A 57,671-nucleotide genomic window follows, 5' to 3' on the forward strand; every position below is an offset into this window, starting at 1 on the left:
GCACGGGTAATTCTCCTTTTAAATTTGTTTGTTGCAGAAGAATTTTATCAGATTGAAATATCCGTGCTTATCTTGATCTTTTTAGTCTTGATTCATCGTGTTCCACTGTCTAACGAGAAGAGCCGTTGTTGCCATTGTAAGAGGAAATTAAACAATTGAGTCTAGAGCAAATGCAACACTGAAAAGCGAAAATATTAAAAATTTTTCTAATAATAGACAGGCCTTACTTTTTCTTCAACGAGATCGAGCAGATTACTTTGTAACAGAACTTAACATAGGAAAAGAAGAAGCAAAGAATTATTCAGATATATACAATGTTGGTACTGTAGAAAAAATTGATATTTATACTTATCTACACAAGAAACATATAGGCCTCATTCACAGAATTGAACAAGGAATCAAATCACTCAAAAAAAGCGGTAGATTAAAGGAAATTGAGCAAAAGCATAAAAAATCAGTGAAGTAGGTTTCAAATATTAGTGCGAAAAAATTAATTCCATCCTAAGGATGTCTGAGCTTCAAGAAATTCAAACATTTTCTTATATTCATCTACTCGCTCAGCAATAGAACCACCCGTATGCCCTTGTCCATCCATCATATAAATAAAGTGTGGCATATCTGAGGACTTGAGTTTCTCTATAAAACTATGCATGGTTGATGGAGGAACTCGACTATCCTTGGTTCCGTGTGTAATAAAAATGGGAGCTTTTAGTTCTTTAAAGTAATTGATAGGAGATCTCTCTATATAGAGATCTTCATTTTCTTCATAAGGCCCCAGCATATATACAAGCCAATCGGGAATATTGGATGTTTTATAAAAATCAATTAAATCAGAAAACCCTGCCCAACAAATACCAAAGCCGAAGGGATAATGTGATTCTTGTCCTTTAAAGTTTTCGGGAAGAGTTAGTGCCCGTAGAGTTGCATACCCACCATGACTTCCCCCTTCAAGGCCTATCTGAGAAGGCTTAAGATTAAACCTTTTCTCCAAAAACTTTGCTCCCCATAAGAGGTCGAGAATTTCGCTTCCACCAAGATCTCCCCTAATCTTCTCTTTCCATTCTTTACCATGTCCCCAACTTCCTCGAACTGCTGGACTTAATCGGACAAAACCTAATTCAGCAAAAATTTGATAATTCCCATTATAGTAATTCCCCCCTCCATAGAATGAAGTAATTACTGCCCCCTTAATCTCTCCTTTGGGAATAATCACATAGGCTGGAATTTCCAATCCATCATAAGAAGGATAAGTAATATATTCATAAGAAGATTGAATTAATAGTTCAGCCCCTTTCTTAGAGAAAGAAAGATCAAACTCACAAACCCATTTAGAATTTGTTAACTTATATAGACTTCTCTTTGGAGTTTGCCGTGATGCGACTCTCCAATCCAAATAAAATCTTTATTATAAGTACTGAAAGAAATTTCTCCATCAAGAGTTAAGTCACAGTCTAATTGTCTTATTTGCCCAGGGAACTCTTCTTTGTAAGTAAGAATAGAAGTCTTGCCTTCATTAGGTCTTTTTATTGTAGAAATAAAATAGCGAATCCCTTCAGAAACATTATAATCAAAGCCATCTGTTAGGTAATTCACATTGGTAAGTTTTAAAACTTTCTTCTCTATAAAATCATAGTAGTATAAATTTTCATAACCGCTTTTATCGGAAACAAAGTAAAAACCTACTTCGGTATCAACCTCGTTTTCTAATAGGTAAAACAAACCACTTTCAAATTCCTTTGGAATAATTACTTCTTTTGTTCCTTCTTTAATATTAACTAATGAGAAATTATTATTTGTTCTTTCATTATTTCTATCAACATTAAGAATTAAATATTCTTTATTCTTCGAAGGAATCACTCTCCCCCATCCAACTCGGTACTCATCATCCTCATCGTTAATAATAAACTTACTTTCTCCATTACTAAGATCTAGAGAGTAAATATCATTTCTAAAAAGCCCTACTTCATTCTTCTGTCTTGAAGAAAAAAACGCAATCCCTTCATCAGTAATATGGATGCAAGCTGTATATTCATTACTTGTAATTTGATTTATTTCTTTGGTTTTAACATCAATAGAGAAAATATTAAAATTTTCTTGATTATCTCGGTCTGAAATTAGGTACAATTTGTCATTGAGAACTCGAAGAGGTCTACAACTGCGCATATTGAAATCAATATTCGAAAAAAGTTCTCCTTCCTCCAAAGAGGAATGCTTCTCTCTATCAAAGAGATATAACTTCTTCTCACCCTCTCTTTCATACATATAGAGAAATTTCGAAGAATCTTCTAAAGAAGTAAATTCTGAAAATGGGAATGCCTCTAGATACTTTTGTGTAAAATGTTTTTCCATACGCTATTCTATAAAGGCTTTACCACTATTTCAACTTTAAGATTTATTTTACAAGTTTAAGATATTCTTCAAGTCTTTCTTTATTCATAGAAATTTTCTTCTTATGGACCTCGGCAAATTTCTTTGCTTCTAAAAGATTTTTGGCCTTTCCGACTTGAATAACTCCTACCATGCCCATAGCATAGTGATTCTTGCATTCAAAGATATAGACACCTTCTTTTTCAAATTTCACAACGACTTCTTTATCTCCTTTCATCTCCCAAGTTTCAGCTCCTTTAGGAGTAAAAACAGATCGTGGGATATGTCCTTTTGTAGACGGAAGAAACGTAATTGAATCTCCAACTTCAATCTTTAAAAATGCTGGAGAAAATATCATTAAGCTTCTTTCCTGTCTGTTAAGCATTTCAACTTTATGAGACTTTGAATAAGAAGAAAATGAAACGAAAAGTAATAGAAAGATAATAAAGTTTTTTTTAATCATAGCTATCCATAAAAAATGGCCCAGTATATTTACTGGGCCTACTAAATATTTACTTTAAATCAAAACGATCTAATTGCATTACTTTTGCCCAAGCTTTTACAAAATCTCTTGCAAACTTTCCTCTTCCATCATCGGAAGCATAAACTTCTGCAATTGCTCTTAATTCAGCATGGGAACCAAATACGAGATCAACCGGAGTTCCTGTCCACATAACTTCATTAGTCTTACGATTAACTCCGTTGTAAAGACCAGGAATTTCTGACTTCACCCATTTTGTAGACATATCTAAAAGGTTTACAAAGAAGTCGTTGCTCAATGTTCCAGGTCTCTTAGTGAAAACTCCATACTTAACACCATTAGCATTAGCATCAAGAGACCTTAATCCACCGATGAGTACAGTCATTTCAGGGACAGTGAGAGATAACATATTTGCTTTATCGACAAGCATATAAGTTGGAGTTCTCATTGTTTCTTCTTTAAAATAGTTTCTAAATCCATCTGCTTTTGGTTCAAGTACTGCAAATGATTTTACATCCGTTTGCTTTTGTGAAGCATCCATTCTTCCGGCTTTAAAAGGAACTTTAATCCCTCTGTAGCCTGCTTTTCTTGCAGCTTCTTCAACTGCAGCTGCTCCACCTAGAACAATAGTATCAGCAAGCGAAACTCTTGAACCATCGACAAGAGTACTATTGAAATCTTTTTGAATTTTTTCCAATATTCTAAGAACCTTTGACACTTCCTGTGGATTGTTTATATTCCAATCTCTTTGAGGAGCTAAACCAAGACGAGCACCATTTGCACCACCTCTCATATCAGTCCCTCTAAAGCTAGATGCTGACGCCCAAGCCGTTCTAACGAGTTCAGGAATTGTTAATCCTGATTTTAAAATTCTTCTCTTCAATGCAGAAATACCAGACGCTCCAATTAGTTTATGATTTCTTCTTGGAATTGGATCTTGCCAAAAAAGGATTTCCTTTGGCTTATCTTTCCCCAAATATCTTGCAACTGGTCCCATATCTCTATGAGTAAGCTTAAACCAAGCTCTTGCAAAGGCATTTTCAAACTCTTTAGGATTCTTTCGAAATCTTGTCGTAATTTCTTTGTAGATAGGATCTCTCTTAAGAGCTATGTCAGTTGTAAACATTATCGGAGCATGTCTCTTTCCTTCAACGTGCGCATCAGGAACTAAATTTGCTGCATTTTCATCTTCAGGTATCCACTGAATTGCTCCTGCTGGACTCTTTGTTTGCTTCCAAGTAAATGCATATAAATTATCTAAGTATTGAGTTGTCCAAAGAGTTGGTGTTGCCGTCCAAGCTCCCTCTAGTCCAGATGTAATAGTATCTTCACTATGGCCCTTTCCACACTTATTCTTCCATCCTGTTCCCTGTGCCTCAAGTCCCTCTGCTCCTGGGTCTTTACCGACACACTCTTCAACTTTATGAGCTCCATGGGCCTTCCCGAAAGTATGTCCACCAGCAATAAGAGCTACAGTTTCCTCATCATTCATTGCCATTCTCCCAAAAGTCTCTCGTATATCTTTTGCAGCAAGAAGAGGATCAGGAACACCATTTGGTCCTTCTGGATTTACATAAATTAATCCCATCTGAACAGCAGCAAGAGGTCTTTCTAATTTTCTCTCACCTTCATATCTCTTATCATCTAACCATTTTGTTTCTGGCCCCCAATAAACTAAATCAGCTTCCCAATCATCTACTCTACCTCCTGCGTAACCAAATGTTTTAAATCCCATATCTTCAAGTGATACGTTACCTGTTAAAACAATTAAATCTGCCCAAGAAATTTTCTTTCCATACTTCTTTTTAATTGGCCAAAGCAATCTTCTCGCCTTATCCAAATTTGCATTATCAGGCCAACTATTTAGAGGTTCGAACCTTTGCTGTCCTCCCCCCGCTCCACCGCGACCATCGAGTACTCTATAAGTACCTGCACTATGCCAGGCCATACGAATAAAGAATGGTCCGTAGTGACCGTAGTCTGCTGGCCACCAATCTTGTGACGTTGTTAAAGTTTTTCTAATATCTTTTTTTACTGCATCTAGGTCTAAACTTTTAAATTCCCTTACGTAATTAAAGTTCTTCTCCATTGGACTAGACTCTTTAGCGTGTTGTCTCAGAGGACTAAGATTAATCTGCTCTGGCCACCAAAAACTATTTGGTTTAGCTTCTCCTGGAGAAAAATTTGACAACTTCTTCTCAGGTGTTGAACAGCCGACCAATGACAGTAAGGCCGCCATCAAGATGACTTTTGAATTCATACAAACTCCTTTTTATAATTTAAAAATTAAATGGTCCCTAATTATCGTTTAATACCAAGGCTAAATACAATCTATTTCCTCTATCAAAAGATAGAGAGCCTCTATCAGAGGGAGGAAGTATTAAGATTTCTTGAACATTCATTAGTTGATAATTTCATTAGGATTTATTCTAAAGCGTGGAAAGCCTTATTTTTCTTGTTTAGATCATTTGGTAATATATAATAAGTTATGAGTAAAAATGAATTAATTCTTTGGTTGGGAGACTCCCACGTAGAAACGATATCTATAAGGTGTTTCTTTATATGTAGATTACTTAGTTACTGCGAAGTAGACTTTGAAGTAAAGTGGGTTAAGCTTCCAGAAGAAGCAAAGAAACTCGATATCGAAGCAAAGCTTATACCTATTTTAAACATGGGTGGTAAGAAGTTAACTTGTCCTGAGATTATTGAGTTTTGCAGAGTACGAATAAATAAACTTGATAAAGAATTACTTTTTCCAGATTATAGTTTAGTTCAAACGATTACTTTTCAATGGGCCACTACGACACTTCTAGGTCTCTATGTTAATTACGTCTATACATGTGACCAGACTCGCCAAAGATTCTTTAAAGACTTTAAAAATTCACATTCAGAGATTAATGATAAGAACTTACATCAAATTTCTCAACTCATGTCTCAATGGGTTGATCATTGCGCAAGTATCAACATACCAAAAGAAGAGTATGACAATCATGTCTTTCAATTATTAGAGCACTTTGATAATCAATTGAAAGATCATGATTTCTTTTTTGGAAATGTTATTTCAGCAACAGATATCGCTATTTTCAGTTTCGTTTTTCTTATATGTAATCCTCACATTCACAAGTTCAAAGAAAAGGTCAGACAATCGAAAAATCTTTTTCAATGGAGCAAGAGAATGGACCACCTTACTCAGCACGAATATAGAAAATATAGAATTTAGATTTTATATTTAGTACTAATTTTTAGAAGCTTTCCATTTGAAATGAGAGATTTAAATTCCTTATCAATAATTTTCTTTAATTTTTTTGAAAAGCTAAAGTTCTTATTTATTAGCCAAAAAAACTCTTCCTTCTCTGCTCCCTTAATTACTGAATATGAAATATCTGAGTACTCTTTGAGAGTTGGTAGTACTCTCTTTAAAACTTCAAGTCGGGTCAAGCCAATTTTACATCTCTTAGCACTTACAAGATCAATTATTCGCCCTAGTGCTTTTGATAATCTCTTTACTTCTTTACTTGGAATTCCAAAGTTTTTATATGTATATCCAGATTGACCACATATTGGAGAATTCTTTAAAATTAAATCAGCTGTTTTCATCATTAATTTTTTATCATCACTTTTATGAAAGAAGTAAGCTGGAGTCATTCTATATATTGGAGTCGTTAAAAGATAGTTTCTTTCTCTTTCTTCGTTTGAAGCCGCGTCTAAAACTAAGTGAATATTTCCATCAATGGCATCCTTAAGGCAACGTTGCCAAGGTTTTATGACAAATTTAAATTTTATATTATTTTTCTTAAAGATCTCTTCAATAATATCTCTATTGTAGCCAGAGAATTCATAACCATTATTTCCCTCTGATTTAATGGGATTAGAGTAAGGCACCCATCCAGTATCCTCTGCACAGATATTAATAACCTGATCTTTTGGAATTACTGAGTCCGCGCCAAAAGCGCTAGAAGTGATAGAAAGTAAAAATAGAATAAAGCCTAATCTAATCAAAAACTAATCCTCAAATTATTAAGTGAAACTCTAAATAAATATATATTACTCTACTTTTCTCTATCAGGTTTAAAAAAAGATAGAAATTAGTATAAAGATTACCTAAAGAAACAGATTTCTTTACCAATTACTGTAGAAAGTTTACCTTCAGGAAAACTTGATAAAATAGGGGTAGAGCTTGAAAACGATCTTCATTATATTAATAACTTACTCAAGTATCATAACTGCAAGTGAGGTATCTCCTCAGGCCAGTGATATGAAATTTATCACAGATTTTACAACTTTCTCATGCAAGAGTTTTAGCGATAAAGTCAGTGCACCAGATGATATAGTCGACCTCCAAGTTGAATACACAAAACTTGGAATTTCAAGCTCAACTCGTCGAGTTTTAATTGATATAAAATCTCTAGATGGAGACTGTTTTTATTCTGCAGATTATTCAAGAATAAAGGGAACAACTCAACTAAACTTTGAAAAATCCTACATGACGAAGACTACAAAGTGCTCTACCTTAAAAGATAAACTAGATGAAATTATGAAACCAGGATTTAAATATAGAATAAAGTTCAACGCTTATATCTCAATGTTATTTCTAAAAAAAATGAAAGGTCAGTGTGAAGATGTAAGTGGAAATAACTTAATCGAATTTCAGTGGATATTATAAAAGAAAAGGCCCGATGGGCCTTTTCTTATTTTACAAATTTCTCTTTTCCACTAATTCTACTTATAAAATCCTTTGCCTTATAAACAAGTAAGTGGACTACTGGAACGAGAAAGTAAGTAAAGATAATTGAACCAATCATCCCTCCAATAATTACTGCTCCCATCGCAGACTTAATTTTATCTAGTGCAAATAACTGAGGAAGAGTTCCTGCAATAATCGCAATTGAAGTCATTAAAATAGCTTTTAATTTTTCCTTTGCTCCAAGCCAAATGGCTTCTCGAACTTCTACTCCTTCTACTATTTTCTGCTGAGCATACTCAATCATCAAGATCGCATTGTTTACAGCAAGACCAACAACCATAACCATTGCCATCATCGATCCAATATTAACCGTTTGATCCGTAAAGAACATCAATGTAATAGACCCTAGAAAAGATGTTAAAATCGCAGACCCAATAGATAAAGGAAAAACAAAGGAATCAAGAACTGCAACAAGTAACATATACGTTAAAACCACAGCAAGCATAAATGCCTTTCCAAGCTCTCTAGAAGATTCGGACTGATTCTCAGCATTTCCAGTATAGGCATACTTAATACTTGCTGGAAGTTTTGCTTCTTCAAATTTAACAGAGAGCTCCTTCATAACTGTACCAGTATTAGATTTCGCAAGATAACCATTCAACTGAATAATACTCTCCTTATCTCTTCTCTTTAATGGGGAAGTTGCCTCTGTAAACTTCACCTCACCAAGTGTTGCAATAGGAATAAGTCCATCTTTTCCGTGAATCAAGAAAGAATCAAAATCTTCAACATTCTTTTTAAAGTCATCACCCAGAGTTACGTTAATGTCGTATTCCTCTCCATCCTCTTTATAAACAGAATCATCATTTCCATTAACAAGACCTCTAATAACTTGCCCAATCTGAACATTTGTCAAACCTTGTCTGATAATCTTTGAAGAATCCGGATTAAATTGAATTTCCATTTTTGGGACGCGGTAAGAACTCTGAACGGAACCAAAATATCCACTATTTGCCATAATTTCTTTCATCTTCTCTGAAGTCTTAACCATCTCAGAAAAGCTACTTCCAGTAACATCAATCGTAACATCGCCAACATTCCCAGAGCTTGAGCTACCACCAGAGAGAGTAATCTCAGCTTCAGGAATTTTAGTTAAATCAATTAAAAGATCACTCATAAGAACATCATAACTCTTAGCTCTCTCACTGGCAGGAACTAAGCTCACGCTAACTCTTGCCTTCTCTTCACCATCATAACCAATGTCAGCCAATGTACTTTTTACTTCTGGGTAATCTTTTAGAAGCTCATCAACTTTAGCCACAACAGTTCCTGTTTTCTCAACTGGAGTACCATCAGGCATTACAATTGAAACAGTATATTCATCGCGGTCAGACTTAGGAACAAACTCCGAACCTAATCTACTCCCAGGAAAAACAATTGAATAGAAAACCGCAAGAGCAATAAGTGTTGTGAGAATAGGCCAATCCATCATTTTATCAAAAAACCACTTATATTGTTCTGTAAGCCAAGCAATGAATTTATCCGAAAGGCGGGCAATTTTTGGAAAAGGTCCCTTTAAAGTAGTAGGGTCTTTCAGGAGAATCGAGCAAAGCATTGGAGTCAAAGTAACTGATGCCATTATTGAAAATATTGTTGCGTACACAACAGTCATTCCAAACTGAACCATGAATTGCCCCACAATTCCTCCCATGAATGCAAGAGGAGTGAAAACAACAAGATTTGTACCAGAAGAAGCAAAAATTGCTAAGAGAACTTCCTTTGTTCCATCAATAGCTGCATCTTGAGAATTCTTCCCTTGTTGAAGATGTTTATAAATACTTTCGATAATAATCAAAGCATTCGCAATAAGAGTCCCAAGACAAGTACCAAAAGCAAGCAATGTCATCATATTTATTGAGAAGTCAGACATGTCCATTATAAAAAATGTTGAAATAATAGAGGTTGGAATAACTACTGCAGCGATAACCGCACCTCTCCAGTCCCCTAAGAAAACAAGTAAGATAACAATGGTAAGCACAATACCGAGTAGAATACTTTGAATCGTACCGATTGTATTATCTAAAGTAATCCTAGTTGTATCAACTGCAACTTCAAGTTTCATTCCTTCTGGCAGCTCCTTCTTAATTACTTCTAATTCAGTTTTTAAAGTTTTAACAATTTTAACAGCGTCACCATCAGATAATTTTTTAACAGCTATACCAACAGTGTCTTTACCATTAAATCTCGCGATAGAATCAACGTCTTTATAACTATCAGTAACTCTTCCCACTGATGAAAGTTTAATTGTTCGCCCTTCTTTAGATACTATAGGAAGATTTTCAATATCTTTGACGCTTGAAAATTCACCTACAAATCGTACACTAACTTTTGAATCTTTCTTATTAATTGAGCCACCAGGAACATTGAGGTTCTTTCTGGCCATTGAATTGATGACATCTTCAATAGAGAGATAATTTTGAATTAGTAAATTATTATCTAAATCAACATTAATCTCCCTCTCTCTACCTCCAAAAATATCAACAGTGGCGACGCCATCAATTGCCGATAGTCTTGTCTTCAACTTCTTATCTGCAAACTCATATAGCTCTGTTAAGTTATGCTTATCACTCATAAGAGATAGGTTTGCTATCGGTTGAATGAGAGGGTCAAATTTTGCAATAATTGGTCGGTCTGCACCATCAGGAAAGTCATTAATAATTGCTTCAACTTTATCTTTAACCTCAATCGATTTAATATTAACATCAGCTTCAATTAAAAATTGAATAGTAACAACTCCATAACTATCACGCGCCTCTGATTGAATATTTTTAATTTGAGAGATTTCAGAAACAGCATCCTCAACTCTCTTTAGCACTTGAGTTTCAATTTCCTCAGGAGAAGCTCCGCCATATACAGTTTGCACGGTTATAATAGGAAACTCAACCTTAGGAGTTGGCTCAATAATTAAATTACCAACAGAGACAAGACCCATCACCATAAAAATGGCAATAAAGATGATTGTTGTTGCTGGACGTTTTACAAATATTTCAATCATAATTTACTCCACCTTCTTAATGACTAAAACTTTTTGTTCGTCTTTTAAGTATCTCTGATCACTAACCACTATTTCGTCTCCAGCTTCAAGGCCAGATTTAATTGCGTAGTAGTCATCATTGTTTCCAGAAAGAACGATGTCTCTTAGTGTGACTTTATTTTTATTCTCTACAATGAAGACATGTGCTTTCCCACCTCTTGTTGAAACTGCTGCTCTTTTAACTACAACTGATTTTTCAAGGTGTCCTATCTCCACTTGAATAACAAGAGATTTCTTAGCGATTATATTTTTAGAAAATGTAATCTCAACAGTATACAACCCCGATAATTGGTCAACTTCTTCTGAAATGAATGAGACCTTTCCATTATAAATAACATCATCTCTTGTAATTCTTGCTATTGCTCCAATTTCAAGTTTTGATGAGACCTGAGGAGCGACAAGAGATCTAACAACACGATTTCTTGCTCTCACTCCAGTTAAAGTGACTGTATTTGACAATGATCTTCGACTTGCCACTTCAGTAAAAACAGGAACTCCATTTTCTTCCCAATACTTATAGAGAGTAGGAACATCTTTATTATTTGCCTTCTTTACTTCCGCAGCTTTCCAAAAAAGCCCCCCGGTGTAAATGGCAACGGTAATTAGTAAGAATAATACTTTTTTCATTACTTACCCCTCTCAGGACTTGTCGTCGTAAGTCGTTCTATGTCAATAATTGTATTTAAAATTTCGAACTTAGTTCCTGCATAGCTAATTCTATTATTTGTTAAGAGTAGCTCACTATCGTTTAGTTGAAGCTGTGAAACTCCACCAGTAGCGAATGCCCCAAGAGATACCTTATATGATGAAAGAGCTAATTTAATGGCCTCTAATTCAGATTCAAGTTTTCTCTCTAAACTTTCTTTTTGCTTATAGAGCTTTTCTAATTGAACTTTTTGATTTCTCTTTTCTTGAGTAAGCTGTAACTTTGCAATTCTTACTTCTGTTCTTCTGACTTGAATAGCATCATTCTTACTACCACCGAATGGCCAATCGAATGTGAACATTAAACCAAATGTTAAATCTTCTTGTTCTTTGATTTTGTCTCCAAGAAATCCGTCTTTATAATTTGTCGGTGAAAATGTCGCGAAAGCATTAAGCGTAGGCATTCTATTGGATTTTTCACTTTCAATAGAAAGCTCTCTTAACTTTAAGTTCTCATTTAAGATTTTCACGTCAAGATTATTTTCAACATTACTCGCATTTGAATCATCACGGAGAGAAATCTCTCTTAAAGATTCTTTTTCAAATCTAACTTCACTTCCTTCTTCAATGGCCAAAAAATTTAGCAAATCAAGTTTCGCGAGATCAAGGTTTTTTTCCGAGTCAATCAGAAAAGGTCTTCGGCTTGCAATATCAGCCTGCATTTTTAGATTATCATTACGACTAATTCGTCCGTACGAAACTCTTTTCTCAAGAGTTTTCTTATTTTGGTTTGCATTCTTAAATGAGTCTTTTGAAGCTTTAAGTAAGTCATTGCTATACAAAACTCTATAGTAGAGCTTTCTGGCAGTATTTTTTACGTCAGCTTGAGTTACAAGAGACTTCACTCTACTTAGTGACTCACTACTCTTTGCAATATCAATTGCACTACTTAGTTTGCCGAAAGTGTAGACAGGTTGAGTGACTCCAATAGAGCCTTTCTCATTCCAGTCGTAAGCATTTGGAGCAGCACTTCCCTTACCTCTAGTTTTTTGAATTTGAGCCTGTAGTGAAAGAGTTGGATATAGAGATGAAGTCGAAGCTTCGACTTTTGATTTTGCGATTTCAATTTCAGCGCTTGAAATTCCAATGGCCTCATTTCTCTTTAAGGCCATTTCAATAACTTTTTCTTCATTTAGACTAATTACATCGGCGCTAACAGAACTAGATACTAATAAAGAAAGAGTCACGGTCAAATTAAACTTATTCATTTTAAACATCATGTACTCCCCCTTTACTCATACACGATTCGATGTACTCTAATTGTTCTAATAATTTCGTTTTCTCTTCAGAGCTAAATTTTGACATTATTTCAGCAGTCATCTCAAAGTATTTTGGAATGACTTTATCAAGAACGTTCTTTGCCTTATCTGTGAGAACTAAAGTTCTTGCTCTCGAATCTGTCGGATCAATTCCTCTTACGATCAGTTCTTCCTTTTCAAGTCTTGAAATAAGTCCGGACATATTGGCCTTAGAAACGAAGAGTTCTTCAGCAATCTCTGTTGCTTTAAGTTCGTTATTATTTGAAAACTTCAAAACAAAGAGCACATCCATTTGAGGCTTCGTTAAAGAAAATTCACCAATAGACTTCGTAATCATCTTATCTAGATGGCTAACTGTTCTGGCCATCCTTGCAATGATATTTATGTCTTGTCCTTCCAAACTTATTCTACTCATACTTACACCTTAGTTAACATCTTAACTATAAAGTTAACATGTTAACGATTTGGGCTCAATTTAATTTTTTAGAAAGAGTTAGTTAAGATAGATAACTAGCCTTTAAAATCAGATACTTAATAAATTTATGAACGATTAACAAGGTTGAACATTATTGAAGTAAATCTTCGAGGCTCTTATAGTTCCCTGATTCAATAACAGAAGTATTAGCCTTTTTGATTTTTTCTTTATTGGTATTACTCATTTTCTTACTTACGTGAATCCAATTTTTTTGATTATTTAAAGTGAAGATATTAAAGCTATTTTCACTCTTAATATTGTTCATTCTTAAAAAATATTCAAAAGCAGCTGATGAAACAACGACTAAGTCCACCCTATTAAGTAGAAGCATATGCAAAGACTTATTGTAATCTTGAACAAAGACTTGTCCTGGTTTTTCAAGGGCATCAAATTCTTTGGAATACTTTGCTCCTCTAATTAAAGCTATTTTCAAACTACCTATCTCTTTAAGACTTTTAATCTTAATTGCCTTCTTAGTTATTAAATAGTTTATATTCCCAAGAGTCGGAGTTAGCGCAGAAAACTCCCCACGATACTTTTCTGATGGGTAGAATACGCCTAAGTCAACTTCCCCATCCTTAAGTAGCTTTATAGCCCTCGCATAAGGAACCAACGTATAAGTAAATTTTAATCCTGATCTCTCTTCTATTTTCTTACATAACTTATAGACTACTCCGTCTAAGTCTCCTTTTTCATTTATGTAGCTATAAGGGGGAACATCAAAAAGAGCGACACGTACTTTAGCAAAAGAAGTAAAGACTATAAAAAATAAGAAAAGAGAAAGTAATACTTTCAAGTATTAGTCCTAAGAAAGTTGATGACCACTATGTTTTACCATAAATATACAATATTTACTACTCGCGAATAAATTTCTAACCTTCAGACTTAATACCAAAGAAATAAAGAAGAAAAGTTAAACTATTAAAGACTAGTAAAGTCGTAACAAGTGGCCAAGCAGTTCCATTTGCAAACACAGTAACAAGAACTGACCCAAGAGATGAAACACAGAACTGAATACTTCCCATCATTGCTGATGCAACAGCGGCCCTCTCATGCTGAAACTCTAGCGCCTTCGCAGTAATATTTGGAATAATAAACCCTATAGAGCCGATGGAACAAAATAAAGGAACAAGAAAGAATGGCAGACTTAGATGAAAAGTTACGGACAAGAAAGTACATAAGGCTGCAAATAATGCGAAGATAGAAGCTTTCTCTAGGATAGCATCAATTGAGTACGTATTTAATAGTCTTGCATTTACCTGAGAGCAAACAATGAAGCCAAATGCATTTGCTCCAAAAATAATTGGATATGTCCCCGTAGAAACTTTAAAAATATTTAAGAAAACAAAGGCGGAACCGGCGATATAAGAGAACATGCCTGCTGTAATTGTTCCACTTACAAGTGCAGCAATTATAAACTGCCTATCTTTCAATAAATGAAAGTAATTTACAAATCCTTTTTTGAGAGGAACACTATTTTTCAATGTTTCGGGAACTTTGAAGATAGAACCTACAAGAGTTAAGCAGCCAAAAAGAGCTAGGAAAATAAAAATCATTCTCCAATTAAATAACAAAAGAATCTGAGTGCCTAAAACAGGAGCAATAACAGGAGCGACCCCCATAATGAGAATGACAAGAGAGAATACTTTTGCAGCCTCTCTTGGCTCGAACATGTCTCTTATTATAGCTCTAGTGATAACCATTCCAACACATGAACCAAGAGCTTGAATAAATCTTAGTCCAATTAATGTTTCCAAGTTTTGAGCAAATGAAATAAGCACTGAAGTTATAATAAATATTATAATTCCAAATAATAATGGTTTCTTTCTTCCAAATCTGTCAGAAATGGGTCCATAAATTAGCTGACCGATTGAAAGGCCTGCAAGAAACGATGTTAGAGAGTATTGTATATCTTCGGTTGCGACTAAGAGATCCTTCCCAATCTCAACAAAAGCCGGAAGATATAGATCAATTGTCATTGGCCCAAAAGCCGCCAAGGCACCTAGAGTAATGAGAAGTGATTTTTCAATATTTTTAGACATGAAAAAACACTACTCCTCATCGCTGAGCAATACTAGATAAATTAAGGTGAATTTTTTCTTAAAAGTTTACTTTTTGCTGAACAATTTTTTTGCGTCTTTTCTTCGAATATATAAAGTTTTATTTACTCGAGCTACTACTTTATTTTCTTCATCAAGTATTTCAACTGCATACTTAGGTTCAAAACTAAATGATCGTAAACATTCTTTCTTAATAGTTTCAATTTCATCTAGAGAAGTTTTAAAAACCACACGAACCTCCCCCTTTGCTGGTATCACATAGTCTATACTAGCCCCCTTATCCCAAACGATGTGCTCATCCTTTAAATGATGGAGAAGTATAAACATAAGAAAAGGATCACACATAGAGTAGAGAGAGCCTCCAAAATGTGTTCCAACATAATTTGTGTTGAAAAACCTCTGCTTCATCCTGACTTCTACTTCAGTAAAAATCTTATTAATAGACTTAACATAAATTCCAGCTCCAAGATATGGGGGCCAAAATCTTATTAATTTCAAAATTGTGCGAGGCTCTATAAAGTTAATTAACATAATTAAGTCCACTACTAGTTATTTATTTTAATTCCAAACTTTAGTTACTATAATCCAACCATGAAATTATTTCTACTCCTCCTTATGTTTGGCAATACGTATTCTTCTGAATACTTGCACTTAGTTCCTCACCTTCAAAAAGATGAAGCGACTTTAACAGTGTCTTCAAGTCTCTATGCTGAAGAAAAGACATATGAGAAAGATCTTCAAGTGATTGATCTCACAAATCAAGAAGGATATGTTCAGACTCTTAACTATAAGAGAGCAACTAGCGAGCGGCTAACTTATGAAATCGAAATACAAGCATTAATAAGTGGTAAGTATAACGAAACTTATTCTGGCCCATTGAGTTTTATATCAGACAAGAGAGATCAGAGTCACGGAATTAAAGAGCCTGTAGGAAAACTCTATTATTGGTTTCCAAGTAGCATTAAGAACTTTGATCAGGCTCTATTCGCTTCATATAGACCGAAGCTCTATGAGCCTAAGGCTCACCAGTTCTTCAATGGTAGACATGAAATAACGTTAAGCTACTTATATAAGTACCAAGAGAGTATTTTTGAAATTAGTGGTGAAGTTTTTTCTACAATTTTCGGAAAAAAGGAAGTAAGGCTAGATTCTGGAGCAGAAGATACTATTGATAGTTTTACTGAAGTTGGTCTAAAGTTCACTCCAGGGCTTATATTTGAGGCCTTCTCTATTCACTTACTTACTTCCTACTCTTCTATGACTGACTACAATACTAGAAATCAATTCTTTGAAAGATATAGCGACAAAGGCTACGCTGTTGAAATTGGAGGTAAAATCAATTGGAGAATCCTAAAGAACCAAGGATTGTCTTTTAGTTATTTAGAAAGAGAGTCTTACTTTAATTCAATTGAAGAAGACCTTTCAAGAAATATAGAATTTGAAATTGATAGTGAAGAATATAAATTAAGCTGGTGGATTCTCTTATGAAAATATTTTCAACAATACTTCTACTACTTAGCTCTTTAAATTCATTTTCAAAAGACCATGCATGGTACAGTGACTTTATAAGTCCTGTGACGACTGACGCTAAGTACATTACCATGGGAGGCCTCGCTGCAACTCTTATGGTCTATTCAAATAAATCTCACAGAACTTACAGAAAGAGAGATTCACTAGATCAAGCGAAACCATTTAAAGACTACGGTATAGTTGGAGATATAATGGGTAGGGGCCTTCTAAATGCCACCTACGCCATAGGTTTTCTTGCTCACGGGTACTTTGCCGAAAATGATAATAGTTTGCGCAGTGGAGAGCATATGGCCAAAGCCTCTTTATATGCAACATCTCTAGTTATGGTCACAAAATTCTTAGTAAGTGAAAGACGACCAGGCTATCCAGATGATGATGACTCTTTTCCTTCTGGTCACGCTGCGGGATCGTTTGCTTTTGCCTCTGTCGTAGCGGCAAGACACGGTTGGTACTGGGGTGGAGCTGCATACTCCGTTGCAAGTTTTATTTCAATAAGTAGAATAAATGATGACTTTCATTATCTCCACGATGTTGTGGCAGGAGCAACAATAGGAGCCGCATTTGGCTGGGGAACCTATTACAACTACAAGTCAGGTAAACCTTACTTTCTAGCTCCAATACTTGTCGATGATGGTGGAGGATTAAATATAAGCTGGAGTTATTAGAACTTTAAAATCGCTTCAACTTTCTCCATAAGTCTCTGCCTGTTAAATGGCTTTACTAAAATATCCTTCACACCTATTTTCATGGCCAAGAGAGTTTCTTCTTTTGTTAAGCAACCTGAAATCAAAAGTACTCTTATTTTACTAAGTTTAAAAGATTTTTTAAGATTCTCTACAAATTCAAGTCCTGTTCTATTTGGCATTGATTTATCTACAATAATCAAATCAAACTCTTGGTTATTTAACTTCATCATTCCTTCGAGAGCATCTCTTGCAAGAACAACATTGCTAAATCTTGAAGACATATCCAAGAATATTTTTATTATCTTACAAATTTTCTCTTCATCATCAATCACAAGAACATTAAACTTCTTCTTCATGAATATCTCCAATTACAATATCAAGCTTATTTAAAACATCATCTCTCGTCAGAGGAGTATTAATAGTATCTTTAATTTTTATTTTCTCATTCTTAGATTTATCTCCACACTTATATAACTCTAAATTCTTATTTTTCTTCAGTAGAATATCTATATTCTCCTTCAAGAAAAGAGATTCCCCAACAATAACTTTAGAAATATTGATATTTGAAATTAGTGCTTCAGACTTTGCAATACTTCTTGATAAGAGGAAGAATCCGCCACTCTCATCGTTAAGTTTTGCATAGAAGTTTAAGTTACTATAGTCCTCATCAATTACAAGTACTTTCACATCATCAACTTCATCTAAATTTGAAACTCGAGTCTCTAATTCAAGATAATTACTCAATTCTGCAGAAGGAAGCTCAATTGAAAAGATACAACCATCAGATGAATTGGCTTCAAGTCTTAATTCTCCCTGATGTTCCTCTACAATTTGAGTCGATAAAGAAAGACCCATACCTGTCCCTTCCCCCATTTCCTTCGTTGTAAAGAATGGATTAAATATAAAGTTAACATCTTCCTCAGCAATACCACTTCCAGAATCTTTCACTGAAATAATTAAAGTATCGTTGTCGTCAGACGTAGTAGCATAAATTGAAACTTTCTTAATCTTACTTTTAGATTGTACAACAGAATCAAGGGCGTTTTTTAAAAGATTAACCAGAACTTGCTCAATGGCCAATTCGTCAACATATGCGGAAATATCCATATCAGAAAGAACTTCTAGATCAACTTCTTGTCTTTCAAAAGAAGATGATACAAGTGTTACAGATGACTCTATCAAACTCTTCACAGAGATAAATTGCTTACACTGAACACCTTCATGAACAAACTTCTTCATATTTAAAGTAATTTTATTAATTCTAAGAAGAGAGTTTTGAATGTTGGAAATCGCTTCGACTATATCTTCCCTTGAGCTTAGAGATTCTTGATTTTCAAGAAGAATTTCTAAAATTTCAGTACTACCAGAAGCAATTGTTAGTGGATTACTTATTTCATGGGAAATACCTGCTGATAACTCTCCTATACTTTTAAGCTTATCCGCTAGAACAAGTTGTTTATAAGAAACCTTCAACTCTTCCACTTGTTTTCTATACTTATCATAAATTGATTTCTCAATTGATAAGTCATTTATACAAATAAGTATTTCATCTTCAGAAATAATATTTACCTTCATTACACAATTAAAAACCTCTTCAGATTCAAAGAACTTTACTTGCCCTTCTTTACTCACGACAGAGCGCTTCTTCTCTGTGACCTCTAAAATTTGATCTGTAATATTTATTTTATTATCAACGGATACAAATAGATTACCCACATCAGAAATTTTCTTCATTTTCCTAGGAGAAAGCCCCGAAAAGGTTGAAAAGTAATGATTATAGTAAACAATCTCTAGCTTCTCGTTAACGATTAACACAGGTTCAAAAAGTTGGTCTAAATATTTCATTTCTTCATCCATATGTTCTATTTAATAAATTGAAAGTACTGCTCTTCAATAGCATCAAACTCAAGCTCCTCACCTGCGCAATCAGGGCAATTGGCAGAAGGAGCTTTACTATTAACAATATCACTCACCTTTAAATGTATCTTAAATTCTTTGTCACAAGACTCGCAGTAGTAAGGGGCATAGAAAGATTCTATCGTTGCTCCTTCTCTTATAAATCCATGAACCATATTTACTTGTTCAACTATTATTTGACGGCAGTTTCTATACGTTAATTTTGCACTCTTATCTACAGACTCTAAGAAATTCACCCACTCTCTAATACCGCAAGAGTTTATCAAAGAGACTTCTTCGAAATCAAAAACAACCTGCCCCTTAATTTTATCCTCTAAAGAGGAAAAATTTGAGTCCTCATCAATAAGTCCTGAAAATATAACAACTAATGTATCCTCAACTTGATTCGTAGTGATCTTTAGACCTTCACTCATGCTTCTTCCTTTACTTCAAAATAATGAAACGATGTAACTCTTTCTTTATAGGTTTTAAATCTCTTATTTTTTTCGATTATGCAAATGACTTCTGTTCTCTTACCGGGATGAGTTCTAACAATGAATTGATTAGAATATGAAAAGGCAAGAAATAATCCCAACCCAGCTCCACCATCCTTATTTTGATGCTCCCTTTCTCTAAAGCTTCTTTCCAGATTGTTTATTATCACTTCTCGATTAAGTCTTCCCGTAAAATCTATAACACAGATAGCGATATGGTTCGCCCCAACTGCCAAAGAATAATCAATGGATTCAGACTCACTTAGAACAGGAGTCTCACTTCTCTCCATAGTTGATCTCTTATTAAAAAGCTCTCCTTCACCCGAGTGGTAAATGGCATTTGTTAACAATTCATTACTAATAATTTTCAGGTAATCAATAGGACTTTCAAAATATCCATCCACATCAAGAGTTCCTAGAAGGTTATTTATTTTTAAAAAGTCTTCCTTAGACTTTACTGTCGTATTATGAAATCTATACTCATCTAAATATTCACCAAGAGATAAATTACTTTGGCAGTTATTCATGTTATGTAAAATTTCAGAAGCTAAATCCTGTGAATTTCTTCCAACTAAATGATTTAGTTTTGGATTATTTTTTAAAGTTAAAACATTCTCATTATCCGAGAGATTAGAGATATAAAAAGTATTTTCGAGGTTGACCGCTTTATCGGTGACAAGAATGGGAGCATTTAATAAAATTTTCTTCTTCAATTCACTTTCCAACTCATCATCAGAGATGCTGAACTCAACTCCTCCGCTCCCACAGTTGACTGAAACACTAACAATCGTTATGTCGTCATCAATAGGGCATTCTTCGTAGAAATCAAATGCGTCCTGAACAACACTCTTTCTGAAGTTTGAATTATCTTCACTCATATGGCCATTTAAAGACTTTAAAAACCGTCTCTGTCCATACTCTTTTTCAGATTTATTCTTAGATTCTAAAATCCCATCTGTAAAAAATAAAATTCTATCGACACTGCTTAAATCTAAATATTCGTCTTTATAATCACCTTTCTCTTTATGACCAAGACGAGGACCAATACTTCCAAGCAAAGGTTTAAAGTTATTCTTTTGACCTAGACTAATATCCTTCCCTACAAATAAGGGAGGGTTATGTGAAGCATTTGCATATATAACCTTACCTTTCTTTTTATCCAAGACACTGCAAAATGCCGTCATTAACATTTTCCCTTCTAGACACTGAATAGAAGTATTCATAAATTCTAAAACAGCAGCGGGAGACTTCAGAATATCTCGTCCATTTTGTTTTAAATTCTCAAGGCAACAATGTGCCGTTGCAGTTAAAAGGGCGGCAGGAACACCATGTCCAGTAGCATCAGTAATAAGAAGAACAAGCCTATCTTCATCTTCAACATAGCCCCACCAATCTCCTCCACACTCACTTGCTGGCTTATAGAATGATGATATAGAAAATTCTTTTAACGAAATCTCTTCCTCAGGAAAGTATGTTGATTGTACATATTTTGCAGTTTCGATTTCATTCTCAAGTCTAGCCTTCTCTTTCATCTCATCCATATAGCGAAGAATTTCCTCACTCATATAGTTTATAGAATCACCAAGGGCTCCAATTTCATCACGGGAATGGATATCAGCCTTCTTATTAAATTCTCCTTTTGAAATTGAAAGAGTCAAATCATAGAGTTTTTCAATTGGTGACGTGAGAGACCTTGAAAAAAGTAGAGCAATAAAACCAGAGAGAGAGAGAACTACAAGACCAAACACTTTTGATTTTCCAATAAGATAATCGTTTACCTTATAGGCTTCACTTCTCAAGATTTCAGTTATAAATACAAGGCTATACTTTGTATTGAATTTAAAAGATAGAATTTTAGGACTACCTTTATCAACAACGATAGTCGCCTCTTTAAGCTTACTCTCTAAGATTTCATCTAGATAACTCTCTCTAGAATTTCCCCAAAAAGGTGTTCCATCTAAATTTAAGATATACGATTCATACTGCGAAAAAGAAGATGAAATCTCTTCTAACTTTGTCGTATTTAAATACATTAATAAAGTTAGACCACTTTCTTTATTCTTATACTTTAAGAATAAGAATGAAGTAGATTCATCATTTATAATCCTAAATCCTTCTCTATTTTCCTGGGAGTAACTTTTAATAATTTTCTTATACTCTTCTACTGAAAGGCCAATATCTTCTATTTTGCTAATATTATAGAAAGTATCCTCTTTCCCTTCTGACGAAATAAGCTCCAAGTGAAAAACATCTTCATAACCAGAAAGAATATTTTTGATTTTATCTTTAGGCATATAGCTAAGGATATGTAGTTTTTCAAACGATGAATTAAGATAACTCTCCATTCTCTGATTGAAAGAGACATTTGCTTCACTACTATTTCCATAGATATAGGCAGACTTATCTTTTTCAAAGAGTCCAAGAGCAAAAATAGCATAGAGAGAAATAGAACTTACCAACAAGCCCGTCATAATCACTATTAATTTCACCTTTAGAGGAAAAACTACCCTTCTACTCAAATTTGCCTCACTACATTATCATTACATATATGATTATCTCTCTAAGTAGTGAAAAATTAAAGACGGGCAAAAGCTCCATTAGAATGAAATGAATTATAAGAAACTTGATTACTTTCTTCTACCTTTCACCTTTCTGTGCTTTCTTGTAAGTACATACTTTCTAGTTGCCGATCAAATTATTTCAAACCTTACTCAAATAAATTCGATTGGAATTATTACTTCAAAAACAAATACTGTAAAAACTAAGAGAGGAGATAGCCTCTTTTGGAGTAATGCACACAATGGTGGAAAGCTTGATCAAAGTGATAAGATTTATACTCATGAAAACTCAGAAGCTAAAATTGAAATTGAAAATGGCCCTAAGCTCAATATTTCAGAGAATACACTATTATCCTTATCTCAATTTTTAAAAAATAAAGAAATCACTGTATCAAAAGGCTTTATTGTTGCTGAGCTAAGTAATGAGAGAGAAGAATTCAAAGTAAAACTTGGTGAGAAAATTGTAACTTTAAATAGTAAGAGCGCGAAGGTACGAATCTCAACATCTAAGAATAACTCTTCCGTTTCCATTCTTGATGGACAAGTGGAAATAAAAGAAGACAAAAACATAACTAAAGCTAAAAAGGGTCAAGTCATAACAAAAGTAGAAAATGAAGAAATACAGGTTAGTGACATTACTGCAAATCTAATATCCCCTACAATTAACGAAGATGTCTTTCTAAAGGAGAATAGCCCTAGTGTTAACTTCAAGTGGACAGGTGAAGAATCTGGTGTTTTACAGATCTCCAAAGATTACTCATTCAGAAAAGTTTTAATTTCAAAGAAAACTGTAAACTTTCAAGATAGAATTGTACTAAATCCAGGAAGGTATTTTTGGAGAATAAAAGTTAAAGAAAAGAAAAGTATAGTTCAATCATTTACCGCTATTCCAGAAAGATCGACTACTCTTACCTCTCCTAGTGCTAATACTATATTTCCTTACCGAGAAAGAAGTCCTCAAATACTTTTCAATTGGAAAGATTCATTCTTTACGAGTTTTGAAGTTTCCATTAATGATAATGTTCAAATTGTAAGAAATAGAGACTACTTAACAACCAACACTCTCCCTGAAGGAATATATAAATGGAAAGTCAGACCTCTGAATTCTGACAAGTCACTTTGGTCAAAAGAGGCCATATTTACAATAAAGAGTCCTCCTCTACCAGAGTCACCAATCCTAATTGCGCCACTTAATAACCACGAAGTTATCCTCTTTCCGAATTCGAGGGCGGTTTTCAGATGGAGTGCTTCCAATCAAAAGAAATACCTCTTTCAGATATCTACAGACTCAAGTTTTGATAACATCGTATTTCAAGAAGAGACGATAACAAATAAATTAGAGATGAATATTAAGAAGTCTGGAAAATTCTACTGGCGAGTAAAGTCAATTGATAACTTACAAAGAGAAACAAATTTCTCTATTCCAAATGCGGTCTCCATTAATCTTTACGAAACAAATATGATACCAGCTTCTGGTGCAAAACTAGTGATTAACAAACCAAGTAAGAAAGTTGAATTTAAATGGAAAGACTTAAGAACTAAAGAAAATAAAAAAGTTGCATATACTTTTGAATTATCAAGAGATGATTCCTTTTCGACTATTGAAAAATCAGAGCTTGTAAAAACCAATTACATCGAAACCAGTATCCCCAAAATAGGTACATATTATTGGAGAACAAAGGTTGTAATCGAAGGAAAACCTCCATACTATGGTGCCCCACAGCGAGTTACCATTAGCCCTACACCTCCTCCTTCAAAGCCGAAGATTCAAGATAAGTTAGAAGTAGAATTAAAAATTAATTACATAATTGATGGAATAAAGAGAATTTTTTCAAGCTTTATGAATTTTCTAATACCAACGGTATCTGCAGCAGAAGTAAATACTTCGGCACAAATAAAATGGGATAAGATTGCAGATACCAAGAAGTACTTTCTAGAAATTTACTTAGACAACGATTTAAAAGAAAAGATTTTAGAAGTTGAGCTATCTGAAAATGAATATACTTTAAAGAACTTCAAAGAAGGTACTTACTACTGGAGAATTGCGACACTGGATTTTTGGAATAGAAGAAGTGAATTTTCAAATCTATCAATACTTAGCTTAAAGTTACCTGAAGTAGTAAAGAAAATATCAAAAGTATCACTTAATTTCCCTAGAAAAAACTTTTCATTTGAGGGGAAAAAGAAATTTATTCAATTTAAATGGAAGAAGTCACCAGAGGCCATAAAGTATCAAATTTATCTTTCAAAGAAATCCGATTTTTCATCCACTTATTTAATGAGAACAATAACTAAGAATCAATACTCTATTTCAATTTCTGCGGGTAAGTACTTCTGGAAAGTCGTCGCATTTAATAAGTACGATAGAAGTATAGAGAGTGACTCGAACTACTTCACGATTGCTCCCATAAAAGAAAAAAGAAACACAACTCTCCATACTAAATCAATTCCTGAATATAAGAATAAATCATTTCTTTATTTCCAATACGATATTGCTCTGTCTGAAATATCACAAACTTACTCTAATTATTCTATATCAGCAAAAGACCCCATCTTCACTTCACTTGAATTAGGAGCACATCACCTTCTAAGTAAAGCGGCCCTAAATTTTAAGGTAAGAAGATTTTCAGGAAAAGTTTTTAACGAGGAAAGTTACGGTGTCTTAGCTCTTGAAACAAGTTATGAATATTCTATAACAAAGAACTTAGCTACAACTCTAGGCCTATCTTTAAATAACTTCAAGAGCTATAGCAGAGAAAATAGTATCATTAAATCTAAGAGTAACTCATCTCTATCAGTACCCATTTCTCTTAGTTACAACTCATTTTTTAAAGAGAATAGAAATAGATTAACTCTCTCCTATTCAATTGGTTCTTTTTCAAAAATACTCATTCAAAATACATTTGATTTTAATTTTAAAGAGAAAAATTTCTTTAGTATTGGTGCAGGATTTGAAAGTTACAGTGCAAGTCTTGATGAAAGTGACTTTAAAATATCAAATATATTGGGATCTCTTAGATATAATATTTCCTATTAAGAAAAGCAGAACTATAGATAGAAAGCTAAAGAGAATTCTCTCTTTCTCTGTTAGACCAACTGACCCACAGGCAATAGAAGAATCATAACTCGCCTGTCCTATGGCAGAGCTTCCAGAAATAGTAATGGTATTAATAACAGCTGCAGGATTAGTTGTTCCTGTTCCAGTAATCACACCATCTAGATCATCGTAGCGAACTCTACCACTACCTCCACTTCCCCCATCATTATCACTAGCAAAAGTTCCATTTCCCCCACTTCCACCTAACGCGGATACTGGGCCATTAATTCTAATGTCACCTTCAGCTTGAAGAAAGATCGCTCCACCAGAACCGCCGCCGCCGCCGCCACTCACATTCCCAGACCCATCTCCACCATTTCCACCATTAGCAGAAATTCCACCTGCTGCTTCAACAGTAATATCATTTTTTGCACTTATTCTAATGGCACCGCCTCCACCACCGCCGGCTCCACCGGAGTGCTCTACAGATCCAATGTTAAACACACCACTGCTTCCAGCACCTCCGCCGGCTCCTCCCACAAAGAGAGTTTCAAAGTTTGACTCTGGAGCATAACTACTTACACCTGCAGCGCCACCTGCAACACTACCACCTAAATCATCCTTTCCATCAGCACCTACCGTTGGTAAAATAGCTGTGCCAAACCTTGCGCCACCACCACCAGCTCCACCAGCATCTACAACACCACCAATATGACTAGTTATACTTCCACCTAGGCCTTCTCCATTATTTCCACCACTAAGACCATTATTTCCAGCAACTATTCCTGTGGGGCACAACCCTCCACTATAACCACCTGCTCCAGCAATTCCTCCAACAGATGCTGCAGTATTGGCTCCATTTCCACCATTTCCACCATTAATTGAAATCGTTCCAGTGATAGTCACTGAGCTTAGAGATTTTATTGTTAAAACTTTAGAGCCCGTTACTGAGAGTGTAGAAATAATTGCAGAAGAGCAGTTATAGGTATCTTTGATATCAGTGTTGATGCCTGCATTTAGATTGCAAGCACCGTCACTGCCATTTCCAAAGTCAGCAGCAAAAGAAGTTGAACTCAGAAATAAAATAAAAATTAGGGACTTTATAATAGTCATATCTCTATTATAAAGAACCCTACAATTATGACAAGAATATAAGCTTATTGAATTTTTTCTATTTTCATTTGTGTATAAATCTCATCGTCCCCAAATGTTGCAGCGATACCAAATCCTACAATTGTCCTAGAGGTTGTGCATCTATGTAAAACTTGAAAAGCACTTGCTTCTGTTACAGTGACAATTCCCATGAAGTCAGAGTTTGAAACACTTCCATAAGTCGTATGTGACCTCTGAGTTGAACCGATGAGAACGTCTTCTCCCGTTGTCATATTTCTAAGTTTAGCTTTATGAATATTGTCAAAATACCCCGGAGCAACACCTTCAATATGATAGGTCCCTGGAGATAAGAACATCTCATTTCCAGAAATAGATACAAATGAAGAATCTCCCTCGATTGTATTTAGATCTCTCTGTAAGTAACTTCCAGCTGTACAATCACCACCATGAGTCCCATTGGGCTTTATATCCTTTATGTATGCAATCTTTCTCTCTATCCCAGACTCAGGAATTAGTGATGCTGCAATTTTTCCATCAACGCCTACTTGAACAATTTTTCCTGCTGTTGCACCTACATCAACAGCAATCACACCCTCTCCATCAACTATACTTCCAACAATACCAACTCCAGCAGAAAGGTCAACGTTAGCGTCTTCACCTTTATCGCCTTTTTCACCTTTTTCACCTTGAATACCTTGTGCTCCATCAAGTCCGGCAACGCCAGCAACACCTTGTGGACCTTGTGGTCCAACTGCCCCTGTATCACCCTTGTCACCTTTTAAACCTTGGCTACCTGCTACACCTTGTGGTCCCTGCGGTCCCTGTGGTCCCTGTGGTCCAACTTCCCCCTGTGGTCCTTGAACGCCATCCACTCCAGCAGGTCCTTGTGGCCCAGTAGCGCCTACATCACCTTTGTCCCCTTTATCACCTTTTAGCCCTTGTGCTCCATTTACACCGGCAATACCTTGAGGTCCCTGAGGACCAGTTGCGCCAGTATCACCTTTATCACCTTTATCACCTTTAAGTCCTTGAGCTCCGGTAGCACCCTGAGGTCCCATAGGTCCAACTGCTCCAGGAAGACCAGCTTCACCTTGTATACCAGGGGCTCCATCTGCCCCAGCAATACCTTGAATACCTTGTGGTCCTTGTTCACCTTGCTCACCTTTTTCTCCCTCAATCCCACTAGGTAGATCAGAAGGCACCCAAAGGTTTCCGTCGAATTGAAGAACCTGTCCAACAACTGGATTGATACCTTCAAACTCTATTCCCTCTACAACCGTTTCAGCTTCCTCTACTAAGAAATTAGCTACGACCGAAAAGTTTCTAGAAGAAATTAAAGTTCTTCCTTCTAGTCTTAAACGAATTTCTTCGCTTACAGTTCTAACCTTGCTACTGTCATACCCATCATCACAATTTTCTAAATAGAGTTTATAATCCCCAGTTAGTAATTGAGCCAGAGGCAATTTTTTTGGAGTATAAGTACATACCGCGCTATTATCTAGCTCTACATAGACCTTATACTTCCCAAGAGTTCCTCTCGCATTCTTCATTCTTATGTACCTAGGAATTTGAACAAGGCCACTTATAGATAAAGAGTTCTCAGGAGTTTGATAACTAACAGACAAGGAAACTCTCTCCTTCCTGTTATGTTTCTTTGTAGAACTTTTAGCTACAGCATTTGTGCCAGTAATTAGTGCTAAAAGTAGAATACTCATTTTGAAGTTTTTCATAAGTTCACCTACGTACAATTTGATAGCTGACTTCTATTCTAAGGTAATTAACAAGATTTCTTATGAATTTATAAAAATCTTAAACTTATACAAGATAAGGCACTGATTTTATTAATATTAATTTTAAATATCTCTTATTATTTATAATAAGGACTTAGCCCCTCCTACCTATAATTGTTGGCGAGATCTTAACTAATTCATTAATTTCTCCATCTAAACATTATCCTCAAATTAATAAGCTATTATTGTCTAAGCTCTAAATAAAATTAACCGATAGGAAGGACATGGAAGAATTTGAAATTGAATTAAAGCAATCAACATTAAATGAACTCGAAGATACAATGAATGAGTTGATTGATTTGTTGCGCCCAGAGAATTTTAAGAGCCTTGATATTGACGCTATTTTTAGATCGGCCCACAGTCTTAAGGGTAATTCGAAAGCTGCAGACTTTCACACAATTGCCTCGGTAACACATTCAATGGAAGATTTACTAATCAAGAAGAAAAATGAAGAGCAAAAGGTTTCAGAATCTTTCTTTGATCTACTGCTTACTTTTAGTGATCAAATACAAAGCTCTATAGAAGAGCTAAAAAAGGATATTACTCTTATGCCAGATTTTGATGATCTTGAAGAAAAAATTAATTCTTTTACAGAGGATAGTTCTTTTGAAAAATCAAGTCTTCGAAAGCTCTTACTCGTTGATGATGATATTGATATATATAATATTGTGAGTAAGTACCTTGGTGAAAACTTTGAAATTGATTACGTCTCCAACGCTGTTCAAGCAATTGAAGACTGTAAAATTCAAGATTATGATTTAATTATTTGTGACTACAAAATGCCTGTAATGAATGGTCAAGAGTTTGCTCTCTACCTTCGTCAAGGCTCTTCGAGAAATAAACTAACACCTATGATTTTTCTTACTGCATTCTCTCCTAAACTATTCAGTCAAAAATCAATTTGGGAAAATGTTTTCTTTATGGATAAGCCTATCAAGAAAAAGAAGTTAAAATATTATGCGACGTGTGCTCTTCAACAAATTCATCAAGACCTGAGGGCTTCTTAAATTAGAATTGAAGCCCCGCCATTACTGAGAGATAAACCGGCCTCTTTGTATCACCATCATTTAAAGGTAATGTACTTAAAACAATTTCAGATCTAATCGTTTCAAATATCGTAAGGTTAAAAACACCAGAGACTAAGAAATCTGAACACCTAGAAAAGTCATTCGTAGATCTTGAGTTAATTGGGCACTTACCTACTTCAAGCTCATTCTTCGTTGAAAATTGATATCCGGCCCTAATTCCAAAACGATACTGTAAAAGTGGTGTCGAGAAACTCGTTGGCTCTGCATACAACCCAAAGTAAGGAACAATTCCTAGCCCCGAAACTTCTGGACGATAAATTAAATCAATTCCTGTTAACATTAATCCAAAACCATATCTCCAATAGAGAGATGATAGCTCTGACGAAGACATTACTGATGAAGAACCTATATTAAATGAATTATTTCCCACTAATAGATAATTTATCTTCTGTTTTGGTGAATAAAATAAGTAATTCATCAAAGGGGAAGCAAGTTGATTCATAAGAATCCCATGGTCTCGTGGCTGATTTTTTGCCGAATATTTCACAGCCTTTGTCATCTTCTCCTTCACCTTAACAAGCGCAATATCAGAACCTCTCCCCTTCGCATCTAAATCTTTAAATCTAAACTCATAGTGCCCAAGTCGCCTCATAATATAGCTTAACTGTGACTCATCTTTATATTTCTTCCAGCTCTTATCCCAGTTTTTATCGAATACTTCTGGGCCCTTTCCACTCTGTGCAATCTTACATATTTTATTTTCAACAACTTTTCCTTCTAAAACATTAGCACAATTATTAAATAAGCTTTCAATTGATACTTGAAATAGCGCCGAAAAATTCTCAAATTTAGAATCTATTATTTTTGAACAATAATTAATTGTTTCATAATGATTATTAAATACAGCATCTAAGCACTCAAGAGCCAGCATATGCTCGCTATATTGATTTAACTCAATTGCACTCTTGGGTTCATATTTACTTATACTAGCTCTCTTTGCATCAAGCATCCCCATATAGAAATCAAATATTCTAAAATCTTCTTCAAAAAATCCAAAGAAACCATACAAAGGCTCAGAAGCAAGTGGCATTGTTCCCTTTAACACATAGAGCTGATCATTTACTCTAGGGTGATTTCTTAGAAAATCTGAAATCTGCCCACCACGCGAAGAAGTTATAAAATTTTGAATAAATTTAAAAAAGTCTTGAATAATTCCTGGATCAATATTTGAAAAATCATCTTCACTTCTGATTGGATAATCTTTAATCGATGGATCAAAGTAAATGAAGGTTGTATCTTTCTCTACAGAGTCATTCTTTGCGATACTATAAGCAAGATCAAGAGGAGCATTATTAAAGATTCCACCATCTAAAAACAAGTCTTTCTCTATTGCTTCTTTTAAACAGGTAGTAATTTGAGGATTATGAACCATACAATAGTTTAAAGACATTGGCTCAAAAGCAATAGGAAAACTAGATGAAGCAAGAAGAGCATTCTTAATGAGAGAAAAGTTATCGAATCCGTCGAGGTTAAACGGTAAAAACATCTGACTACCAGTCTCTTTTAAATATACATTTTCCACAAGAGGACTCTTTCCCTCTCCACGACCAGTCATTTTAAAAACTAAATACTCCTGAACACGTGTATATTTTAATTTTGAATTTTCTTTTAATTCATAGGGGGTTTTCCTCGTAATCGTCATTCCCAAAGTTGAAGAGCACCCCTTTTTTAAACCACTCTTCCATCGATCCTCGACATTATCAAAGAGGTCTTCTAAAGAATTTCTCTGCAGTAAACTATTCGCTCCAGAACCTCTCTTTATAAAGAACTTATCAAAATTTAAAGGTATCCAACTCTTCCAAAATAATGATTTTTGAGGAAGATCAGGTAGATCTGAACATCTTTCAATTGCAGTGATAAAAGAATTAATTGCACCTGCAGAAGCACCTGTTATGATTAGATTTTCGTCCCTTCTCTTAGGTAAATTCTTCTCTAAATACATCGAATAGTATAAGAAACCTGCCTCGTAAACCCCAAGAGAAACACCACCACTTGTAGTAAGAGATAATCTCGCCATAGAACTAATAGAAAATGTAAGTAGTAAAAAACAAAAGACGTTCTTCATTTAATTTCTCTTTGAAGTTTTAAAGAACTTATCTTTATGCTCAATAAGCTGGGCCATTATACTGACAGAGATCTCAACGGGAGAATTATCACCTATTGGTGCTCCAAGAGGACAAATAAAATCAAAATTTGAAATTCCCGTAGCCCTTAATTCTTTTTCCATACTATTTCTCTTTGCTATAGATCCGATAACTCCCAGAAAAGGAAATTTAAAACCACCGGAGAGAATTTCATTTAAAATAGGGACATCCTTCCCATGTCCCATTGTCATTAAAACAACAAAGCTATTCTTTGGAATATCTTTTACATGATCTCTCATATCTTCAAGATGAATGAGTTTCACTCCTTCAAGATCTGAAAACCTCTCTATCCATTCGGCCCTATTATCTACAATTGTTAAATTACAATTTAGCTTAACAAGGAACCGGCAAAGGCTCTGGGAAATATGTCCCGCCCCAAAGACTGTAATATTCCAAGGGTTGCGATTAAAGACTTCAAAATAAACCGAGACAACTCCACCACAAGTCATCCCAATATCTTTTTGTAAATTTATATTATTAAATTCAAAAGACTTGATTTCACTCACAGCGAGGAGTTCTAGAGATCTCTTTATTGTATAATTCTCTAGCTTTCCTCCACCAATTGTTCCTACAAATTTTCCATCAGGAAAAATAACAATCTTAGCCCCTTGGTCTTGGGGAGCGCTACCTCTAGTATCAACAAGCGTCGCGACACAGAAACACTTTCCTTCTGAATCTAATTTAGAAATTTCTTGTAATAAATTATTCATCTAATAGAGTCACAATTTCCTCACATGTAGCAGGAAGTTTTAATTTAGAAGCATTTTCTGGTTTCACATAGTAAATAGCATCTTTAATGGCATTCCAAACAGAATTCCCCAAAAGAAATGGTGGCTCCCCAACGGCCTTTGACCTATGAACACAGACATCGTTTGTATTATTTTCAATCAGATCGATATTAAAAATTCTAGGAGTATCTTGAATACTTGGAATTTTATAAGTTGTTGGTGAATGAGAAAGAAGCACGCCCTTGTCACTATAGACAAGGTTTTCAGCAGTGACCCATCCCATTCCTTGTACAAATGCTCCCGAAACTTGTCCCATATCAATACCAGGATTAATAGATCTCCCAAGGTCCATCAGAATATCTGACCTTAGGACTTTCGTCTCACCAGTAAAGCGGTCTATTAAAACTTCACTTACCGCCATACCATTGGTGTAATAATTAAAGGCCTGCCCCTTACCTAGCGCCTTATCAAATCCAAGACCTGGTGTTTTATAAAAAGCATAGTCTCCCATTGAAACTCTATTAAAGTAGGCGATAGAAACTAACTCTTTCAAAGTAAGAAACTTTCCTGTTTTCGTATCAGTCACTTTTGAGTCTTCAAAAATAATATGACTTAAGTCTTTACTATTATCGACTTCAATCTCATCGGCCGGAGTTAATTCACCTTGCATATGGGTATAGAAAACAGAGGTAAGTCTCTGCTTTATTTTATTACAAGCTATTAGTGTCGCCATTCCATTAAGGTCTGACCCACTTGAAGCTGCCGTTGGAGAGGTATTATGATTCTTCTCCGTTGATGTTGGCATAACTTGAACTTCAACGGCAGGGATTCCGAATGCTCCGGCTGCAATTTGCTGAATCTTTGTATTTACCCCTTGTCCCATTTCAGTTGCGCCAGTAGAGACCTGCAGAGTTCCATCAAGATGCATATTAACAAGAGCATTAGCTTGATTTAAAAACCTAGCGGTAAAAGCAATTCCAAATTTAGTTCCCGTTACAGCAATTCCCTTTAAATGAGTAAGTGAGTTTTTATTAAATTCATCTATCTCTTTTCTTCTCTCTAGATATTTAGAAGAGGACTTAATTTTTTCCATAATTTCTGGAAGAGTATTGTGATCAACGAGTTGTCCATAAGGCGTAGAGAGATCTTCGCCGCGGTAAATATTCTTCTCTCTAATTTCGAGAGCATCTTTCTTTAGGTGATGTGCGATCTCTTCGATAACACTTTCAATTGTTGCATTCCCCTGAGGACCACCAAATCCTCTAAAGGCAGTATTGGAATGAATATTTGTCTTACAAACTCTGCCTAAAATTTCAACATTTGGAAGATAATAACAGCCATCACTATGAAGCATCGCTCTTTCAAGTATCGATTCAGAAAGATCTGTATAAGCTCCACCATTCGAAAAGAGTTTAATCTTATATCCTAAAATCTTACCCTCTTCATCAAAGGCAACTTTCCAAAAATTCTTAAACGGATGCCTCTTTCCCGTAACCCTCATATCATCATCTTTATTAATAATCATTCGAGCAGGTCTTTTTAATTTCTTAGCACAAAGAGCGACAAGAGAAGCAAATGGAGCTGCTTGAGATTCTTTTCCACCAAAGCCTCCCCCCATTCTCTTCACCACACAGACAACTTGATGATAGCTAAGCCCGAGAGACTGAGCAACAACGTGTTGCGTTTCGCTCGGATGCTGTGAAGATGAGTGTACCTCCATTTGATTATTTTCTAATGGCAGAGCTGCACATGCATGACTCTCTAAATAGAAGTGCTCTTGCCCACCATTTTCAAAAACACCTTCTAAAGTATGAGGAGCGGAGCTAAATGCCTTGTCTAAATCACCTCGAGAAATTTTCTTCTCTATCGTTAAGAAATCCTCGTTATCAATTGATTTTTGTAAACAGAGAGTTGCTTCTAATTCTTCAATATCAAGTTCTATTAATTTCTTAGCTTTTTCAATTGCTTTATAGTTTTCAGCAGCAATCACGCATACTGGTTCATACTCATAAGAAATAATATCATCAACTAGAATGGGTTGCTCTTTAACAATTGCTCCCCATCTATTATTAGCAAGATCTTTATGCGTATAGATTCCAAGAACTCCTGGGACTTTCAATGCTTTCTTTAAATTAATACCTTTAAGTTTTCCATGAGCGACAGGTGCCCCCAAGAAACCACAGACCATTTCATTTTTAAGAAAAGGTCTATCATCAATAAAAATTGACTCTCCACTCACGTGAGTCCGAGCAGAATCATGTGGGATATTCTTACCAACAGTCATTAATTTATCCCCCTAGAAGTTCCGAAACTCTCTTCTGTGTAAAATTTTAAAAGAAGGTTCTTACTCAAAATTCTTCTAAAGTTTGCACTACCTCTTACATCATCTATAGGAGTTACTTCTGACTTTAAAACTGTCGCGGCTCTCTCGAAAATACTCTTTTCAAATGGCTTACCAATAAGTTCTGTTTCAGTCTTTAAAGCTCTCATCACAACTGGGCCAACCCCACCAATGGCAATAGACATTTCTTTGACCATCTTATCTTCGATGCGATATCGAGAGGCAAAAGTTACAATAGAAATATCCATATCTTTCCTATTGCTTGTTTTATAAAGCTTAATTTTTTCATCTTTTCCAAGAAGAGGAATCTTTATTCCTTTTATAAATTCATCATCCTTCATGTCTAATTGCTTATAGCCAAGATAGAAAGAATTAATATTAACTTCTCTCTCTCCACGAGGACCAATTAGAACTACTCCTGCATTCGCCACCATAAGAAAAGGAATAGAATCTGCAATAGGAGAAGCGTTAGCGACATTCCCAACAAGAGTTGCTCTATTTTTAATTTGCGGAGAGGCAAAGATATGTATCATGTGAGTAAATTCATAGAACTCGTTTCGAAGCTCTTCCTCTATTTGGTGAAGATTAACTCTCGCTCCAATAAACACATCATTCTTATTTTTAATGATCTCATTCATCTCTTCTATATTATGAAGACCAGTAATGGACTCAGGATCAAAGCCTCTCTTGTTATAGAGAACTCCTATATCACTCGCACCGGAGACAAATATTGTCTTTGAATTTTTATTTTTATCAATTGCACTCTTTAAAGTAGTAGGAAGAAAAACTTCATTTGTCTCAGTCTTTATGAGCGCATCCAAACTTACATCTTCTCTAAGAGTCTTTAAAATTTCTTTGGAATTGAACTTCTTTGTTAGTGGTTCAAATTTCTTTAAGTCAATATCTAGTCCTGCTTCAATAATAGATTTATATCCAGTGCAACGACATAAGTTTCCAGTTAAACTATTTTTAACTCTTCTCTCATCAATTACTTTCCCTTCCCGCAGATGTGACTCTACTCCAGCATTTAGAGCGCAAACAAAACCCGGAGTACAGAAACCGCACTGCGCTCCGTGATTTCTAACCATTGACTCCTGAACTTCATTTAGCTCGTCATCATTCTTCAATCCTTCAACAGTTATAATATGGCTTCCATCCAGAATATGCATAAAAGAAATACAGGAATTAACTGGAACGTATTCAAAATCATCATTTTTAAGCTTATGCACATTTCCTATAATTACTGTACATGCTCCGCAGTCTCCCTCGGCGCAAACGACTTTTGTTCCGACAAGACCTCTCTCATATCTAAGAAAGTCAGATAGAGTCATGAAAGCTTCTTCACCTTTGATACGGCGAGGCTCCCCATTTATAAAAACCGATATATAATCTCTCATTAAAATTTCTCCAATTATTGAAGAATTATTATCACATAAAGTGCATTGATTCGTTAATCACTATCTGCACCTTACACCGATGCGCGGTGCAATTTAACTTCACAATAACTTAAACTTAGGATAAGTTTCACTAATGCTAGAAGAAGAAGTTGAAATTATCCCACCAGAGCCTATAGAAATCCTCTTTCAAAATGAGGAAGTTATCATTGTCACTAAGCCTTCGGGCCTCCTGGTTCACCCATACTGGAAAGAGACCAACGAGAAAGACAATTTAATGAGAAGGGTTAGAGATCAAATTGGCCAGAGAGTTTACCCTATCCATAGGCTTGATAGACCAGTTTCAGGCGCCCTAATGTTTGGGTTAAATGGAGATATCGTTAAGCGCGTTCAAGAACACTGGCATGATAAATTAAAGGTTCATAAGGAATACCTCGCACTTGTCTTTGGAGAAATTCAAGAAGAGGGTATTTTTAATTTCGCTCTTTCAAATGAAAAGAAAATTAAACAAGAAGCACTGACAAAGTATCGTCCACTCACCACCAGTGAGCGAGCAACTCTCATGCAAATAACTATAGAAACTGGTCGGACTCACCAGATAAGAAGACATTTCTCGAGGTCAAGTCATCATCTCATCGGAGATACCAAGCACGGAAAGGGAAAAATAAATAACTACTACCGTGAAACACATGGCTTTCACAGAATCTTTCTTCATTCCTATCGATTTAAAATTGATTTAGATTTCTTAAAAGTAGAAGTCGAGTCTCCCTTACCAAAAGAACTGAAGGAATTACTCACAACAATCAATATCGACTATTCAAATATCCCTACTTGGAAAGAAGTGGAGAGCAATCTATCAGGGGATTTTTCTCAGTCCAAGGATCGCGAACCTTTAATTGAATAGACTCAGCGTCTAATAAACTCATATCTGCAATATCTGCGTTTCTATCATTGCAGTTGTATTCAGCAATTGTTCTAATTTCTTTTGCATCACAATTCTTCTTACTATAAAGCTTAATAGTTTTTGCAGATAGTTTTTGAGCGTTCTTAAAATCAACGCGGTCAAGATTTGAATTAAACACATAAGTTCTTGGAGGTCTGACTATTTCTTTAACAGCAACAGAGAGAAGACAGCGGTAGTTCTTAGCTTTCACAGGAACTGACTTGGTAACTTTTCCTGCCAGACAAATTGCTGGAGGATTGTGAGGATATTCGCACATTGCAAAGGAATTACTCACAAATAGTAATAAGCATAAAAGTACTTTCATCATTACTTGTTGCTACAGCTCATAGAGATTGGATAATGATCACTAATAATTTCTTTATAAACTCTATAGAAGGTATTATTACTTAACTGAGAAAGAAATACTCTATCTCTAAAGTAATTCAAACGTTGTTCAATTTTTGAATCATCTTTAACAATTTCACCTTTCTTAATTGTGTAAACCTTATTTAGCTCAGACTTTAGTTTTGTAAGCATTTTATTCATTTGTCTTTCGCCAGTCTTTGTTAACTGGTAATCAAGACTTGAAACCATGCTTTCACCTAGCTCTTCATCTTCTGGATAAATTTGTTCAATTTCTTTATCTTGATCTTTTATTCTCTTAGATCGAACAATGTAGTTTTCACTAATATAGTCATAAACATAACCCTCTAAGTACTTAAGCCTAGAAGTATCATAGTCATCATTACTCTTTCGACAATTCAAGAAACCATTCTTTGGTAGGATAAAATGATCATAGTTACTGGCCATAGCATTTGTAGGAATTCCTCTAGAGTTTTCTTTTGCAAGACTAAGACTAGTTTCAACGTCTATTAAAAGCTCATGTTCACCAGTCTCTTTTAATAAATTGCTCCAGTATGGATTATCTGCAGTAAGATTCATATCTCCAACATACATGACATCTTTTTCTTTATAGTTCTTCTTAAGCTTCTCCATCAACTCCATCAATATTTTAGCTTCCGCAAAACGTGCATAATTAGTTGAATCAAGCCCCACTCCTAGATCTTTATAATCAGAAACTCCAAATGAAGGTCTTAAAATATTTTCCATATCCTCTCTATCTTCAACGGGATGAGGAGAAGTAAAGACAACATGTGAAGCTAGAATTGAAAAATCAAAATTACCACTTTTAAAGCTCGCAAGAAGTGGCCTTCTTGAAAAAACATGAGAAGTTTCTCTTCCCATAAATGATGCTCTTAAGTTTGGAAAACAAGCATACTTCTTAGCTGTTACATTTGAATACGTTTCTTGGCAGTGTTCATTCGTAATTGGTTTAACACTGCGGCCTCTATAATAAAAACCCGTCAATTCTTTTACATGTGTTGGTTTTGCTGAGTCTCCTCTTGGACTTAAGATCAGTGACCAAGAGCTATCTAATTTTCTAAGCTCACTTAAAACCTTTAAATATCCTGGTGACCTATAAAGAGATGGGGCTTTACTGATTGTATCTGTAACTATAGCAATCTTTGCTTTAAGGGCCTGGACTTTATCTAGGTCACCATTTCGATTGGCCTGACTTAACTCTTTCTTCAAAGATCTAAGTTCTGCAGGTCCTTCATTGATAGCATCAACAACTTCTTTATTATTTTTTGCATCTAAACTTACTAATGGCAGTAACTCTAAAGCTCCAACGATATCAGAGTTATTAATAATTTTTGCAATTAATTTATAGTCTTTATACCCAGAGTTTTGAGAACCCGGATGCCATAGGTTGAATCCACCAATTCGAACTTTACCATTACGAGTGGCCAAGGATTGAGAGTATTGCTTATCAGAGTTTGAATTATAGTGTTGATATAGAGTTCCACACTCCACATCATACTCACCATCAACAAGATAGATCTTATTATTAGAGCATTCTTCTTTAAGCTCAGCTATTGCTGCTCGATCTGCCTCAACTGTTTTAGCAAAACTAGAGTTCAAAAGAGCGAAGAATAAAAATATGCATAACCTGCAACTTATCTTGATCATAAGATCTCCTTTAATAACAAGGACGACCAAGATACCTCAGAGCTAACTTTTTAGCAAAAATATAAAGTTTATAACATATTGAAAATTCGAAATACCCTGTCAGGAATACATTAGTTTTTGAAATATAATCTATTTATTCGTCATTCTCAGACTGGGCCTTTTCAAGTAAGAGCTTGAAATGATTAAGCCTAGTATTTTTGGTGTGCTTAGCCAGTTTCTGCCCAACAACTTCAGGAAGGAGTATATGCTTAGTATAGTAGTTAATTGCCTTTCCACCAGATTTGGTAGACCTTAGGGTTTCCCAGCTAAAATCCTTATCATCATAGAAGAAGAACTTTGTTATGGCCCAGTGAGAGTCATTATCATTTTTTAAGAACTCACTTGCGGCCGTAGCAGCAAATCTCTCGGCAAAGCCACCATCAGAGTCATCCTTAACAATAAGGTTTGCAACAATTTTAAGAACTTTTCCCTCAGCAGCTCGAGACGCCTTACCATTTGTAATCAATGGAAGTAAGTATTCACTCTTTATCATATCTAAATTTTTTCTTGTATCTTCACTACCGTCTCTAAATAAGCGCTTAAAGTCATAGGCGGAAGTCATCTTACCTGCTTGATATCGAAGCTGCCTATACTTAGACTTCATTCTATTCCATTGTACTTTTTGCTTATCATTAAATTGATTATAACTTCTCTTATTAAAACGACTTAAGAACTCGAGCTCTTCCCTCTTCTCTTCCTTTAAAAGATAGTCATCAAATAGCTTTGAAACATTTTTTGCAACAACCGCGTAGGCCATAATATCAGCAAGGCGAGTTGTCTTAAAAAAATCTTTTATATCACTAAGCTTCACTGCTTTATCCTGCTTATTCATCCATTGAAGCGCTCTTTTAAGTTCACTTCTAAAAACGACAAGTTCGGTTTCCATAGACTCCTTATCAAAGATAAGTCCCTCAGCTAAATATTCTCCTAGAACAGATATGAGATTTGCTAAGGCTTCCGTACTAAACTCGCCTGAAACAATTGTTTCTCTAATGTCAGCAGAAGGGTTAATTTCATTTATCATTCCCCTTTTTCTAGAGAGAATTAAAATTTCATTTAAAAGCTCATTATCAAAGACTGCTGTTAAGATATTTCTATTTTCTTCAACAGAGAATTTTGAAGATAGGTTTTGAGAACTTGGGATTTTGTTTAAAATAAAGTTGCGAAATGAATCAAATAATACTTTATCAATATTTTCACTACACTTCTTTGCGTAATCACTTACCCAGTTTTTATGAAATACATTATCATTCCCAACTACTGAAATAAGTATGTTTAAGTTCTCTTTCTCAGCGCTTGAACCGTATTTAAGATTTTCTAAAACACTTCCGCTTCCAACCTTAAAATGGCTTTTTCTAAAAATTGAAATAAGATCCGTCTCATTAGACGAGCTCTTTAGCGCGTCTAAGTATTTGTCCTTCATTTTTGAACTAATAACATCAGATTTCTTAATTTCACTTCCTATTAAGAGAAACATATTTTCATGACAAATTTCACTCATCGATTCAGAACTTTCCCCTTTATCGTTTAATAGAGACTTGTTCTTTTGAATTTGTATTTCCGATATATTCCTAGCAACATCAAATTCTGTAATAAGAAAACATCCCTTCATTTGACTTTCAAAATCGGATTCATCTCCCGACTGAGTAGGTATAAGTTTTAAGCACTCTTCAAAGTAATAAACGGGTGTTAAAATGTTATTCGCCTCAACAGAGGTTAAAGAAAAACTCTGTCCAACATCACTTTCAAGCTTCTGTTTCATCTCTTCAAAGAAGTTATTCTTCTTGGATAATCTCTTACATTTTCTTAGGTAATCACTAAATCGGATTTCTTCCCATTTTGGAGAATACTCATCTAAACAACTTTGAAAACCTGAACTAGAACCAAGATTCTCTTTTTCATACAGCTCTTTTTCAAATGTTTTTAAGAATTGATTAGAGAAGAATTTAACTTTAAACTCGCTATTTTTAACTCTTTGCTTATTAATATGAGATTCAATATTTCTATTTAAACTAAGTTTTGAGTCTCCTGCAACAGTAGAGAGAAGAGTCTTCTTTATTTCACGTTTTTCTCTACTACTTATTTCTGAATTCTCCAATCTGTCTTCAATATAAAAATCCAAATAAGGAACGATGGCACTCTCTTCTATTTTAGATAGAACTCCTCTAAACTCAACAATACTTTTTAAGGAGCTAACCTCTTTTGAAATTTCTCTCTTGAGAACAGCTTCAAGGCTTCGAGATTTTTCTTCATTAAAAGAGTTATAAGGATCTTTCCCTATAAGGAAGGAAGCGATCCCCGATGGAGCAACTTTCTTATAGGCCATCAACTGACAATCATAAGACTTTTCAACAAGAGAATTGGCAAGAGAAAGTAACTCATCTCCACTTGCTTTTTCCGATGAATAGCACTTATTATAATTTTCTTGAAAGACCCTCTTGTCTTCGTCATTAAAACGAACACCGAGTTCTGGTGCTATTGACTCACTAATTCCCTGTAAATCTAGCTCTCCAGACTCTCTCTCAATAAACAGAAACGTCTTACTTAAACAGCTTTTCTTAGATTCAACCGGACACAATTTGAATTCATTAATAGCTTTTACAAGTATATCCCTTGTAAGATTCTTTCTACGCCCTCTATCTTCTAGAAAAACTTCTAGAGCAGCTGGAATCTTTCTCTTAGATATTCTCTCTTCACAATTGTCTTTACTGTCTTTTTCTAAACAACTCGAGTGCTCTAACAAGATCTTCGTTCTTAAATTAGTAATAAGACTATCTCCAACTAAAAAAGATTGAAGTTTAAAATCATCATCGATACTTCTGGCCAATTCACTTGTAGATACATCTCTTTGGCTTTGTTCTAGACATTGTCCAATATCTTTTACATCCACGACTAAAGGGATTTTAATCAGCCTAATATGTTCAACGTTTTGGAATAGCTCTCTTGAACTTAAACATGAAACAAGTCTTTCTTTAATAGCTTTTCCAGATAATTTTTCTTGAATAGATAGAAAATGATTCTTCTCGATATCTTCATTCAAAATCGTTTCAAGTTCAGAAATTTTTATACAATCGATTCTAGCTTGATCAAGAGTAATCTTAGAAGTTGAACTCTTTCTTGAAATAAGGCGATCATTCATACATTTAACAAATACTTCTTCGATCTCAATAATATACTTAGACGAATTATAGAACTCTTTAAAATATAACTCATTATTAGTAATTGATTTAAAGAATCTTTCACTTCCATCAACTCGTACAACTTTTTCATGATTAACTTTATCATTTGAGAGAATAATTTCCCTCTTCGTATCTAACTTCGAAGCATACGTGTCTAAAACTTTCTTAGCACTCAACTTATTATTATCTCTAAATACTTCTAACACGACTTTATTTGTGTTTTGAAGACCATTTTCTTTCTTCTTAAAAACAGTAATTGTATTTCGATCGTTCTTACTCGCCTCTAAAGTCATTAAATACTTCTCACTATCCTTAACATGATAAAAGTCTCCGTCTTTAATTATTTTTAGTTTGCTAATATCGCTCTTATTAGAGAAGAGTGAGAATTTTAAGATATTTAATTTATTATCAGCAATTGCACGAAGCTCTACAGGGCCTTTTCCTTCGATGTTGACTGTCGTCACAAAGAAGCTTCTTTGCTCTTTTAAATCCTCTTCAAGCTTTTGAGTTATTTCGCTTACGATTGGTGTTAGAGATGTTGCGGACTCCGGAGCGACATCAGCAAAAATAACAACATTACAACTTGAGCCGTCGAGATATTTTATATTTTCAACACTGGTTATTATTTCTTCGATTAAATTCTTTTTAAATTTTTTCTCTGTAAGAATTGTTGAAATAGAAGAGATAACAGAGTCAATCTGTTCTACATCAGCTGCATCAAATCTCTCTTCTCTTTCCTTAGAGAAGAGACCACTCTTATACTTAATTAAAACTTTCTTATTTAGAGAGCTATAGTAGACTTCAACGTCTTTTGAAAAGCCATTACTTTCATACAGCTTCGTCCATACACTACCAAAAGAGTAAAGACTTACCAATAACGTAAATAGTAGAAATAATGATTTCATTCTAATCCCTCGTTTTCCTTAACGGAATGTAGAGGGAAAAGCTGAAGACTTTCTTTAAAATTACAACGACTTAGCTCTTAAACTTTTCCTAAAGAAAACGCTAACCTATACCGATATGAAGGGAGAATGTTTTGAATTAGAGAAACCAATCACGAGGTCAGAGGATATGTTCCTAAAGAAAATTTTAACTTTATTACTACTACTTTCAATTACTTCTGCAAATGCAGGGGGAGGAAAACTTATTGATTTCCTTCTCTTCGATTCGGGAGTAGCAGAAATTCTAACCAAGAACGGAGTTGACGCAATTGCAATTCCAAGAGTTAAGAGATACGTGGCCAACTCTCTTCAAGCATTAAGCTTTTCAGGAAAGAAGCCAACAAAAGCTCAGTTAAAAGAAATCCTCAATAGTCTTGGAGGAACTCCACAAGACTTAAGAATCAAGAACTCATTAATTGCCCTCTTGGATAAACCCGAAGATCAATTAAAAAAGAGCGATGTTGTTAATGCAATAAATAGTCTTATCTTCCTTGCCAATAGACATGGTAGTACAGGTTCAGCAATGCTTGCTTGTGCACAGTGTGTGAGTGATGTTCTAAGTAAGAATGGATTTAAGTTTACTCTTGAGGAAATTAATAATACCACTGCTAAGAAAGTACTCGATCAAACTCTTCCAAAGCAACCAAGACAATTAACAAATTATATCAATACAAAAATGGCAAAGTACAACTTTGGTGATCTATCTAGAGTAAGTCCTAAAATGCTAAGACCAGAAGAAGAAAAGTCTCTAGGGTTATTTCTTGGACTTGCAGAAGCTGGAAACAAGCAACAGAAAGATCTAATTAATGCAGTTAGAGAATTTAGTACTGATCAAAATGGTGTGACAAACTTAATTGACTCAAGAAATCCACATACTTTTTGGAAGTTATTCAGTGAGGATATGGACGATGAGACTGTTGAAGGTTGGACAAAAATCTTAAAAGAGGCTAACGCAAGTGCTGATGGACAGACAAATAAGCAAGATGCCTTCTACGCAGCTCTAAAGAAAAGAGCTGGTGACGATGATTATATGAATGACCAACTTGAATTTCTAAAGAAGAAGAATTGCTTCTTTAGATAAAATCACAACCTGAGAAGCTCTAAGTGAGCTTCTCTCTTATTTTTTCTACATAAAATCAACAACACCTGGGTCTCTACTTATAATTAAAACCTTTAATGCATTTACAAATTTGTCAAATTCTCCAACTGTACTATATTCAGAAAGCTCTCTCACTACTTTATAGGCCATATCTCCAAGCTCTTTCATTCCAAAGATCTCGTCAATAGGAGCTGATGACCAAATAACTTCCGCCAGGGCTTCTTCTCTTGCTCCTTCGGCCTTAAATAATAATTTCTTAATCGCTTCAGGAGTCATATCGACAAATTCTTTAAATGAAGCTTGCTTATTCTTTCCTAATTTCCCAATAAATCCATTCATCTGCTCTGGAGTTATTTTCTGTGATGCGAATGTGTGTACTCTCTTAGCAATAGCATCTTGAAACTCTCCCATCTCTTTTGCTATTTTGGCAGACTTTGTTGCAGAAGCAGATAGAATTGCTTCATCAACAGTCTTATCAAATGCCTTTAACGCTTCAAAAGTTGTTTCTGCTGCTACGTACTTTGTTAGGCCAAATGTCTCTCTTGCTGTAGCTTTTGTCGACTCATATACTAGTCTAACTCTAGCATTTAAGAACTTCTTCATAATGAGACCATCAGCAAGATCATAGACCGCTCCAGAAACTCTATTTACGAATGCCGATGAAGTATTCTTTAAAACTCCACCAGTATGAGGTCCGCCTTCAAGTAGAACCATATAAGGAATTTCTCTTTTTCTAACTGGAATCTTTACAAAGATATCAGATAGGTCTTCCATATTTTTTAAAAGGTATTCTGTTAGATCATCACCACGAGCGGCAACATCATCTAGCCCTTTGATCATCTTATTCATCTTTGCTCCATTCTTCGCCAATTGCTCAAAACGAAACTTTCTCATCCAATTTGTTCCCCAAAGATACTCACCTTTATTTGCCTTTCTCATAACAGCTCTTGCGTGAACAAGTTTGTCGTGAGAACTAAACCACTTCGTTGAATATGACTTAAGAAGTCTCTGTAGAGCTTTCGGATTGTGTCCAAAGTAGTCAGCTACAACTTGCGCTGTCTGCTTATTAATCATCTCTGGTGTCTCTCTAACGACAACGTTACTTGTATATTCAAAAATTTCATCCGCTCCCATCTTTGCATTCTTCTTAAATGGAGCAAGGATTTTTCCAAGCTTTTGAGTCATTTGAGTCATTGTTATTTTTCCTCTCTTAAAGAGGTGTTTTACATTTTCCATCTCACCCATTGCATTCTTTACAGCTTCTTCAGAAGCACCACTTCTAACTAGCTCTTTAGAAATACTCTCTACAGCTCTTGAAGCTTCATCTGAATTTCTCCCTAATGCCTTTGCCAAGTCATCTTGTAGAGACTTAAACCCTAGTACATATCTAGCAAAGCTTACGTCTGCCTCAGTTGCTACAGTCTTTCCAGCAATTCCGGCCATTCTTGAAGCTTTCTTGAATCCAACTTTACCAGTATTTCTAAGCATTGTTCTGGCCGAGATATAAGTCATCTTTGAACCTACTTTAACCGATCTTCCAACAACTCCAACCATAGGAATAAGAGAAACTGCTTCAAAGATTGCCCATCCCCAAGTTCTAGAAACTTCATCAGAACTACCCGAAGTAGCAAAACCCATATCTTCCATTCTCTTAACTTTTTCTTCATTCTTATCTGCATCAAGTTTACGATCAACTTCTCTATAAACAAGAGTCAACTGCATTGTTAGAGCTGATGTTCCCGCTGCAATCATAGCAATTCCAAGAGGTGCACAAAGACCACCTGTAACTCCAGTACAAGCAGAGCCAATGATAATAGCAGCTACACCTAAGAAACCTGCTCCAAGACCTAGCCACATATCAGTCCACTCTTCATCTGACATTGAATTGATTTTATCTAAAACATTTTCTGGTACTCCAGGAAGTCCTGCCAGTTGATTAAGTTGATTTTGAGCCTTAGAAGTCGCATAAAATAGTGTCTTCATATCTTCATGTGTATTTGGCTCCATATTACAAAAATCATTGAGGTTATTTAAAACCTTAAGTTTTCTCACCTGTGCTGCTTCTCTTATAAGATCTTTAAAGATTGGAGTTTTTATTCCATTATCTAAAGAGAGGAAGTTCATCTTAGCTGAGAATTTATTGTCGATTCCATTTTCAGAAGAAAAATCTTCAAACATAGAGATTTGCTTATCTACATTTCCTCTATTCTTATAAAGATCTAGAAAGAATTGACCAATTTGTCCTTCATCACTCTCGAGAACATCATCAATTTCATCCCATGCTTCCCCAGAAATTCTTGAATTATACTTACCTTCATACTCTTCTACGTTATCTCTTGTTAAAAGAGTTTGATAAGAGAGGTCTTCAAGTCTTGAATAGTAACTCTTTCCTTTAAGTTCTGTTTGGAAAATATTTGAGTTTTCTTCATTCACTCTCTCAGCAATATCATTCCAAAAGTAGTCTTTCTCATCTGTAGAAAGGATTTGATTGGCATAGCTTGGAACTAAAATCGTATTGATTTTAATCTTCTTTGCAGCTTTCTCTAGCATTTCAATATGCTTCTTTACATTATCTCTTTGAATTCTTGTTTCGCTAGAAACTCTCTTTCCTCTTCTTGTCTGAATATAATTTGGAGTTATCCCCTCTTCAACGTGCTCTAATTCATCAAGAGCGACCAAGTAGCTCAATCTCGCTGATGCCCAAGGATTTAAAGCTTGCATCTGCCCTGTGAGAAAATCATACTCATTCATAAATCCAAATGAAAAATCTGAGTTTCCACGATTTACATTCATATTCCAAATATATCCAAAAACTGGATAATTATTTTCTAGCTTCATTTCTTCTAATCTTCTAAGTGGAACAAAATCAGAAGTAGTCGTGAACTCTTTTAAGTAATCTGCCATTTGAGCAACAATATGCTTTCCTTTACCGTCCTTACAAATATCGCTTCCTCTTCCAACATATTGGCAAGCTATTTGAGCGTCTCTGTAGGCCTTATCCGTCTTTACAACTTCTCTATTAGACTCTAAATAAAGAGCAATATTTTTTAGTGCCCAATTTCTCCACACTGCGGCTCCATATAATGAAGGCATTTTAATCTTAGACTTATTCTTAGATAGCTTGTTAACAAGCCTTTCTGACATTATTTCTGTATAGTGAGTAGCACCTTTTTTCTGCATTAATTCTGTTAAAAACAAAGAAAGATTTTGTCTTTGTGTATTGATCGACCCCATAGAACCATCTTTTAATTTTGTTTCATAAATTTTTTCCGCAGATGGTTTTTCAAAGAACTTCTGAAACTCAGTTCCAATATTATAAGTATAAGTTCTAGCGGCAGCATGCTTTCCACTTCTTCTATTATAGTTTGCTCTTGTCTTCCCCTTAAATACCTGCATTGCCTCAGGAAGTTTCATTTGAACAACTGTTTGGTAATGAGAAACATCGTCAATATCAGATTTTGTAAAGTGACTTCCGTCTCTAGCATTTCTAAGAGCACTCTTATATTCTTCAAATGGAAGTAAACCTGAGTATCCCATTTTTGTTGGGTCTTTATCTGCATTATCCATGAAGTATTCAAGATATTGATAGTTATTTAAATTAAAAGTAAGCCCATGCCCAGACATGATATTTTGAAGATAAGTATCTCCCTGTCCTTCAACAAAGTTAAACTTAAATTTCTCAGGAAGACTTCCATTGAAGTGAGATTGACATGACTTTGGAATATCTACCGCGTCTTCATCACCTAGCATTGCTTGATAAATATAAACTTGAGACATCATCATATGAAGTGTAAACCACTTAAGAGCTCTTACATAATTTCTTTTTGTTGGTGTTTTAACAAGAGTTAGAACATCACGAGAGAGAACTTCACTTTCGTTGAATACGAGACGAGACTTTCCCCAAGACTCATCTAAAACAGATAAGTGGTACGGGTCAGTTTGCTCATCTGGTCCAAGAGTAATTAACTTTCTTTGATCAATTTGATCTTCATCGATTAAATCAGTTGGAAATTCAGGTAATAATGACTCGTAGAAGAATTTTCCATCATACTCTCTATCAACATATGAACGCTTTGATACAACAAGATCTCTCATTGGAAGAAGTACTCCTCCAAGATACTTTACAAGTAGGTCTCTTCTAACTTCTTCTTCTACTTCATCGTCGTATAGGTATTTCTTTAATTCATCTTTTAAAGTTTTAGCTTTCTTACTTAAAGAAGTTAAAAGCTCATCTTTCGCTCCAAGAGAAGGTATTTGATCTTCTTTCTCTTCTTCTTCAAGCTTCATTACTTTTTCTGCAAACTTTTCTATATGACCTTTTACTCTTTTTGGAACACACTTTTCAGCTTCTTCTTTTGCCAAGTTTGCATCAAATGTATAAAGGTATTGACCACAAGAAGCCTCATTAATCCCCTTAACAATTTTCTCCCAATTACTTAGAGTATTTTCATCATAAGCAACAACGTCTTGCGAATCAAAACCAAATAGATCTTCTTCTTCTGATTCTTCTTCATTAACTGCTCTCTCTAAAGTATCTACTTCATCTGTATTACAAACGGCCTTCAGATCTTTTCCTTTAATCGAATCTTTAAAATCGCTAATTTCTTTTAATAATTCTTCAGTTGAAAATTTGTGAGGTATATTTGCCGAAGCAGGGACACGAAGTAGCGTCTCAGCGAAAGCTAATTGGAAAGAAATTAAGTAAATTAGTAGTGCAGAGATAAATCTCTTCATATAAGTCCCCTATAAGTTATATAGGCTTATATTTGCAAGTTGGGGGCCAAGTACATCTAGGAGAAGTTCAATAATTACGGCATGTTATTTTTTATAGGGTTGTGTAAATTTTAGACATGTTAGAAAAATAACACTTTAAGATACTGAAATAGCAGAAAAAAAGGGCCTAATAAAGGCCCTAAATAATCTCTTAATTCCAGCTATTGTCAAAATCCTGGTCCCATTCATCATCGCTTCCGCCATATCCATCATACCCATCATCGTATGAATCAGTGTATACATCTGAGTAGAAGTCATCGTTATAATCATAGTCGTAATCGTAAACACTTCCCTCTAGTTTCTCAGAACAGAAGTATCTATAGTCATTCGACCAATCATTCATTTGATCTCTTTGATTCGCGCATTGATCATAACCAAAAGAGCATGTGTAGTTATAATATGTTCTCTCGACCGTGTTATTCCACCCGTCAACAAGCTCATAGTCACACGTATCGACATGGCTATATCTATGTCTGTATCCGTTATACGAATACCAAGGATAACCATCATACCAAGAATACCCGTCATTCCAAGTAACTCTTACTCTTAGCCATCTATCCCAGTAGATATCTCTATAAGGAACAGATCTAAAATAATTTCTTCTAGAGTTCCATCTACTATCATGAGCTCTATTATACCGGTAAGTAGTATGAGCATGTCTTACGTATCTTTGACTTACTCTATTCCAATTTGGACGATGTCCATAACTTCTATAAGCAGATGTTCTTCTTACAAGATTGACTCTTGTAGGTCTTGTATTTCTATTTACATTTGTTCTCGCAGGAGGAGTTCTATCGCCTCTTCCTCTATTAACTGTTGTATTATTATTTCTCTGAGGTCTTACAGTTCCCGTATTTCTTTGTGGTCTAGTTGTTCCAGAATTTCTTTGTGGTCTAGTTGTTCCCGTATCTCTTTGTGGTCTAGTCGTTCCTCTATTTCCTCTCGCGCTTCCACTATTAGAACTTCCCCTATCACGATCACGGTTATTTCTCTTTAGCGACTTCTCTGAGCACGTCTCTACTGTAGAACAATCTTTTGCAAGCGTATTCTCTGCTCCAAAAACAAGAAGAGATGACACTGCAAAACATCCTATAAAAAAATTCTTCATTTAATTTCTCCCTAATAGATGATCAATTAAGAGCTTCATATCTAGGAAGTTAGAGAAAATAAAATATTTTTTCTTTTATTTAAATGGTGGATGGTTTCTTACAGCGGCGCAACAAGGGATATTAATGACTTAGAGCGCTAACTTACAATTAGAAAAAAAGAAATAAAAAAGGGCCTCAAAGTGGCCCTGATTTAATTATGAATCTCTTAAATCTTTTCGAAGAATCTTTCCAACGTTAGACTTTGGAAGCTCTTCTCTGAACTCATAGATTTTTGGAACTTTGTAACCTGTCAGATTTTCCTTACAGAATTTCTTTAATTCTTCTTCAGTTAGTGAATCATCTTTTTTTACAACGAATAGCTTTACAACTTCTCCAGATTTTTCATCAGGAGATCCAACAGCGGCACATTCAAAAACTTTTTCATTAGAGCAAACAACGTCTTCAACTTCATTGGGATAGACATTAAAGCCTGAAACGAGAATCATATCTTTCTTTCTATCGACAATTTTAAAGAAACCTTCTTCATTCATAACACCAATATCACCAGATTTAAAAAATCCATCATCAGTCATAACTTTTTCAGTTTCATCGGGCCTATTCCAGTAACCTTTCATTACCTGAGGTCCCTTAATACAAATTTCTCCGATTTCACCTACAGCAAGAGTCTTTCCATCATCATCTTTGATAACAACCTCAGTTGATGGAACAGGTAAACCAATCGCTCCATTATAGTCCTTTAAGTCTAGAGGATTAATACATGCAGCTGGTGAAGTCTCAGTTAACCCATAGGCTTCAATGAGAGGGATTCCTGTGATCTTCTTCCATTTTTCAGCAACAGCTTTTTGAACGGCCATTCCTCCACCTAGAGTTAACTTTAAAGAAGAAAAATCTACTTCTGAAAATTCTGGTGTATTTAAAAGACCATTAAATAGTGTGTTCACGCCTGTAATAGCAGTAAACTTCCACTTATTTAATTCTTTTACAAATCCCTTCATATCTCTTGGATTCGTAATAAGAACATTCAAAGCTCCTACTGTTGAAAACGTAAAACAGTTAGCTGTTAAACTAAAAATATGATAGAGCGGAAGAGGAGTAATTATAATTTCCTTACCATCTTCAGTAACTGGAGAAATCCAAGCCTTTGCCTGCATTAAATTTGCAATGATATTATTATGAATAAGCTCAGCGCCTTTTGAAACACCAGTTGTTCCACCAGTGTATTGAAGAAAAGCTGTATCCTCTCTCTTGAGCTCTGGTCGAATAAATTTCGTTTCGTCACCGGCACTCACGCATTCAAGAAAATCTTTTGTCCCCGAAATACTCCAAGCAGGGACCATTTTTTTAACGTTCTTTATAACAAAGTTTACTATCATTGATTTTGGAAAACCTAGCATGTCTCCAATCTTTGTTGTCAGAATATTTTCCACACCAGTGTTGGCAATAATTTCTTGTAGAATATGAGCAGAGTTCTCAAAGATAACGATAGTCTTTGCTCCAGAGTCATTTAATTGGTGCTCTAACTCTCTCGCTGTATAGAGTGGATTAACATTTACAGCGACCATTCCTGCTCTTAAAACTCCAAAAAGGGCGACCGGGTATTGAAGAATATTTGGCATCATAAGGGCAACTCTATCGCCCTTAGATAAATTCAAGTCATTTTGTAAGTACGAAGCAAACTTTCGACTTTGTAAATCAATCTCAGAATAAGTAAGGGTCTTACCCATACAGTGAAAGCTGGGATTATTAGGGTACTTAGAAAAGGCATCCTCAAGAATGTCTGGGATTGAGTTATAAGATGATGTGTCAATGCTATGTGGCACACCTTTTTGATAATGATTAAACCATACACTTTCCATGAGACCCTCTGTATTAAAATTTATGTAATATATTGATTTTATAAAATCTTTCTAAATAAGTAATCTTTGGCAGAATTTTCTCACCTAATCTATAGGATATTCTAAACTTTTTTTCTTGCCTACCAAAATCTCAGGTGGTAGAAATCTCACACTTTAAAAGAGTGTTGTCCTGAATAATGGATATCAGCACTTCACTCTTATAGATTTATTCTATACACACGCGTTTTAGCCTCCGGAATCGGAGGCTTTTTTGTGTGCTTTACTCAAAAACTTACGCAGGCTATTATATATCTATGAGCAAGAAACTGACTGAAAACATAGACTACTATCTGAATGAAAACGGATTAATGGTTTTTACAGAGAAATACCATACTGAAAGAGGCCACTGTTGCCAGAGTGGTTGTACTCACTGTCCCTATAATTTTAAAAATAAAGTTGATCCAACAATTCCATCAGAATTGCAAAATCCATGGAATGACGATGAAGATAAAATTGAAATTTACGATGGGCCTATTGACGAGTGAATAAGTTCTAACTTCTTCGCTCTACTAAACTGCTTAATCTCCCACTCTCTCTTTGAAGCAAGTGACCTGTTTTCAAAAGCTTCAGAATAAACAACTTCCTTTGGTGAATTTGATCTAAAGAACTTTGCTCCTTTCTTACTCGAGCAATGCTCTTTAAATCTTCTCTCTATATCTGTGGTGATTCCTGTATATAATCTCCCCGATGTTGTTTCTATAATATAAACGAACCAGCTCATAGAACTCTAAACTCAACTTTTGAACTTTCCTCTCCGTTCACTACTATTGAGAGAAAGTGCTTTCCAGAATAATGCTTACGGGTCGTCATTTCTTTAAAACTTTGCTTTTTTAAAACCTCATAAGAACCTTTACTATATTCTCCCTCACTGATTTTAAAAACTTTTGAATTATGACTTCCATTACTTTTTAAATAATAAATTTTATACTCTAGTCTTACTTTTGATTTCTTTGCGACATTAAGCTCAAAAGAAAAGTTCAAAGACAAACCAATATTCACCTTTCCATCTACTTTTATATTGCGAATAGCTAGATTCTTAGAATCACTATAACCAATAATTCTCAACGCTCTTAGATCTCCCTGCTTAAGTAGAGTTCTAAGTCCGTGTTTCACAATCCAGTCTGTATCTTTACTAACCCCATACCACTTCTTTGAAATCTCTAGAGCTAAATCTGGGTGATCCTTGCTAATATCATTTAAATTATTCGCTACACTCTTTCTAACGTAGAGCTCTGGATCGTCTTTTAAGTTTTCAAGAATTGGCAAAATCAAAGAAGGATCTTCCTTGAAACTCTTTAGAGCTACTGCCCAAGGGAGCCGAGAGCGACACCCTTCGCTCGAAAGTCTTCTCACGTGATAATTCTTAGAGCGAGACCATGAGAGCATTTTCTTCATGACTTTATTTTTATCAGCAATAATAAAAGGCCTAATGGCAAACTCTGAAGATGAATACTTAGTAAGCTCTTCTAAAGCATCAAGTGATTTTGTAATATTCTCTGAGTCTCTCCCATACGTTTCAACATAATCAGGAAAGAACATTGCTTGATAACCACTAAATTTCTTAGAGGACTTAGTCAGTACGACAATGGACTTGTCATACTCTTTAGGAAGAACTTTATTTAAAGAAAAAGTGATTCTCTTCATTCTCATTTTAAGTTCTAATTTTTTCCAATCATTAGACAAAACAGTAGAGATAAATAACTTAGAGTTAAATGACTTGTAATTTCTCTTAAACTCTCTTGCTACTTCTTCTAGGTAATTTCTTGTATAAACTTCTTTTAATAAATCACTCATTAACACTCATCTAGTATTTTGGAAAAAATTTCTATATCAATTGGCTTCTCTATATAACCATCAAAACCAACTTCCCGAGCTTTTCTCTTATCCTCTTCCATTACATTTGCGGAGAGAGCTATTATCCGAGGTCGCTTCTCAGTCGTCCAATATTTATTTATAGTTTTAGTTGCTTCGTACCCATCCATAACAGGCATTTGAATATCCATTAATATCAGATCAAAACTTTCTTCATTTAAGGCTTCTATTGCAAGTTGACCATTTTCAACTATTTTATAATTATTATAACCAAGTTTCTCTAAAAGCTTTTTTACCAGTAACTGATTCACCTTATTATCCTCAGCTACTAAAATTCGTTTTCTATCATTTGCTCTCTCTATTGGTTTCTTCTTTAAAGTTTCAGCGACCTCTACAACAGGAGTGGGAGATTGGGCGGTAATCGTAAAAATGAACTCAGATCCTTTGCCTTCAACGCTCTCAACACGAATCTCTCCCCCCATTGCCTCAATTAATTTCTTAGATATAGTAAGCCCTAATCCTGTACCTCCATACTTTCTTGACGTCGATACATCAGCCTGCTCAAATGAAAGAAAGAGTCTCGATAGAGCTTCTTCTGAAATTCCAATTCCAGTATCTCTTATTGAAAATTGAAGTTTAATATTAAGATCACTCTTTTGAAGTAATATAACTTTTACCTCAATAGAGCCTTTCTCTGTGAACTTAACAGCATTTCCAATTAAGTTTGTTAATACCTGTTTTAATCTAAGTGAATCTCCTGAAATTAATTCTGGAACATTTTCTTCTATGTCTACTTTAAGTTCAATTCCTCTAGAAGTTGTGATGTGATCAAAAATATGAATTGTAGAACGTGCGCAATTTCTTACATTGAAATTAGATCTTACGACACTTAATTTCCCCGCACTTATTTTAGAAAAATCTAAAATATCATTAATAATAGCTGCCAAACTCTCTCCGCACTCGCGGATATATTTAACTTGCTCCTTGGCTTCTTCTGGAAGTTTTATATCAGAGAGAATTCCAGTGAAACCTATGATCCCATTTAGAGGCGTTCTAATTTCATGACTCATATTTGCAAGGAAATTGCTTTTCAAGTTTGCAATGCTCTCGGCCTTTAACTTAGCTTCAACTAATTTCTTATTTGTATAATACGTTAAGGAGAATATAAATAAGGTAGAAAATATAAGCCCTGTGAAAAGTGCTACTTTAGCCCCTTCCCCACTCTCTTGAATTTTAGCCGTTGCCTCATTCTTTAATTTCTTCTGATTCTCTCTTAACCATTTAAAGGCTTCAATGGCCGGACCATCATCAACTCTTACGCTTGAATCGATAGCTTCAATACTTGCTTTTCTTTTCTTCAATTCACGGGCAACTTCAATATTATTCTTATACTTTTCAATTGTTGAGTAGATATTCTCAATATAAAAAAGCTCTTCCGTAGTAACTGTTGGATTTTCTTTTAATTTATTCAGAATCCCCAAAGCTTCACTTAAAGAGTTATTAGCATCTCTTGAATACTTTTCATCCCCTCTTAAGATATAATTCTTAAAGGCATGATGTGCCCCTCCAAATCCTAGCGTATCTTTCAATTCTGAAAAATATATTTCTCTTGAATCAACGCTTTTAAGGTAAGTCTTCCACTGTTGATCTATCTCTTCAATTTTTAAAAATTGATAGAATGCTACTGCAGAAAGAAAGAAAGAAATTAATAATGGAACTATCATTAATTTTTGCTGGTAGTTTTTCAAGAAGGCCAACCTAGTGGAAATTTATTATTACTTATTTTAACACTCTAGAGCAAAAAAAAGGAAGGTCAATCTCCCCCTTACTGCTAGATTGAGATACTTATTTCAAAGTACTGATTTTCTGTATATGACAATTGGAGTATTTAGGATAAAAAAATGGCCCCCATTTCTGGGGGCCTATATATTTAAAAGTCGACGAATATGGCCCTCTAGACACAACACAAATAGGAAACCAACACAACTATAGAACCTGCCCCAATAAAGGAGCGTGGCCATCCCATCAACTTACATAAAAATTTTGAATGAGCACTTATAGCGCAGACTGAAACTTTAATCTAGTAAAGTGTCTGCACTATAAAGAAATTACACGGACAATAAAATCGATTACTACTTAACAATTAGAGCACCTAATAGTGCAGCACCTGCAGCAAAGATAATTGAGTTAGCGGCTTTATCTGAAACACGATAACCACCTTTTGAATTTGCAGGGTTCTCTCTATCATAGTAAGGAATATCAGGCTCTCTATTTACATCATCCTCATCACTTATCCCTAGACTCTTTAGTTCAAAAGTTGTTGCAGATTTAACATCTAAGATGTGAACAAATCGGCTTGTCTCATTTATCTTTATATTCTTTTGTTTTGCGATAGCTTCAATCGTATATGTTTTCTTCATATTCTTTTGAATACTGGCTTTTAATTTACTATCACTAATGCGAACAGGGTAAGCATAGCTCTTTCCCGCTTTATCCTTAATTCTAAAATAGAGATCAGTATCTACCCCTTGTATTCCCTTCTTAGTCACAAACTTTCCAGAAATTCTAAGAACTTCCTCACTTTGGGCAAATATTGTTAAATTCAATAGTAACGTTCCTATAACGATCAAAGCTTTCATAATTCCCCTTAATTAATTTTCTCTATTTTAGCTTATTCTAAGGAAAACAAATAGCCTAAATAGTGTCTATTTCTTATACAGCCCTGAAAATACTTTATACATAGTAATAGCTAACCTCTTAAAAAAAGGAGAGAAAGAATTGGCACAATCATTGCTCTATATATAGTAGAAATAGCAACTGGAGAGATTACAATGAATACATTAAGAACAGTTTTTTTCACATTACTGACTTTATCATTTATGCAGGTAATCCAAGCTCGTGCAGCAGTTAACCCTAAGCTTGAATGCCATACGCCAAGAATGAAGAAGTCCTTCGTTATATTTAATAATAAGATTAGTTTCTTAGAAGAAACTGACAAAGGAAGAATGGTCGCATCAGCAAATGCGATGAGAACTAGTTATAAGAAAGATGGTTTTACAAAAGTCTTAAACTACTGGGGACAAAGACATGAGATACATATCGGAAATGTTAATAAGCTCTCAGAAATTAATGATTACTTAACAATAAGAACAAATAAAGGACATGAGATCACGTACCCCCTTACGTGTTATCAGAGATAAAAAAGCCCGCAAAGTGCGGGCTTTTTTTTGTTAATTTTTAATTATTCCATTTAAATTGATTCATGCTGTCCCCACCTTCCATCCTCGGAGGGATTTTGTAGTTTTCACAACCTGTAAGGGGTATGGATTTTTCACGTACAACTTTCGCCATTCCATTAAGCTCTATAAAATTAGAAAGTTTTGTTTTTCTCTCTTTGTTATAAAAAGCTATATCGACGTAATAATCTCCTCTAAGCTCTGTTCCACCGTTTAAAGATGTATTGGAGTAATTAAACTCTTCTACTCTCACAAGTAATCTCTCCTCTTCAACTGGCGAAAGACTTAGCTTTGAAGAGAAAGGTTTTGCATCACCTATTTCTACTTTTTCAATTAAGTAATCATGCTTAAAAGCAGGACACGGAAAGTTAGCAAATCTCGCCGATACAGTTGAAGCTGAATAGAGAATTCTAAAGCTTCCTTTTTTAAGCTGATTAATTCTCATGGCATTCTTCTGTCCAGGTAAAATAATTGGAACATAGAGATAACCAATTGTTTCATTTCTCATCATTCCCTTTCTCTTAACTTTTACAATCCAACTATCAACGCCAAATTTATCTACAAAGAAGCGAAGGTCTTTCGATTCAAACTGAGGAAAAGAGAATGTAACCTGTACGCCCCTAGAGATTGTGATATTTCGAAGGATTCCGGCCTTCCAAATAATTGGATCGATATCAGTAACTCCAGACG

At 34.9% G+C, this 57,671-nt stretch carries 44 protein-coding genes (1 of these 44 running past the window's edge); 11 read left to right on the forward strand and 33 right to left on the reverse strand.

Annotation, left to right across the window (positions count from 1 at the left end; genetic code table 11):
• The first annotated feature begins 154 nt into the window (after positions 1 to 154).
• On the forward strand, positions 155 to 466 hold the full coding sequence (locus CES88_RS16655; protein ID WP_365993269.1) for a transporter substrate-binding domain-containing protein: 312 nt from the start codon (positions 155 to 157) through the stop codon (positions 464 to 466).
• Between the two features lie 24 nt (positions 467 to 490).
• Here CES88_RS16655 and CES88_RS12405 read toward each other — a convergent pair whose 3' ends face one another.
• The 4 genes from CES88_RS12405 to katG are packed head-to-tail and all read right to left on the reverse strand — an operon-like array spanning position 491 to position 5,108.
• The gene (locus CES88_RS12405; protein WP_290734828.1) at positions 491 to 1,393 is read right to left on the reverse strand and encodes a prolyl oligopeptidase family serine peptidase; all 903 of its coding nucleotides are present in this window, start codon (positions 1,391 to 1,393) and stop codon (positions 491 to 493) included.
• Positions 1,339 to 2,349, reverse strand: coding sequence for a DPP IV N-terminal domain-containing protein (locus CES88_RS12410; RefSeq protein WP_290734830.1), 1,011 nt, complete (start codon positions 2,347 to 2,349; stop codon positions 1,339 to 1,341). The genes CES88_RS12405 and CES88_RS12410 overlap by 55 nt, the downstream gene beginning before the upstream one ends.
• A 43-nt stretch (positions 2,350 to 2,392) precedes the next feature.
• The gene (locus CES88_RS12415) at positions 2,393 to 2,830 is read right to left on the reverse strand and encodes a pseudoazurin (RefSeq protein WP_290734831.1); all 438 of its coding nucleotides are present in this window, start codon (positions 2,828 to 2,830) and stop codon (positions 2,393 to 2,395) included.
• Positions 2,831 to 2,879: 49 nt separating this feature from the next.
• Positions 2,880 to 5,108, reverse strand: coding sequence for a catalase/peroxidase HPI (katG, locus tag CES88_RS12420; protein WP_290734832.1), 2,229 nt, complete (start codon positions 5,106 to 5,108; stop codon positions 2,880 to 2,882).
• 228 nt (positions 5,109 to 5,336) lie between these two features.
• Here katG and CES88_RS12425 point away from each other — a divergent pair, with 228 nt between their 5' ends.
• Positions 5,337 to 6,068: a glutathione S-transferase C-terminal domain-containing protein gene (locus tag CES88_RS12425; protein WP_290734833.1), complete on the forward strand. Its 732-nt coding sequence runs from the start codon at positions 5,337 to 5,339 to the stop codon at positions 6,066 to 6,068.
• Here CES88_RS12425 and CES88_RS12430 read toward each other — a convergent pair.
• Positions 6,065 to 6,847, reverse strand: a complete 783-nt coding sequence (locus CES88_RS12430; RefSeq protein ID WP_290734835.1) for a transporter substrate-binding domain-containing protein — start codon at positions 6,845 to 6,847, stop codon at positions 6,065 to 6,067. The genes CES88_RS12425 and CES88_RS12430 overlap by 4 nt on opposite strands.
• Before the next feature lie 178 nt (positions 6,848 to 7,025).
• Here CES88_RS12430 and CES88_RS12435 point away from each other — a divergent pair, with 178 nt between their 5' ends.
• The gene (locus CES88_RS12435) at positions 7,026 to 7,511 is read left to right on the forward strand and encodes a hypothetical protein (protein WP_290734836.1); all 486 of its coding nucleotides are present in this window, start codon (positions 7,026 to 7,028) and stop codon (positions 7,509 to 7,511) included.
• 25 nt (positions 7,512 to 7,536) lie between these two features.
• Here CES88_RS12435 and CES88_RS12440 read toward each other — a convergent pair whose 3' ends face one another.
• The 7 genes from CES88_RS12440 to CES88_RS12470 form a co-directional block, all read right to left on the reverse strand.
• Complete coding sequence (locus CES88_RS12440) at positions 7,537 to 10,587, reverse strand: efflux RND transporter permease subunit (protein ID WP_290734838.1); 3,051 nt, start codon at positions 10,585 to 10,587, stop codon at positions 7,537 to 7,539.
• Between the two features lie 3 nt (positions 10,588 to 10,590).
• Entirely contained in the window at positions 10,591 to 11,253 is a 663-nt protein-coding gene (locus CES88_RS12445; RefSeq protein WP_290734840.1) for a hypothetical protein, read from the reverse strand.
• Positions 11,253 to 12,551: a TolC family protein gene (locus CES88_RS12450; protein ID WP_290734842.1), complete on the reverse strand. Its 1,299-nt coding sequence runs from the start codon at positions 12,549 to 12,551 to the stop codon at positions 11,253 to 11,255. The genes CES88_RS12445 and CES88_RS12450 overlap by 1 nt, the downstream gene beginning before the upstream one ends.
• The gene (locus CES88_RS12455; RefSeq protein ID WP_290734844.1) at positions 12,541 to 13,005 is read right to left on the reverse strand and encodes a MarR family winged helix-turn-helix transcriptional regulator; all 465 of its coding nucleotides are present in this window, start codon (positions 13,003 to 13,005) and stop codon (positions 12,541 to 12,543) included. The genes CES88_RS12450 and CES88_RS12455 overlap by 11 nt, the downstream gene beginning before the upstream one ends.
• A gap of 151 nt (positions 13,006 to 13,156) precedes the next feature.
• On the reverse strand, positions 13,157 to 13,861 hold the full coding sequence (locus CES88_RS12460; RefSeq protein WP_290734846.1) for a transporter substrate-binding domain-containing protein: 705 nt from the start codon (positions 13,859 to 13,861) through the stop codon (positions 13,157 to 13,159).
• A gap of 76 nt (positions 13,862 to 13,937) precedes the next feature.
• Positions 13,938 to 15,107 (reverse strand): multidrug effflux MFS transporter, encoded by a 1,170-nt coding sequence (locus CES88_RS12465; protein ID WP_290734848.1) that lies wholly within the window; start codon positions 15,105 to 15,107, stop codon positions 13,938 to 13,940.
• 66 nt (positions 15,108 to 15,173) lie between these two features.
• Positions 15,174 to 15,623 (reverse strand): DUF4442 domain-containing protein, encoded by a 450-nt coding sequence (locus CES88_RS12470; protein WP_290734850.1) that lies wholly within the window; start codon positions 15,621 to 15,623, stop codon positions 15,174 to 15,176.
• A 93-nt stretch (positions 15,624 to 15,716) separates the two neighbouring features.
• On the opposite strand from CES88_RS12470, the gene CES88_RS12475 reads away from it, so the two are divergent.
• Positions 15,717 to 16,613, forward strand: a complete 897-nt coding sequence (locus CES88_RS12475; protein WP_290734852.1) for a hypothetical protein — start codon at positions 15,717 to 15,719, stop codon at positions 16,611 to 16,613.
• Positions 16,610 to 17,320: a phosphatase PAP2 family protein gene (locus tag CES88_RS12480; RefSeq protein ID WP_290734853.1), complete on the forward strand. Its 711-nt coding sequence runs from the start codon at positions 16,610 to 16,612 to the stop codon at positions 17,318 to 17,320. The genes CES88_RS12475 and CES88_RS12480 overlap by 4 nt, the downstream gene beginning before the upstream one ends.
• Here CES88_RS12480 and CES88_RS12485 read toward each other — a convergent pair.
• The 4 genes from CES88_RS12485 to CES88_RS12500 are packed head-to-tail and all read right to left on the reverse strand — an operon-like array spanning position 17,317 to position 22,202.
• Positions 17,317 to 17,697, reverse strand: a complete 381-nt coding sequence (locus CES88_RS12485; RefSeq protein ID WP_290734855.1) for a response regulator — start codon at positions 17,695 to 17,697, stop codon at positions 17,317 to 17,319. The two genes, CES88_RS12480 and CES88_RS12485, sit on opposite strands and share 4 nt — an antisense overlap.
• A complete protein-coding gene (locus CES88_RS12490; RefSeq protein WP_290734857.1) occupies positions 17,681 to 19,186 on the reverse strand; it encodes an ATP-binding protein in 1,506 nt (501 codons plus the stop codon). Before CES88_RS12490 ends, CES88_RS12485 begins: the two co-directional genes overlap by 17 nt.
• 17 nt (positions 19,187 to 19,203) lie before the next feature.
• A complete protein-coding gene (locus CES88_RS12495) occupies positions 19,204 to 19,671 on the reverse strand; it encodes a hypothetical protein (RefSeq protein WP_290734858.1) in 468 nt (155 codons plus the stop codon).
• The gene (locus CES88_RS12500) at positions 19,668 to 22,202 is read right to left on the reverse strand and encodes a SpoIIE family protein phosphatase (protein ID WP_290734861.1); all 2,535 of its coding nucleotides are present in this window, start codon (positions 22,200 to 22,202) and stop codon (positions 19,668 to 19,670) included. Before CES88_RS12500 ends, CES88_RS12495 begins: the two co-directional genes overlap by 4 nt.
• A gap of 136 nt (positions 22,203 to 22,338) precedes the next feature.
• Here CES88_RS12500 and CES88_RS12505 point away from each other — a divergent pair, with 136 nt between their 5' ends.
• Positions 22,339 to 25,326, forward strand: a complete 2,988-nt coding sequence (locus CES88_RS12505; protein ID WP_290734864.1) for a FecR domain-containing protein — start codon at positions 22,339 to 22,341, stop codon at positions 25,324 to 25,326.
• Here the strand turns inward: CES88_RS12505 and CES88_RS12510 are convergent.
• Positions 25,285 to 26,439: a hypothetical protein gene (locus CES88_RS12510; RefSeq protein ID WP_290734865.1), complete on the reverse strand. Its 1,155-nt coding sequence runs from the start codon at positions 26,437 to 26,439 to the stop codon at positions 25,285 to 25,287. The genes CES88_RS12505 and CES88_RS12510 overlap by 42 nt on opposite strands.
• A gap of 44 nt (positions 26,440 to 26,483) precedes the next feature.
• Positions 26,484 to 28,169, reverse strand: coding sequence for a hypothetical protein (locus tag CES88_RS12515; protein ID WP_290734867.1), 1,686 nt, complete (start codon positions 28,167 to 28,169; stop codon positions 26,484 to 26,486).
• 284 nt (positions 28,170 to 28,453) lie between these two features.
• Here CES88_RS12515 and CES88_RS12520 point away from each other — a divergent pair, with 284 nt between their 5' ends.
• A complete protein-coding gene (locus tag CES88_RS12520) occupies positions 28,454 to 29,236 on the forward strand; it encodes a response regulator (RefSeq protein ID WP_290734869.1) in 783 nt (260 codons plus the stop codon).
• Position 29,237: 1 nt separating this feature from the next.
• Here the strand turns inward: CES88_RS12520 and CES88_RS12525 are convergent, their stop codons facing one another.
• Genes CES88_RS12525 through CES88_RS12540 form a run of 4 tightly spaced genes read right to left on the reverse strand, consistent with a single transcriptional unit; the run spans position 29,238 to position 35,927 of the window.
• Entirely contained in the window at positions 29,238 to 31,382 is a 2,145-nt protein-coding gene (locus CES88_RS12525) for a patatin-like phospholipase family protein (RefSeq protein ID WP_290734872.1), read from the reverse strand.
• Positions 31,383 to 32,171: an XdhC family protein gene (locus CES88_RS12530; RefSeq protein ID WP_290734874.1), complete on the reverse strand. Its 789-nt coding sequence runs from the start codon at positions 32,169 to 32,171 to the stop codon at positions 31,383 to 31,385.
• Positions 32,164 to 34,473, reverse strand: a complete 2,310-nt coding sequence (xdhB, locus tag CES88_RS12535) for a xanthine dehydrogenase molybdopterin binding subunit (protein WP_290734876.1) — start codon at positions 34,471 to 34,473, stop codon at positions 32,164 to 32,166. Before xdhB ends, CES88_RS12530 begins: the two co-directional genes overlap by 8 nt.
• The gene (locus tag CES88_RS12540) at positions 34,473 to 35,927 is read right to left on the reverse strand and encodes an FAD binding domain-containing protein (RefSeq protein ID WP_290734878.1); all 1,455 of its coding nucleotides are present in this window, start codon (positions 35,925 to 35,927) and stop codon (positions 34,473 to 34,475) included. The genes xdhB and CES88_RS12540 overlap by 1 nt, the downstream gene beginning before the upstream one ends.
• Before the next feature lie 133 nt (positions 35,928 to 36,060).
• On the opposite strand from CES88_RS12540, the gene CES88_RS12545 reads away from it, so the two are divergent.
• Positions 36,061 to 36,828, forward strand: coding sequence for a pseudouridine synthase (locus tag CES88_RS12545; protein ID WP_290734880.1), 768 nt, complete (start codon positions 36,061 to 36,063; stop codon positions 36,826 to 36,828).
• Here CES88_RS12545 and CES88_RS12550 read toward each other — a convergent pair.
• The 3 genes from CES88_RS12550 to CES88_RS12560 all read right to left on the reverse strand — a co-directional run bounded on the left by CES88_RS12550 (position 36,752) and on the right by CES88_RS12560 (position 43,021).
• Positions 36,752 to 37,195 (reverse strand): hypothetical protein, encoded by a 444-nt coding sequence (locus tag CES88_RS12550; protein ID WP_290734882.1) that lies wholly within the window; start codon positions 37,193 to 37,195, stop codon positions 36,752 to 36,754. The genes CES88_RS12545 and CES88_RS12550 overlap by 77 nt on opposite strands.
• Entirely contained in the window at positions 37,195 to 38,898 is a 1,704-nt protein-coding gene (locus tag CES88_RS12555; protein ID WP_290734884.1) for a hypothetical protein, read from the reverse strand. The genes CES88_RS12550 and CES88_RS12555 overlap by 1 nt, the downstream gene beginning before the upstream one ends.
• A 133-nt stretch (positions 38,899 to 39,031) precedes the next feature.
• A complete protein-coding gene (locus CES88_RS12560) occupies positions 39,032 to 43,021 on the reverse strand; it encodes a hypothetical protein (RefSeq protein ID WP_290734886.1) in 3,990 nt (1,329 codons plus the stop codon).
• 115 nt (positions 43,022 to 43,136) lie between these two features.
• Between CES88_RS12560 and CES88_RS12565 the strand changes: the two genes are divergently transcribed.
• Positions 43,137 to 44,138: a hypothetical protein gene (locus CES88_RS12565; protein ID WP_290734888.1), complete on the forward strand. Its 1,002-nt coding sequence runs from the start codon at positions 43,137 to 43,139 to the stop codon at positions 44,136 to 44,138.
• A gap of 45 nt (positions 44,139 to 44,183) precedes the next feature.
• On the opposite strand, the gene CES88_RS12570 is transcribed toward CES88_RS12565, so the two are convergent.
• From CES88_RS12570 to CES88_RS12580, 3 genes are all read right to left on the reverse strand, one after another.
• Positions 44,184 to 48,890 (reverse strand): hypothetical protein, encoded by a 4,707-nt coding sequence (locus CES88_RS12570; protein WP_290734889.1) that lies wholly within the window; start codon positions 48,888 to 48,890, stop codon positions 44,184 to 44,186.
• Between the two features lie 190 nt (positions 48,891 to 49,080).
• Positions 49,081 to 50,037: a hypothetical protein gene (locus tag CES88_RS12575; RefSeq protein ID WP_290734891.1), complete on the reverse strand. Its 957-nt coding sequence runs from the start codon at positions 50,035 to 50,037 to the stop codon at positions 49,081 to 49,083.
• A gap of 195 nt (positions 50,038 to 50,232) precedes the next feature.
• The gene (locus tag CES88_RS12580) at positions 50,233 to 51,894 is read right to left on the reverse strand and encodes a long-chain-fatty-acid--CoA ligase (RefSeq protein ID WP_290734893.1); all 1,662 of its coding nucleotides are present in this window, start codon (positions 51,892 to 51,894) and stop codon (positions 50,233 to 50,235) included.
• A 293-nt stretch (positions 51,895 to 52,187) separates the two neighbouring features.
• Here CES88_RS12580 and CES88_RS12585 point away from each other — a divergent pair, with 293 nt between their 5' ends.
• On the forward strand, positions 52,188 to 52,418 hold the full coding sequence (locus tag CES88_RS12585; RefSeq protein ID WP_290734894.1) for a DUF5522 domain-containing protein: 231 nt from the start codon (positions 52,188 to 52,190) through the stop codon (positions 52,416 to 52,418).
• On the opposite strand, the gene CES88_RS12590 is transcribed toward CES88_RS12585, so the two are convergent.
• The 4 genes from CES88_RS12590 to CES88_RS12605 form a co-directional block, all read right to left on the reverse strand.
• Positions 52,394 to 52,654, reverse strand: coding sequence for a GIY-YIG nuclease family protein (locus tag CES88_RS12590; RefSeq protein WP_290734895.1), 261 nt, complete (start codon positions 52,652 to 52,654; stop codon positions 52,394 to 52,396). The two genes, CES88_RS12585 and CES88_RS12590, sit on opposite strands and share 25 nt — an antisense overlap.
• Positions 52,651 to 53,727 (reverse strand): DNA alkylation repair protein, encoded by a 1,077-nt coding sequence (locus tag CES88_RS12595; protein ID WP_290734897.1) that lies wholly within the window; start codon positions 53,725 to 53,727, stop codon positions 52,651 to 52,653. Before CES88_RS12595 ends, CES88_RS12590 begins: the two co-directional genes overlap by 4 nt.
• Complete coding sequence (locus tag CES88_RS12600; RefSeq protein WP_290734899.1) at positions 53,727 to 55,469, reverse strand: ATP-binding protein; 1,743 nt, start codon at positions 55,467 to 55,469, stop codon at positions 53,727 to 53,729. The genes CES88_RS12595 and CES88_RS12600 overlap by 1 nt, the downstream gene beginning before the upstream one ends.
• Positions 55,470 to 55,877: 408 nt before the next feature.
• The gene (locus tag CES88_RS12605; protein WP_290734901.1) at positions 55,878 to 56,384 is read right to left on the reverse strand and encodes a hypothetical protein; all 507 of its coding nucleotides are present in this window, start codon (positions 56,382 to 56,384) and stop codon (positions 55,878 to 55,880) included.
• A gap of 192 nt (positions 56,385 to 56,576) precedes the next feature.
• Here CES88_RS12605 and CES88_RS12610 point away from each other — a divergent pair, with 192 nt between their 5' ends.
• Positions 56,577 to 56,945 carry a hypothetical protein gene (locus CES88_RS12610; RefSeq protein ID WP_290734903.1) on the forward strand — a complete coding sequence of 123 codons (369 nt, stop codon included), beginning with the start codon at positions 56,577 to 56,579 and terminating at the stop codon, positions 56,943 to 56,945.
• A gap of 37 nt (positions 56,946 to 56,982) precedes the next feature.
• Here the strand turns inward: CES88_RS12610 and CES88_RS12615 are convergent, their stop codons facing one another.
• A protein-coding gene (locus CES88_RS12615; protein WP_290734905.1) for a hypothetical protein crosses the window boundary here: on the reverse strand, positions 56,983 to 57,671 show its 3' portion. The gene runs 103 nt beyond the window's last position; 689 of the gene's 792 nt are visible here — the last part of the coding sequence; its start codon lies off the right edge, out of view; it ends in the stop codon at positions 56,983 to 56,985.

It is taken from the genome of Halobacteriovorax sp. JY17 (genome assembly GCF_002753895.1).
Classification (GTDB): domain Bacteria; phylum Bdellovibrionota; class Bacteriovoracia; order Bacteriovoracales; family Bacteriovoracaceae; genus Halobacteriovorax.

Excerpts from the sequence above, each read along its gene's own strand:
- CES88_RS12410 (WP_290734830.1), bottom strand. The coding sequence starts at position 2,349 with ATGGAAAAACATTTTACACAAAAGTATCTAGAGGCATTCCCATTTTCA.
- CES88_RS12415 (WP_290734831.1), bottom strand. The coding sequence starts at position 2,830 with ATGATTAAAAAAAACTTTATTATCTTTCTATTACTTTTCGTTTCATTT.
- katG (WP_290734832.1), bottom strand. The coding sequence starts at position 5,108 with ATGAATTCAAAAGTCATCTTGATGGCGGCCTTACTGTCATTGGTCGGC.
- CES88_RS12425 (WP_290734833.1), top strand. The coding sequence starts at position 5,337 with ATGAGTAAAAATGAATTAATTCTTTGGTTGGGAGACTCCCACGTAGAA.
- CES88_RS12440 (WP_290734838.1), bottom strand. The coding sequence starts at position 10,587 with ATGATTGAAATATTTGTAAAACGTCCAGCAACAACAATCATCTTTATT.
- CES88_RS12445 (WP_290734840.1), bottom strand. The coding sequence starts at position 11,253 with ATGAAAAAAGTATTATTCTTACTAATTACCGTTGCCATTTACACCGGG.
- CES88_RS12450 (WP_290734842.1), bottom strand. The coding sequence starts at position 12,551 with ATGATGTTTAAAATGAATAAGTTTAATTTGACCGTGACTCTTTCTTTA.
- CES88_RS12455 (WP_290734844.1), bottom strand. The coding sequence starts at position 13,005 with ATGAGTAGAATAAGTTTGGAAGGACAAGACATAAATATCATTGCAAGG.
- CES88_RS12465 (WP_290734848.1), bottom strand. The coding sequence starts at position 15,107 with ATGTCTAAAAATATTGAAAAATCACTTCTCATTACTCTAGGTGCCTTG.
- CES88_RS12475 (WP_290734852.1), top strand. The coding sequence starts at position 15,717 with ATGAAATTATTTCTACTCCTCCTTATGTTTGGCAATACGTATTCTTCT.
- CES88_RS12480 (WP_290734853.1), top strand. The coding sequence starts at position 16,610 with ATGAAAATATTTTCAACAATACTTCTACTACTTAGCTCTTTAAATTCA.
- CES88_RS12485 (WP_290734855.1), bottom strand. The coding sequence starts at position 17,697 with ATGAAGAAGAAGTTTAATGTTCTTGTGATTGATGATGAAGAGAAAATT.
- CES88_RS12490 (WP_290734857.1), bottom strand. The coding sequence starts at position 19,186 with ATGAAATATTTAGACCAACTTTTTGAACCTGTGTTAATCGTTAACGAG.
- CES88_RS12495 (WP_290734858.1), bottom strand. The coding sequence starts at position 19,671 with ATGAGTGAAGGTCTAAAGATCACTACGAATCAAGTTGAGGATACATTA.
- CES88_RS12500 (WP_290734861.1), bottom strand. The coding sequence starts at position 22,202 with ATGACGGGCTTGTTGGTAAGTTCTATTTCTCTCTATGCTATTTTTGCT.
- CES88_RS12505 (WP_290734864.1), top strand. The coding sequence starts at position 22,339 with ATGAATTATAAGAAACTTGATTACTTTCTTCTACCTTTCACCTTTCTG.
- CES88_RS12510 (WP_290734865.1), bottom strand. The coding sequence starts at position 26,439 with ATGACTATTATAAAGTCCCTAATTTTTATTTTATTTCTGAGTTCAACT.
- CES88_RS12515 (WP_290734867.1), bottom strand. The coding sequence starts at position 28,169 with ATGAAAAACTTCAAAATGAGTATTCTACTTTTAGCACTAATTACTGGC.
- CES88_RS12520 (WP_290734869.1), top strand. The coding sequence starts at position 28,454 with ATGGAAGAATTTGAAATTGAATTAAAGCAATCAACATTAAATGAACTC.
- CES88_RS12525 (WP_290734872.1), bottom strand. The coding sequence starts at position 31,382 with ATGAAGAACGTCTTTTGTTTTTTACTACTTACATTTTCTATTAGTTCT.
- CES88_RS12530 (WP_290734874.1), bottom strand. The coding sequence starts at position 32,171 with ATGAATAATTTATTACAAGAAATTTCTAAATTAGATTCAGAAGGAAAG.
- xdhB (WP_290734876.1), bottom strand. The coding sequence starts at position 34,473 with ATGACTGTTGGTAAGAATATCCCACATGATTCTGCTCGGACTCACGTG.
- CES88_RS12540 (WP_290734878.1), bottom strand. The coding sequence starts at position 35,927 with ATGAGAGATTATATATCGGTTTTTATAAATGGGGAGCCTCGCCGTATC.
- CES88_RS12545 (WP_290734880.1), top strand. The coding sequence starts at position 36,061 with ATGCTAGAAGAAGAAGTTGAAATTATCCCACCAGAGCCTATAGAAATC.
- CES88_RS12550 (WP_290734882.1), bottom strand. The coding sequence starts at position 37,195 with ATGATGAAAGTACTTTTATGCTTATTACTATTTGTGAGTAATTCCTTT.
- CES88_RS12555 (WP_290734884.1), bottom strand. The coding sequence starts at position 38,898 with ATGATCAAGATAAGTTGCAGGTTATGCATATTTTTATTCTTCGCTCTT.
- CES88_RS12560 (WP_290734886.1), bottom strand. The coding sequence starts at position 43,021 with ATGAAATCATTATTTCTACTATTTACGTTATTGGTAAGTCTTTACTCT.
- CES88_RS12565 (WP_290734888.1), top strand. The coding sequence starts at position 43,137 with ATGAAGGGAGAATGTTTTGAATTAGAGAAACCAATCACGAGGTCAGAG.
- CES88_RS12570 (WP_290734889.1), bottom strand. The coding sequence starts at position 48,890 with ATGAAGAGATTTATCTCTGCACTACTAATTTACTTAATTTCTTTCCAA.
- CES88_RS12575 (WP_290734891.1), bottom strand. The coding sequence starts at position 50,037 with ATGAAGAATTTTTTTATAGGATGTTTTGCAGTGTCATCTCTTCTTGTT.
- CES88_RS12580 (WP_290734893.1), bottom strand. The coding sequence starts at position 51,894 with ATGGAAAGTGTATGGTTTAATCATTATCAAAAAGGTGTGCCACATAGC.
- CES88_RS12585 (WP_290734894.1), top strand. The coding sequence starts at position 52,188 with ATGAGCAAGAAACTGACTGAAAACATAGACTACTATCTGAATGAAAAC.
- CES88_RS12590 (WP_290734895.1), bottom strand. The coding sequence starts at position 52,654 with ATGAGCTGGTTCGTTTATATTATAGAAACAACATCGGGGAGATTATAT.
- CES88_RS12595 (WP_290734897.1), bottom strand. The coding sequence starts at position 53,727 with ATGAGTGATTTATTAAAAGAAGTTTATACAAGAAATTACCTAGAAGAA.
- CES88_RS12600 (WP_290734899.1), bottom strand. The coding sequence starts at position 55,469 with ATGATAGTTCCATTATTAATTTCTTTCTTTCTTTCTGCAGTAGCATTC.
- CES88_RS12605 (WP_290734901.1), bottom strand. The coding sequence starts at position 56,384 with ATGAAAGCTTTGATCGTTATAGGAACGTTACTATTGAATTTAACAATA.
- CES88_RS12610 (WP_290734903.1), top strand. The coding sequence starts at position 56,577 with ATGAATACATTAAGAACAGTTTTTTTCACATTACTGACTTTATCATTT.